The organism is Mycolicibacterium houstonense, from assembly GCF_900078665.2.
GTDB classification, from domain to species: Bacteria; Actinomycetota; Actinomycetes; order Mycobacteriales; family Mycobacteriaceae; genus Mycobacterium; species Mycobacterium houstonense.
Map to the genome: position 1 here is coordinate 23,601 of NZ_LT546207.1, position 44,949 is coordinate 68,549.

Below are 44,949 nucleotides of genomic sequence, written 5' to 3' on the forward strand. Positions count from 1 at the left end.
AAAGGCACAGAGCGGCGACGGCCGCCGAACCTGCCGCCGCGATTCCACCCAGCACCTTCAGGTGCGTCGTCGTGTGCTCCATGGCCGGCCCCTATCGAACAACGCTTTGCCTCGACTCTACGTGATGTACATCACATCAGACAACGACGTGAGCAAACATCACCGGCAATTCCGGCCGAGTGCTGGCTGCGGCGCAGAAATATGCTTTCAACAGCAAATTCTTGAGCAGCTGCCAAGGCTCGCGAGGTGAACCAGCCCGCGATCAGTGCGGATGGGCGAACTCTGGCGGCGGTGTGGCGCTGACCGGCGGGGTGGCCTTGGGGGTCTCGGGGGTCGACGGCGGCGTCGTCGGTGTTCGGGTGTCGCCCGGTTCGGTGTGTGGCTCGCCCGTCACGGTCTCGCCGATCGTCATCTGGGGGATGGTGACGTCTTCTTCGATGTTGGGTACCGGTTTTCCCGGGCCGCACGACACCACGGCAGCCAATGCCACCGCCGCTCCGCAGGTGGTCGCCACGTGGCGCGGATGTCGAGTCGACACCTCGTCACCCCCTCGATTTGAATTCAAGGCCTGACCACTTCACTGTAGGTCGCGGCGACCCGGTCGGGTGTCCGGTCGGGCGGATCACCCCAAGCGTTCTACGCGGCCAGTCGCGCGGCGACGCCGACCACGCGCCGGGCCAGATGGTCGAGGGCATCGTTGGTCGCCTCGTCGAATTCGGCGATGTTGTCACGGTTGGCGACCAGGCCCACGCCATACGGATTGCCGTCGGCGAACTTCACCTGATCGGTGTAGCCGGGCGGCACGATGATCCCGCCGAAGTGCATGAGCGACACGTACAGGTTCAGCAGCGTCGACTCCTGCCCACCGTGCAGCGTCTGCGATGAGGTGAAGGCCGCGTACACCTTGTCGGCGAGCTTGCCTTCCGCCCACAGTCCGCCCAGCGAGTCGATGAAGGCGCGGAATTGAGCTGTGGGAGAACCGAATCGGGTGGGGGATCCGAAGATCACCGCATCCGCCCACACGATGTCCTCGCCGGTGGCCGCCGGAAGATCCTTGGTGGCTTCGTAATTGGCGGTCCAGGCCGGATTGTGGGCGAACGACGCCGGATCCTGCGTCTCGGCGATGTGCCGAAGGCGCACCTCGGCGCCGGCCGATTCCGCGGCGGCGGTGACACGTTGCGCCATGGTGGTGCCGTGGCCGGTGGCGGAGTAGTAGATGACGGCTACCTTGGGCTGGGTCATGGCGCCAGCTTAGGCAGGTCCCGCAGCCCGAACTCCCGTTTCAACACGGTGCGGGCCGCATAGAAGCCGGCCATCCCGTGCACCCCACCGCCGGGCGGCGCGGCCGACGAGCATAGATACGCCTTGGGAATCGGCGTGGTCCACGGGTCGAGCCGTGGCGTCGGGCCGAGCAGGGCGCTCGCCATGTTGTTGCCCCCGACCCCGATATCGCCGCCCACCAGGTTGGCATTGTGCTCGTCCATGCGCGACGCCGGCACGCTGCGCGTTGCGACCACCAGGTCGCGGAAGCCGGGGGCGAACCGTTCGAGGATCGCGGTCACCGTCTCGGTCAGATCCCGCGTGGAGTTGTTGGGTACGTGGACGTAGGTCCACATCGGCCGGCGGCCGGCCTCGTCGACCCGGGACGGATCGGCGATGTGGGGGAGCGCGGCCAGCACCATCGGCCACTCGGCGTGACGGCCCACGGCGATCTCGGACTCGGCCAGCGCCATCTGTGCCCGGGTGCCGCCCAGGTGCAGGGTCGGCGCTTGGGCCAGACGTGGGTCATGCCACGGGATCTCGCCGCTCAGCACGAAGTCGACCTTCGCCACGCCCGGCCCGTAGCGGTAGCGGCTCAGCGCCCGGGCGTAACGCGGCGGCAGGCTCTTGCCGTAGATCGACAGCAGCGCGGTGGGTGCGGTGTCGTAGATCACCACGCCGGCCGGGGGTTCGATGACCTCCTGTCCGACGACGAGTTCGCCGCCGTGCGCGGTGAGATCGGCGATCAGCGCATCGGGGATGGCTTGGGACCCGCCGATCGGGATCGGCCAGCCCACGGCGTGTCCCAGCGTCGCCAGCATCAGGCCTGCCCCACCCGAAACCAAGGACGGCATCGTTGAAATCGTATGTGCGGCAACCCCGCTGAACAAAGCCCGAGCGTCCTCGCCCGCCAGCGATCGCCACAGCGGCGTGCCCTGGGCCAGGAGCCTCGGGGCGACGCGGAGGGCCGCCCCGATCGACGGCGGTATCGATCGTTTGTCGCCGAGAATGAGACCCACCACGCCGTCGCAATCGGCGGCCAGCGGCCCCAGCAGCCGCCGCCACGAATCCCCGGAATCCAGCTCGGCGCAGGTGCGCTCGATGTCGCGGTAACCGATGGCCGCCGGACGGTGCTGCAGCGGGCTGGCGTAGGAGATCTCGGGGACGGCCAGTTCTACGCCGCGGGCGGTCAGGTCGTAGGCGGCGAAGAACGGTGACGCCAGCGCGAGCGGGTGGACCGCCGAACAGATGTCGTGGCTGACCCCGGGAAACTCCGGATCGGGCAGGGTGCGGGCACCGCCGCCTGGCGTCGGCTGGGCCTCGATCACGCGCACCGCCAGCCCGGCCCTGGCACAGATGACGGCGGCGGACAGGCCGTTGGGCCCGCTACCGACGATTGTCACGTCCACGTCCACGTCACCAGTACACCGCACGCGGTGCCGGTGTGGTAGCGCCCACACACTAGGCTGTCCGCGTGAGTCTTCCCGTTGTTTTGATTGCCGACAAGCTCGCGGAATCGACCGTCGCCGCGCTCGGTGACCAGGTAGAGGTCAGGTGGGTCGACGGTCCGGACCGCGAGAAGCTGCTCGCCGCCGTGCCCGAAGCCGACGCGCTGCTGGTGCGTTCCGCCACCACGGTGGACGCCGAGGTCATCGCCGCGGCCCCCAAACTCAAGATTGTCGCCCGTGCCGGCGTCGGCCTGGACAACGTCGACGTCGATGCCGCCACCGCCCGCGGGGTGCTCGTGGTCAACGCGCCGACCTCCAACATCCACAGCGCCGCCGAGCACGCCCTGGCCCTGTTGCTGTCCGCGGCCCGGCAGATCCCGGCCGCCGATGCCACGCTGCGTGAGCGCACCTGGAAGCGGTCGTCGTTCTCCGGCACCGAGATCTTCGGCAAGACCGTCGGCGTCGTCGGCCTCGGCCGTATCGGCCAGCTGGTCGCCCAGCGCCTGGCTGCCTTCGGTGCCCACATCGTGGCCTACGACCCCTACGTGTCGCAGGCTCGTGCCGCCCAGCTCGGCATCGAGTTGTTGCCGCTCGACGACCTGCTGGCCCGTGCCGACTTCATCTCGGTGCACCTGCCCAAGACCAAGGAGACCGCCGGCCTGCTCGGCAAGGAGAACCTCGCCAAGACCAAGCCGGGCGTCATCATCGTCAACGCCGCCCGTGGTGGCCTGATCGATGAGCAGGCCCTGGCCGATGCCATCACCAGCGGCCATGTGCGGGCCGCCGGGCTGGACGTGTTCGCGACCGAACCGTGCACGGACAGCCCGCTGTTCGAGCTCCCGCAGGTCGTCGTCACCCCGCACCTGGGTGCCTCGACCGCCGAGGCGCAGGACCGGGCCGGCACCGATGTGGCCGCCAGCGTGAAGCTGGCGCTGGCCGGCGAATTCGTGCCCGACGCTGTCAACGTCGGCGGCGGCGCCGTCGGCGAAGAGGTGGCGCCGTGGCTGGACCTGGTGCGCAAGCTCGGCCTGCTGGCCGGCGCCCTGTCCGATGCGGCCCCGGTCTCGCTGTCGGTGCAGGCGCGCGGCGAGCTGGCGTCCGAAGACGTCGAGATCCTGCGCCTGTCGGCGCTGCGTGGATTGTTCTCCGCGGTGGTCGACGAGCAGGTGACGTTCGTCAATGCCCCGACCCTGGCCGCCGACCGCGGGGTGACCTCCGAGATCAGCACCGCCACCGAGAGCCCCAACCACCGCAGCGTGGTCGACGTGCGCGTCGTGCACGCCGACGGCAGCGCGGTGAACGTCGCAGGCACGCTGTCCGGGCCGCAGCTGGTCGAGAAGATCGTCCAGATCAACGGGCGCAACTTCGACCTGCGGGCCGAGGGCTACAACCTCATCGTCCACTACAACGATCAGCCGGGCGCGCTCGGCAAGATCGGCACGCTGCTGGGTAGCGCGGACGTCAACATCCTGGCTGCACAGCTGAGCCAGGACGTCGACGGGGACAGCGCCACCGTGATGCTGCGCCTGGACACCGATGTGCCCGAGGATGTGCGCACCGCGATCGCCTCCGCGGTTGACGCCACGACGCTGGAAGTGGTCGACCTGTCATGAAACTCGCAGTCATCGCCGGTGACGGCATCGGCCCGGAGGTCATCGCCGAGGCGCTGAAGGTGCTCGACGCGGTCTTGCCCGGTGTGGACCGGACCGAGTACGACCTGGGCGCGCGGCGCTACCACGCGACCGGAGAACTGCTCACCTCCGAGACCATCGAGGAACTGCGCGGGTACGACGCGATCCTGCTCGGCGCCATCGGTGACCCGTCGGTGCCAAGCGGTGTGCTGGAGCGCGGCTTGCTGCTCAAGCTCCGGTTCGCCCTCGACCACCACGTCAACCTGCGGCCGGGGCGGCTGTATCCCGGTGTCAGCAGCCCGCTTTCGGGCGTGACCGACATCGACTTCGTCGTCGTGCGCGAAGGCACCGAAGGCCCTTACACCGGTAACGGCGGCGCGCTGCGCGTCGGCACTCCGCACGAGGTGGCCACCGAGGTCAGCGTCAACACCGCCTTCGGTGTCGAGCGCGTGGTGCGGGATGCCTTCGCGCGGGCCCAGTCCCGCCGCAAGCATCTGACGCTGGTGCACAAGACCAACGTGCTGACCTTCGCCGGCGGCCTGTGGTCGCGGATCGTTGCCGAGGTGGGCGCCGAGTACCCGGACGTCGAGGTGGCCTACCAGCACATCGACGCCGCGACCATCCACATGGTCACCGATCCGGGCCGATTCGACGTGATCGTCACCGACAATCTGTTCGGCGACATCATCACCGACCTGTCGGCTGCGGTGTGCGGTGGCATCGGCCTGGCCGCGAGCGGCAACATCGATGCGACGCGGACCAATCCGTCGATGTTCGAGCCCGTGCACGGCAGCGCGCCCGACATCGCCGGGCAGGGGATCGCGGATCCCACGGCCGCGGTGATGAGCGTGGCGTTGCTGCTCGCGCACACCGGCGAGACCGACGCCGCCGCCCGGGTGGACAAGGCGGTCAGCGAGCACCTGGCCACCCGCGGTGACGCGAAGCTGTCGACCAGCGAGGTCGGCGAGCGGATCCTGTCGCTGCTCTGAACACAGACGCTGCGATCGGCCGGCGCTGACCGTACACGCTGACGGTCAGCGTGTGCTGTTCGCCATTCGGAGCCTCCTTCGCGGTTTCCGCGGCTGCGCCATCACATCGGGAACGAGGACTGTCCGACGAATCCGAAATCGGCAACGAGCGCATGCCCGCTGATGGTCGCCGCGGCAGGTGAGGCGAGGAACGTCAGATAGCGGGCGATGTCCTCGGGTTCGTGGATCGGATAGCGGTCCCCGAGATCGGCGTCATCGGACAAACCGATGTCGTTCTTGGGCATTCGGGTGTTCACCACACTGGGGCACACGCAATTCACCCGGATGCCGTCGGCCCGCAGATCGACGGCCATGGCATTGACCATCATGATGAGCGCGCCTTTGGACGCGCAGTACGGAACGTGCAGAGGCCAGGCGGCAAGCGCGGAATCCGATGCGACGATCGTGACCGAAGCCGTCGAGCTGAGGCGCAGGAACGGGAGCGCGTGCTTGACGGGCAGCCATTGGCCTTTCACGTTGATGTCGAACATGCGATCCCACTCACCGGTGCTGATCTCATCGATCGATCTGCCGTACAGGCCGGAGATCCCGGCACACAGCACCAGCGCGTCGAGGCTGCCGAGTTCGTGGACGGTGGTGGCCACCGCTTCGGCCACTGACTCCTCGTCGCTCACATCTGCTTGTACGGCAATGGCTTCGGCGCCCAGTGCGATGAGTTCTGCCACGGTGGCCCTGGCGGACGCGATGTCGATATCAGCGACGGCGACGGCCGCACCTTCGGCGGCCAGCGCCAACGCTGTCGAGCGTCCGATACCCGTGCCGGCGCCGGTGACGAAGGCGACAGAGTCGTGCAGACCGATATCCATGGGCGCTCCGTTCAGACGGTGGTGAGGCAGTCGAGGCCGGCGCGCCAGAACTGCACGCTTTCGCGCAACTCGTCCAGGACGGTCTCGTCGGGGTATTCGTTCGAATGGATAATCTCGAAGAACAGGTGGACATCACCGGTCCAGCCGGCCAACCGTGCCAGCACCGCATCTCGGTCGACGGTGCCGGAGGCGTTGGCGGCAGCGGTGAACGGGCCGTGATGATCCGCCCCGACGGGGGACTGCTGAAGCTGCACCACCGGCGTGTTGAGCCACTTCTCGGTCAACCAGGTCAACGGATCGGCGCTGGGTGTCCCCGGTGTCAGCGAAGACGGGTGTCCCAGATCCAGGCACAGCCGCCACGGCACCGCAGTACCGGAAAGTTCAGCCTCGATATCGTGCGCCTCATCGATACTGTGACCGTATTCCCTTCTGACAGCAAGGTTTTCGAACTGCATATGGTCGAGTCCGACGTCGGCGGCGGTTTCGGCGAGCCGTCGCATCTGGTCCATCTCGGTCGCGATGAGGGTCTTCGACAGCGTGGGATCGGCAGCCGCCGACACTGATAACGCACCGATGTGCCCACCGAGTCCGGTTGCCCCGACCGCCGCGGTGAAGCCGACCATCTCCTGATACCACTCGAACGCCGCGGCGCGGTCGAACGGGTCTTCGGCGAGCAACAGCGGCGAAGAGTAGGCGGCCAGCCCGGTGAACACACTGTGGATGCCGATGCCGAAATCGTCGGCCGCGGTGCGGACCCGTTCGGCGTAGCGCCGGATCGCGTCCCTGTTCAGGCCGAACGGCACCAGGTCCAAGCTGAGTTGGACGGTGTCGAGCCCCAGTTCCTCGGTGACGATACGAGCCCACGCCTCGGGTTGCGGCCAGCGTTTGACGGCAAAACAGGTGTTGATTCCGAGGATCAGGTTGGGTCCGCCGGTGGATGGCGATGTCATCTCAGTTCATTCGCTTTCCGGTCGATTGATCGAAGAAGTGTGCGCTGTCGGGCCGGACCTTCACGTCGATCGGAGCGCCGGGGGTGACTCCGCTGAGCCGGCTGACCTCGGCAACCGCGGTCAGCTCCACGTCGCCGGTTGCGACGGTGACGATGGCACGCGGTCCCAGCAGCTCGACCAGGGTCACGGTGGCGGTGCCTTCCGCGGCGGGGGTGAGCAGCAGATCGTCGGGTCGCACACCGAGTACGACGGGGCCGTCGATCGGCGCGGTGAGGTCCAACTGCAGACCGGATTCGGTTCGGAATCCACCGGTTTCGTTGGCTCCGGGGATCAAGTTCATCTTCGGGGACCCGACGAAAGCGGCGACAAAGGTGTCCGCCGGTTTCGAGTACACCTCCAGCGGGGTGCCGGCCTGGGCCACGCTGCCCTCCCGCATCACCACCATGCGATCCGACAGTGTCATCGCCTCTTCTTGGTCATGGGTGACGTAGAAGGACGTGATGCCCAGCCGGCGTTGGATGTGCAGCAGCTCGGTACGGGTTTCCACCCGCAGTTTGGCGTCGAGATTGCTCAACGGTTCGTCGAACAGGAAGACCGAGGGCTCCCGGACGATGGCACGAGCGATGGCGACTCGCTGCTGCTGACCACCGCTGAGGTCTTTAGGCCGCCGGTCGAGCAGGCTGCCGAGCCCGATCGATTCGGCGACCTCTCGGGCGCGTCGGTGCGCCTCGGCCTTCTTGACCTTCTTGGCGCGTAACGGAAAGGCGATGTTGCCCAGCACGTTCAGATGTGGGTACAGCGCGTAGTTCTGGAACACCATCGCGATGTCGCGGTCCCGGGTGTCGACGTGTGTGACGTTGCGCTCGCCGATGAAGATGTCGCCGGAGCTGATCGGTTCGAGGCCGGCCAGCATGCGCAGCGACGTCGACTTCCCGCACCCCGACGGGCCTACCAGCACCGTCATCGAACCGTCGGGCAGGTCGAGGTTGAGGTTGTCGACGATGCGTACCTGACCGTAGTCCTTGCACACATCGCGGAAGGTGATTGTTGCCATGTGATCTCCAAAATTGCCGAGGCGGCTAGAACTTGACGGCTCCGCCGCCCATGCCTTGGATCAGGCGTCGCTGTACGAAGAACGCCGCGATGATGACCGGAACGATCGAGATGATGATGGCGGCGCTCATCGAGCCGAGGTCGACGCCACGGAACGTATTGAACGACGAGATGGCCACCGGCAGAAGCTGGTTGTTGTTCGGAGCCAGGATGAGCCCGTAGAACATGTCATTCCAGGACAGGATGAAGCCGAAGATCGCCGAGGCGCCGATGCCCGGATACATCTGGGGGATCATCACTTTGCGGAATGCGGCGAACCGGGTGAGTCCGTCGACGAGAGCCTGCTCCTCCAGGGACCGGGGGACCGCTTCCCACAGCCCGATCAAGAACCACGTGACGAACGGCAGCACGAAACTGATGTGGGCGAAGATGACCGGGATCAGCGTTCCACTGAGATTCATCGCGTATCCGGCGGTGAGGAACGGAAAAACCAGCACCGCAGGCGGCAGGACCTGCGCCGCGAGCATGCCGAATCGTGTTGCCGAACCACCGGTCTTGTAGCGGCTGATGGAGTAGGCGGCCATGCTGCCCACGGTGATGCTGACGCCCACCGTCACGAACGCGACGATCGCGCTGCGGACGACGGCGCTGACGATCGTACTGTCGAGCACCTGTTTCCAGTTGTCCATCGACGGTGTGAAGGCGATGAGCCACGGATCGTTGAGTTGTCCCGGCGTCTTGAAGCTGGCGAGAGCGATCCAGGCCAACGGCAGGACGACAATCGCGACGCCGGCGAGGAGGAAACCGATGCGAAGCGCGCTGAAGGACTTGCGCCGAAAGTCACTCATGCTGCGGACTTCTCCATTCGGCGGTACACGACGACGATGACGGCCAGCACGAACGCCAGCACGAGACATGCCATGGCGCTCGCCTCTCCGAGCCGGAAGAACTGGATCCCGGTCTGGTACATGAGGTACTGGATGGTCTCCGTCTCGGTGCCCGGGCCACCTCGCGTGGTGGCATAGACGTATTCGAAGACTTTCAGCGCATCGAGCGCACGCAGCATGATCGCGACGGTCAGCACCGGCGAGAGCAACGGCAAGGTGACCCGGAAGAAGGTGTACAGACCGCCGGCCCCGTCCACCTTGGCGGCTTCGAGTGGTTGCTTGGGCATCGACTCCAGACCGGCCACCAGCAGCAGCACCAGAAACGGGGTCCATTGCCACACATCGATGGCGATGAGCGTGAACAGTGCCGAGCCGGAACCGAAGAAATCGTGGTCGATCCCGACCTTGTGCAATGCGCTGGGTATGACGCCGAGTTGGCTGTTGAGCAGGAACCGGAACACCAGTGCGACGGCGATCGGGGTGATGAACATCGGGATCAGCAGGACCGAGCGGGTGAGGTCCTTCATCCAGCGTTGCCGCTGCAGCGCCAGCGCGATGAGCAGTGCGAGCACAAGTTCGACAACCACCGCGATCACCACATAGGTCGCCGTCACGCTCAGTGAGCCGATGAACTTTCCCTGAAACGCCTTGGTGTAGTTGTCGATTCCGACGAACTGCGCCGGTCGCTGCGAGGTCAGCTTCTTGTCGACAAAGCTCAGATACACGGCGTAGACCAACGGGAAACCGATGGCAACGGCGAAGACCGTTGCGAACGGCGCCATCATGCCGTAGCGAAACCTTCTCATTGTGCTCTCTCTCGGCGGTTTCCGCGGAGCGCTGAGGGGGAGCGCTCCGCGGAAACCGGGTCAGCGTCCCGTGATCTGGTTGGCCGCGGCCTGCGCGTCGGCCAGAGCCTGATCGATGGACTTGGCGCCGATCACCGCTTCGTTGAGCTGCGTGCCGACCTCCTGGACCATCTGTTCGGCGTTGAGCCCCTGCGCGAACGGGACGGTGTTCGTGAGAATCTCGTCCACCGCGGCGAAGTAGCTCTCACCGTTGCCCGACTTGCGGACCTCGGGATCTGCCACGGTGGAGATCCGGGTGGGCGCGCCACCGTTGATGACCCGCTGCTTGTCGGTGGCCTTGTCGGTGATCCAGGAGATGAACGCCCAGGCCGCGTCGGAATCCTTGGAATTGGCCGGGATGGCCCAGGACCAGACGCCCAGTGCACCACGACCCCCGGGCATCGGTGCCAGCTTGAACTTGCCTGCCAGCTCGCCGGATTCGGGCGAGTTGAGGCTTGAGGTCAGCCAGTTGTATCCGACGATGGAGGCCGATCCGCCGGAGGACAGCGACCGGATGGTCTCGTCCTGTGCCCAGTTCGCGCTGTTGGGCGGCGACGCGGACTTCAGCGTGTCGATGTAGATCTGCAGCGCCTTGTGGGCTTCCGGGGTGTCGATCGTCGGATTGCAGTCCTTGTCGAACATCGAACCGCCGGCCGCGGCGTACCAACTCGACCATTCCTCGAGGATCTTGTAGCCGCGCTGCGGGCTGTGGGCGATGCCGGCGTGCTGCGGTGTCGTCATCTTGTTGACGGTCGTCACCAGCTCATCGAGGGTGGTCGGCACCGGCAGGCCCGCGTGCTGCAGCAGATCTTCCCGGTAGATGTAGCCCTGCGCGTAGTTGTACATCGGGATGCCGTAAGTGGATCCGTCGATCTCGTTGACCCCGCGCAGCGCCGGGTAGAAGTCGTCGTAGTCGAGCTTGCTCGCCGTCTCGATCCGGCTGTCCAGTGGCGCCAGGAATCCGGCGTTGACGAAGTCGTCGGTCCACGGATTGTCGATCATGATCAGGTCGTACGTGCCCTGCGGGGCCTGGAACGACGCCACCAGCTTGTCGCGCATCGAATCGTAGGCGAGCTTCTCGATGTCGACGTTGATGTTCGGATACGCCTGCTTGAAGCCATCGAGCAGGGATTCGACCGCTTCGGTGTCGTGTTCGTCCTCCATGAGGATCTTCACGGTGCCCGCATGGTCGGCGGGGATGTCGCCTGCGCCGCTTCCGCTTTGGCCCGCGGAGCCGGAACTCGAACAGCCCGCGAGCGCCAATGTGGTCGCCCCTAACAGCGCGGCGACGGAGGACAACCACTTTCTTGTTCCTGCCATATCCCTTCCAATCCTGTTGATTCGGTGGGTGATCAATCCATGAAGGCGCCGCCGTTGACGGCCAGTGCCTCGCCGGTGATGAACCGGGCGTCATCGGAAAGCAGGAAGGTCAGCGCCTTGGCGATGTCTTCTGGCTGCTCGACACGTCCGAGCGGGGTGTCGTCGATCCACATCTGTTTCACCGCTTCGGCAGTCGTGCCCCGCAACGAGGCCTCCCACTCGAGTTCGCGCTCCTGCATCGGCGTTGCGACATAGCCGGGACAGATGCTGTTGACGGTGATGCCGTGCGCGGCCAACTCGAAGGCCATCGCCTGCGTCAGTCCGATGACACCGAATTTGGATGCGATGTAATCGCTGAGGAAGGGAACCCGGCCTTGCTTGCCGCCCATCGATGCGGTGTTGACGATCGTGCCCCTGCTCTCGGTGCGGACCATTGCCCGAGCCGCCGCCTGACCGCAGATGAACACGCCTTTGAGGTTGATGTCGAAGGTCTTCTCGACGCGGTCCAGCGGCATGTCCAAGAAGCGCTCCATGAACGAGATTCCGGCGTTGCTCACCCAGGCGTCCAGCCCGAGGCGGTCCGCGACGTCGTCGGCGACGCGGGTGGCCGCGGCCGGGTCGGTCACATCGAGCTGCAGGTACTCGTGGTGCTGGCCGGCTGCGGTGTCGAGTTGTTCCGAACAGTTCTTCGCGGCCTGCTCGTCGACGTCGGTCACGACGACCTGCCAGCCCCGGCGGGCCAATTCGGTCACCATGGCCTTACCGATGCCGGACCCTGCGCCCGTCACTACGACTGTCTTCGTCAATGCTCTTCCTTTTCTTACCGTGATCGATGGACGTTCGAGATCACTCGTCTGCGACCCGCACGTCGATGCCTTGCTGCCGGGCGGCCTCCAGTACCGGGCCGTCATGTGGACCGTCTGTCACGATCGTGTTCACCGCGCTGAGCGGCGCGATGTTGACCAGCTGCACGCGGCCGAGCTTGCTGGAGTCGACGGCGAGGATGACGCGGTCGGCAGACTCCATGGCCGCGCGCTTCACGTCGCTTTCCTCGCTGTGATAGTCGGTGAGTCCGCGCTTGGCATCGACACCGGCGACACCCATGACATAGGTGTCGCAGTTGTAGCGGCGATATGTCGCCTGGGCGTCGGAGCCGATGAGGCTGAGCTCGCCGGGTCTCATTCGTCCGCCGGTGAGGAAGACGGTGGTGTTGGGTTCGTCGACCAGTTCAAGTGCGGCAAGCACACTCGGCGTGATCACGGTCAGGCCGAGGCCCCGGCCACGGATCTGGTGCGCCACGGCCAACGCGGTGCTGCCACTGTCGATGATGACGGTCTCGTGTGGTTCCAACAGTTCGACGGCGGCGGCGGCGATGTGGGCCTTCTCGGCGGTTGCGGACTCCACGCGGGTGCCGAACGCGGGCTCCTCGGCCTTGTGGGAGTAGGCGATCGCACCGCCGCGTACCCGCCGCACCCCACCCTGTGCTTCCAGGGCATCGATATCGCGCCGAATCGTCATCTCCGAGACGTCGAACATCGCGGCCAACGATGCGTAGTCCACTTCGCCGTNGAATCGTCATCTCCGAGACGTCGAACATCGCGGCCAACGATGCGTAGTCCACTTCGCCGTCTGCCCGCAGCCGTTCTTCGATCAGGGCTCTTCGCTCTTCGACTGACATCGGCAACCCCCTGTGACACTGTGTGAATAGTTGACAGTTTTCACTGTGATGTTTCAACTCACGGACGAATGTCGTTAATGTTTAACATAACCGGGTGTGAGATGGGAAGAGGTAACAGAAATGGATTCTGAGCAGTGTGGCAGCGCGGCTGGACTGGCCGCCGAACTCGCCGATGTGGCGTTGGAGGCGGCGCGGGCGGGCGCGGCGGTCCTGCGTTCACGTCCGCGGCGCAGCGCCAGCGTGACGGTCAAGGGCGAGCGGGGCGATCTGGTCACCGACGTGGATGTCGCCGCCGAACACGCGGTGCGCACCGTGTTGGGCAATCGCAGGCCGAACGACCATGTCACGGGCGAGGAACTGCCCGGCACGGTTCCGGACGGAGCGCGAATCCGGTGGTCAATCGATCCGCTGGACGGTACGACGAACTTCACCAGGGGAATTCCGTACTACGCCACCTCGGTCGGCGCGGTCTGTATGCGCACCGGGCAGTGGGTCGCCGGCGCGGTCGATGCGCCCGTGCTCGGTAAGACCTACTACGCCTACCGGGGTGGCGGGGCGTGGCTGGTCGACGACGCGGGGGTGCGCCGGTTGACCGGTCCGGCCGTGGGGGTCGACGGTGCCGCGCGTCTGCTCGGGATGGGCTATGCCTACTCGGCCGAGGTCCGGCGCGCGCAGTGCGGCATGACCGCCGACATGATGGCCGGATACACCGACGCCCGGGCTCTCGGGTCAGCCGCGCTGGCGATCTGTGCCGTCGCCGAAGGCGCGCTGGACGGCTATGTCGAGAGCCACCTCGGCGAGTACGACTGGGCGGCTGCGGCGTTGGTGGCAGAGGAGGCCGGGTTGACCGTGCGGCGACCGGCCACGCTCGCGGACGAGCTTCGGGTCACCGCCCCAGAGCCGATCTGACGTGAATTGTTAACAAAAGGTTGATAGTTCTTCACATTCTCGGCTAGTGTCAGCGGCACGTTGCGCGGGCATCGTGAACTCTGGACAGGAGACAGGTCTTTGCGGGGCACCTATCTGATCGGTGTCGATATCGGCACCACGGGAACCAAAACGGTTCTGCTGCACGAAACTGCCGGGATCGTGGCGCAGGCGACATTGAGCTCGCCGATCTTCTCGGACGGGCCGGCATATGCCGAGGCGGACGCATCGGCGTGGGTTGCCAACGCGGTACAGGGAATTCGGCAGGTTCTGGCCGAATCGCAGATCGACCCGGCGTTGGTGGCGGCGGTGTCGGCGACCGGGATGGTTCCCGCGGTGGTCTGCCTCGACGCCGGCCTGAGGCCGGTGCGCCGGCCGATCCTGCAGAACGATGCCAGGGCCACCCGCGAGATCGACGAGCTGTCGACAGTGCTCGACGGCGCGGACATGTTGTCGCGCACCGGATCCGCGCTGACTCAGCAGTCCGTGGCGCCGACCGTGCGCTGGTTGCAGCGCAACGAGCCCGAAAGTTGGTCGGCCACACGCTATCTGGTCGGATCGTACGACTATGTACTGATCGCGTTGGGCGCGCCGCCGCACGTCGAGCAGAACTGGGCGCTGGAGTCCGGCCTGTACACCCTCGACGGCGGGCATTTCGATCCGGCGCTCGATGCCGTCGAGTTGCCTGCTTCGTCGCTGTGCGAGGTGCACCGGCCCGGTACCAGGGTCGGCACCATCAGCGCGTCGATGGCCGAAACCACCGGCCTGCCTGCCGATGTCGCGTTGGTGGTGGGCGGCGCCGACCATGTGCTGTCGGCCTACGCCGCAGGCGTCGACACGGCAGGGGACTGGTTGATCAAGTTGGGCGGTGCCGGTGACATCCTCACCGCCTGCGCCGATCCCATCGTCGATGCGCGCCTCTATCTCGATGCGCATCCGCGGCAGGGCACGTGGCTGCCCAACGGCTGCATGGCCACCAGCGGCAGTCTCATCCGGTGGTTCCAGACCCTCATCGGGGGAACGCCGTTGAGCGATCTCGATACCGAGGCCGGCACGCGCCGACCCGCGGCGGTGTTGTGCCTGCCGTACTTCCTCGGTGAGAAATCGCCGATCCACGACCCGCAGTTGCGGGGCGCGTTCATCGGCCTCGAGCTCGCCCACACCGGGGCGGACATGTATCGCTCGGTGCTCGAGGCGATCGCGTTCGGATTCCGGCACAACGCCGAGGTGATGAGATCGGCGGGAATCACCCTGTCCCGGGCCAGGGTGACCAACGGCGGCAGCAAGTCCACCCTGTGGAAGCAGATCCACGCAGATGTGCTCGGCACCGAATTGGCGCCGGTGCGTGACCATCCCGGGGCCTCGCTGGGGGCCGCCATCCTGGCGGGCGTGGGAGCCGGGGTGCTCGGCCTCGACGATGCCGGTCGATTCCTGCAGTTCGACGCGCCGGTGGTGCCCGACCGTGAGCGGTCGGCGATCTATCAAGAGGCATATCAGTTGTGGCGAGAGGCCGGCGACGCGCTGGTGCCGATTTCGCACGGACTGACGCGGAGGTCGCGATGACGATCCGGCACGACTACAAGGTGGCGGTGGCCGACGGCGGTTGGCGAATGGTCGATCTCGGCCTCACCACCGGCCTGGATTCCGGCGACATCACCTTGTTCGACCGGGAGAACGACGTGATCTACGCGCTGCCGGCCCCATCGGATCGATTGCCGATCCGGAGCTGGAAAGACGTTCGTCCGGAAGACGTCGCGGTCGTCGACCCCGAGGGCAACACCCTTCCGGGGTCACTTACTGAGCCGACCGTCGAATTGCCGATGCATCTCGCGATCTATGCCGCCCGGCCCGACGTCAACGCCATCGTGCATACGCATGCGGAGGATTCGCAGGTTTTCGCCGCCGCGGAACGCGATATTCCCACCGCCACCATCGACTCGTACACCCGGGTCGGGTTCGGTCCGATCCGGTGCGGACGCTTCGGTGTCGTCGCATCCAAAGAACTGGGCGACAACATGGTCGAGGTTCTGGCCGGCGGTAGCAAGGCGGCCCTGATGGCCCGGCACGGTGCGGTGGCATTGGGTCCCGATCTGGCTGATGCGTTGTTCACGGCGACGGTCATCGAGAAAGCCGCGCGCCAGGCCATGAAGGTGGCGTCGCTCGGGGCGACTCCCGAACAGCTCACCCTGCACCACATTTTCGACGGCGAGCTCGCTCGCGATATCGAGGCGGGACGCGTCCACCTCGACACCCAGACAGTCACGATTCAGCGCTTGGCCTGAGGGACAAGAGGAACAAGAGGAGATAGAGGAACCATGGAATGGCTTGACGACGTCTTTGGTGTGCAGAAACCGGTGATCGCCATGCTGCACCTGGACGCGCTGCCGGGCGACCCGTCCTATGACACGGCTGCCGGCATGCGATCGGTGGTCGACAACGCCCGCCGCGACCTCGATGCACTGCAGTCCGGTGGGGTCGACGCGGTGATGTTCTCCAACGAGTTCAGCCTGCCGTACCTGACCAAGACCGAGCCGATCACCGCGACCGCCATGGCCCGCGTCATCGGTGAGCTCCTCGACGAGGTCCGAGTGCCGTTCGGGGTCAACGTGCTGTGGGACGGCGTGGCATCGATCGACCTCGCGGCCGCGACGGGCGCGAAGTTCGTTCGCGAGATCTTCACCGGCGCCTACGGCAGCGATTTCGGGTTGTGGAACACCAACGTCGGACACGCGGCTCGGCACCGGCGCCGCGTGCATGCCGACAACGTGCGCCTGTTGTTCAACGTGGTTCCGGAAGCGACGGCGTACCTCGGCGACCGGGATCTGGCTGACATCACCCGATCCACGGTGTTCAACGCCAAACCCGACGCATTGGTGGTCTCCGGCCTGACCGCCGGTGCGCCCACGGACACCTCGGCACTGTCCACGGTCAAGAACAACGCCGGCCAGGTGCCGGTATTCGTCAACACCGGAATGCGGGTGGAGACAGCCGAGGCGCAGCTCAGCATCGCCGACGGCGCGGTGGTCGGCACGGCGTTCAAGAAGGACGGGGTGTTCGAGAACCGCTCTGATGCCGAGCGGGTCGAGAAGCTGATGGCCGTGGTGAAGAACTTCCGTCAGAACTAGCGGTACGCCCGGAGGCGCCGCCCGGGGACGAGCCGTTCGCGGCCCGGGCGGCGCCTGCGGGTGCTCGCACCGATGAGTTTGTCGAGGCCGACGGGTCTACCTCCCTACCGAGACAAATCAACTCAGCAGGGAGCAGCGCCATGGGCGTCATCGACATCGAACTGTTCGCCACCCTCGACCTCGTCGGGCAGGCCCCCGGCGGCCCGGACGAGGACCCCGAGGGGTTTCCGTTCGGTGGTTGGCAGGCGCCGCTGATCGACGAGGTCTCCGGAGCGCAGGTCGACACCGCCTACGCGGGCACGGATGCCCTCCTGCTCGGCCGCCGGACCTACGACATCTTCGCCGCGCATTGGCCGCAGCAGGACAACGAATTCGGCACGCTGTTCAACAGCATTCCCAAGTACGTGGCGTCACGCGGTACACCTGAGCTGTCATGGGCGGGCTCCACCCAGCTCGGTCCCGATCTGGCCGGCGCGGTGCGTGAGGTCCGTGACCGGCACGAGAAGGTCAAGGTCGTCGGAAGTCTCGACCTGGTGCAGACCCTGCTGCGCGAGAAGCTGTTCGACCACATCGACCTCTGGGTGCACCCGATTGCGCTCGGCATCGGCAAGAAGGTTTTCGACGGTGGTGTGGTGCCAACCAACCTCACCCTGCTACAGCCGCCGGAGGCCAGCCCCAGCGGGATCGTGTACCTGCGTTATGGACTCGCCGACGGCATCCCGGAGACGGGGGACATGAGCGAGCACGCATAGCGTCACCGCTCTTCGAGCACCGGGTCAGCCGGCACCAGCGGCACCGCCAACAACGGCAACAACGCACATACCGCGAACGCTGCCGGGTATCCCGCCACACCGATCAGGGCGCCGAACAGCGGCGCGGAACTGGCGGTCGCCAGGTGCTGGCTGGTGTTCTGCGTGCCCAGGGCCCGCCCACTCCAGAACGGCCCGGCGATCTCGGCGATCGCGGTGAACGCCAAACCGTTGTCGGACACCGTGATCACCGAGGCGATCACGATCAGCGCGACACTGATCGGCGAGCCCAGCCAATCGGTGAAGGCCAGGAGCGCCATCGTGGCTGCCGCGGCCAACGCGATGGTGCGGATGGGCCGAAGCCGTTGCCCCAGCACATCGGACCATCGTCCCGCGGCGATTCGCCCGGCAGCGCCCAATATCTGGGCCACGGTGACCAGCGTGCCCGCGGAGGCGGCGGACCAGCCCCGATCACTCATCAACCACACCAGGGTGAACGTCCACACCATGCCCTGTGGCACGACCAGCAGCACCGACACGGCATGGATGCGCCACAACACGTTTGAGCCCCGGTACGGGTTGGCCAGATGTTCGGCCGGAGCTTCGTGCCGGGGCGGCCGTGGCGGATCCAGCACACCCACGGCGCAGATCACCGCCGACAACACGCACGCGGCCGCGGGGAACAGCAATGCGGCTGTCACACCGTGGCTCTCGGCCAGGCGCGGGATCACCAACGCGCCCAGACCGACGCCAAGCGGAGTCGCCGTCTGCCGAATTCCCATGGCCAGCCCACGCTGTTCGGGCGGAAACCAGCCGACCACCACCCGTCCGCTGGCCGAATTGCTACTCGCCGCGGCCATCCCGCCCAGCAGCAGGAAGACCCCGACGACCACCAGAGAGTGAGCGGCGGCGGCACCGAAGGCCGCGGCGGCGGTCAGTGCCGAGCCCACCGTCAGCACGATCCGCTCACCGACCCGGTCGACGATGTAACCCCAAGCGATCAGGGTCAGAACCAGGCCGAAACTGGGCATCGACGACAGCAGGCCCGCCTGTGCCAGACCCAGGCCCCGCTCGGTGTGCAGGGTGGGGATGAGAAACGCCGCGCCGTTGATGAACACGTTGGCGCACGTGGTCGCGGTGAGCGCGATCACCAACATCGACCAACGGCGCAACGTGCTGATCGAGGAAACCGGCATGGGGCCATAGTTTCACGAACGTCTCATAATATTGAACTGGAATCCCAAAATATGAGATGACCGAACGGTGCCATAGGCTGTGAACGTGAAGTTGTGGGCGGCGATAACCGTTTTGCTGATAAGTGGACTCGTGGCGGCACCGACCGCCGCGGCGACCGAGCCGAACTGGTCCGGACTCGACGCCCGACGCCACGAGGCGCCGATCCCGAGCCCGGGCACCCTGATCGAGTCCGTCCCGCTTGATCCGGCGTTGTCGGTCCCCGGCGCGGCGAGCGCCTATCGCATCCTGTATTCCACTGTCGACCAACATAATTCGCCAGCGCTGGCCACCGCGGCCGTATTCATCCCGCATGGCGAGCCGCCCGTCGGTGGCTGGCCCACGATCGCATGGGCGCACGGAACCGTCGGCCTCGGCGATGATTGCGCCCCCTCGGCGCAACCCCGCAGCGCCCGCGACGCCGAATATCTGACGCACTGGCTCGACCAGGGCTACGCCATCGTCGGCTCCGACTATGCCGGCCTCGGCACCCCCGGGCTGATGAGCTACCTCAACAGCGTGGCCACGGCCCACAGCGTCGTCGACTCGGTGATCGCGATGCACCACATGGATTTGCCGCTGTCGAAGAAGTGGGCCCTGGTGGGTCAGTCGCAGGGCGGCGGGGCCGCCGTCAACAGCGCCCGCTGGGCCACCGAGTTCAGCCGCGGCACCGGGCTGGACTACCGCGGCGTCGTCGCCACCGGCACACCGTTCAACGTCGAGAACATCGTCAAGCAGGCCGGGCCCGACATGGCGCTGCCACCCAATCTCGGCCCGGCGGCCAACAGCTACACCGCATACATCCTGGCCGGGGTGCGCGAGGCCCGGCCCGATCTCGACGTCGACAGCGTGCTCACCCCGGCCGGGCTGGATGCCGTCAACCAGGCGGAGACGCTGTGCAAGCCGCAGCTCGACCAGCAGCTCGCCGGCATCACGCCGACCGGGTTCTTCCGCGCGCCGCTGGCCGGCCTGCCCGGCGCGCCTGAGGCCCTGGACACCTACCTGGGAACGCCGACCAGCGGGTACGACCGGCCCATCTTCCTGGGTGTCGGCCTGCTGGACCGCGATGTCCCGCCGAGCATGTCGCAGCAACTCAACGATCAGCTCCGGGCCAACGGGCAGGACGTCACCCTCAAGATCTATCCCGACGAAGATCACTCCGGCACCGTGCTGGCCTCCATCCCGGACTCGACCCCGTTCCTCGCCGCGGTGTTCGGGGGCGACTGAGGGAGCCCGACCGGAGGCGTCGGCGCTGGTCGTCAGACGCTGCGCACTACCCTGGTCAAAATGCGCTTAGGTCGAATTGCCAGTCCCGACGGCGTCGCTTTCGTCAGTGTCGAAGGCGACGGTGCCGACGCCGTCTGCAAAGAGATCGCCGAGCACCCGTTCGGCAATCCCAACTTCACCGGCCGGAGCTGGCCGCTGGCCGATGTCCGGCTGCTGGCCCCGATTCTGGCCAGCAAGGTCGTCTGCATGGGCAAGAACTACGCCGCCCACGCCGAGGAGATGGGCGGGGTGGCCCCCGAGGATCCGGTGATCTTCCTCAAGCCCAACACCGCGATCATCGGCCCCAACGTGCCGATCCAGCTGCCGGCCGATGCCAACCCCGTGCACCACGAGGGTGAGCTCGCGATCGTCATCGGGCGCCCCTGCAAGGACGTCCCCGCCGCGCGCGCCGCCGAGAACATCCTGGGCTACACCGTCGCCAACGACATCTCGGCGCGCGACCAACAGGCCAAGGACGGGCAGTGGATGCGGGCCAAGGGGCACGACACCTTCTGCCCGGTGGGCCCGTGGATCGTCACCGACCTGGACCCCTCGGATCTGGAGATCCGCACCGAGGTGAACGGGGGAGTGCGCCAGCGCAGCCGGACCTCGCTGATGATCCACGACATCGGCGCCATCGTCGAATGGGTCTCGGCGGTGATGACGCTGTTGCCCGGTGACCTGATCCTGACCGGAACCCCCGAGGGCGTCGGCCCGATCGAAGACGGCGACACCGTGAGTGTCACCGTCGAAGGCATCGGCTCCCTTACCAATCCCGTTGTACGCAAGCAGAAGTAGAGGTAAGTGATGACATCCCCGTCTGGTCCGGTCAGAGTCCGGTTCTGTCCGTCGCCGACCGGAACGCCGCACGTCGGGTTGGTCCGCACCGCGCTGTTCAACTGGGCCCACGCCCGGCATACCGGCGGCACCTTCGTCTTCCGCATCGAGGACACCGACGCCGCGCGGGACAGTGACGAGAGTTACGCCGCGATCCTCGATGCGCTGCGGTGGCTGGGCCTGGACTGGGACGAGGGCCCCGAGGTCGGCGGTCCATACGAGCCGTACCGGCAGTCCCAGCGCAGCGAGATCTACCGTGACGTGATCGCGCGGCTGCTGGAGGCCGGCGAGGTCTACGAGGCGTATTCCACGCCGGAGGAGGTCGAGGCCCGCCACCACGCGGCAGGCCGCAACCCCAAGCTGGGATACGACAACTTCGATCGCACGCTGACCGACGAGCAGCGCGCGGCCTTCGCGGCCGAGGGGCGTAAACCCGTGCTGCGCCTGCGGATGCCCGACGAGGACCTCGGCTGGACCGACCTGGTGCGCGGACCGGTGAGCTTCCCGGCGGGCTCGGTGCCCGATTTTGCGATCACGCGGGCCAACGGAGATCCGTTGTACACCTTGGTCAATCCGGTCGACGACGCGTTGATGAAGATCACCCACGTGCTGCGGGGCGAGGACATCATGCCGTCCACCCCGCGCCAGATCGCCCTGTACCGGGCCCTGATGCGCATCGGCGTCGCCGAGCGGATCCCGGAATTCGCTCATCTGCCAAGTGTTCTGGGCGAGGGCAACAAGAAGCTCTCCAAGCGGGATCCGCAGTCGAATCTGTTCCTGCACCGCGACCGCGGCTTCCTGCCGGAGGGCCTGCTGAACTATCTGGCGCTGCTGGGTTGGGGCATCGCCGACGACCATGACGTGTTCAGTCTCGACGAGATGGTGGCCGCTTTCGATGTGGCCGATGTCAATTCCAACCCCGCGCGGTTCGACCAGAAGAAGGCCGACGCGATCAACGCCGAGCACATCCGGCTGCTGACCCCCGAGGACTTCACCGCGCGACTGCGTGCCTATCTCGATGCGCACGGCCATGACACCGGCTTGGACGACACCGCCTTCGCCGAGGCCGCTGCGCTGATCCAGACCCGGATCGTGGTGTTGGGCGACGCATGGGGGCTGCTGAAGTTCCTCGACGACGCCTCCTACGAGATCGACGAGAAGGCCGCCGCCAAGGAACTCCGTGAGGAGGCCGCGCCGGTCCTGGACGCCGCGCTGAGCGCCCTGGAGGGCATCGGGGAATGGAACACCGCCAACATCGAGGCCGCGCTCAAGGCGGCGCTGCTGGACGGTCTGGAGCTCAAGCCGCGTAAGGCGTTCGGGCCGATCCGTGTCGCCGTCACCGGTGCCACGGTGAGCCCGCCGTTGTTCGAGTCGATGGAACTGCTCGGAGCCGAGCGCAGCCTCGAGCGGCTGCGGGCGGCCCGCGGCCGGTTGTGAACGGCCGGGCGCGACGGGGCTTGGTAAAAAGCACCGAAAATCTTTGGTAGTCTGCTCGTCGGCCCGGAAAGCGAAACGGGGAGGCCCCCGGAACGCCGATCGGATCGAAATTGCTCGTGACCTGCGGTGATGGGCAATTAATGGGGTATGGTGTAATTGGCAACACAGCTGATTCTGGTTCAGCCATTCTAGGTTCGAGTCCTGGTACCCCAGCCATCCGGAGCGGATCAGCCGGATTAGGTGAGTACGACCGCCTGAGCTATGCTGACCATCCGGAAGTTCTAGCCCCCGTCGTCTAGCGGCCTAGGACGCCGCCCTCTCACGGCGGTAGCGTGGGTTCGAATCCCATCGGGGGTACAGAAGTAAAGGCGCCCAGTTCTCACGAACTGGGCGCCTTTGCGTTGTGTGGGTTTTGACCTCGCGCCGCGGCCGGCGCCCTGTCGCTCGTCGCCTTGTCGGCCGTCGCCCTGTCGCTCGTCGCTTTGTCGCGTTGTCGGCCGCTTTGTCACGCTGGAGTGGCGCTGGGTGTCGAACGTCACTCTGGCGTGACGCCGGCGGGGTTCGGCGGCGAATCGGATGGGCCGGGGCGCTCGGGTTGTCACGCTGGAGTGGCGCTGGGCGACGACGGCCACGCTGACCGGAAAATGTCCCAGGGTGAGTGGGCAGGCCGAAGGCAGCCGGCGCAGCCGGCTGTGTGTTTTGGTGTGGTTAGGCGGCGGGTTCGACGCTGACGCGGTAGCCCATGGCCGTCAGTTGGGCGATGTGGTTACGCATGCGGCGTTCGATGTTGACCCGCCGGGTGTAGTAGTCGGCTCCTAGGTCATGGAAACGTGCGGTGGCATCGGCGAGCAGCTGCCAGACGATGGTAAAGATCGAGCGGGCCACCGCGACAAGGGCTTTGAGCTTGCCGCGGCGTTTGACCAGTCGTCGATACCGCTCCCCGAGGAAGGTGTCGGTCTTGGCCACGGTCGCAGCGGCCTCCCCGAGAGCGCCTCTGAGGTAGGGGTTGCCGGTTCCGGTTCTGCCGGCTCGGGTTACCGGCCCGGACTGGATGGTGCGTGGGCACAGTTTGGCCCAGGACACCAGGTGCGCTGCGGTGGGGAATCGGGTCATGTCCATACCGATCTCGGCCAGAATGATCTGCGCTGTGGTCGGGCCGATACCTGGGATCTCACACAACCGTTGGACGGCCGAAAGGTCCGTCGACGCCAGGCCACCACCGGGCCGATCCTGGTCGTGATCGTCGGGCTCGGTGCGTGCCAGTCGCTGAGCGATCCGTGCGGTCAAGGTGGCGATCTGGGCATCGAGTGCGTCGATCTGATCGAGCAGCATCCGGGCCAACTCGCCGTGATGATCATCAAAACGACCATCGAGCGCCTTGATCAGCTCGGTGCGTTTGGCTGTCATCCGTCCGCGGGCCAGATCAGCCAACTGCCGCGGATCGCGTTCACCGGCGATCAACGCCTCGACCATGGCCCGCACCGAAATAGTGTCCAGCCGTGAAGCCACCGCCGACACCTTGATCAACGCGTCTTCGAGCAGTTTCTCNCTATCATTTCTCACAGAGAGATACTAACGTCTCGCATTGTGAGATGACAGCTCAGATGACGAAGGTACCTCCCAGCCCTGGCGGAACCTTGATGCAGCCCCGCATTCGCCGTTAATCGAATCGAGAAGTAGCGATGGACCAATCGACACAGACATCCGTGAAGCCGCGCACCCTGGCCGAAAAGGTTTGGGACGACCATGTCGTGGCGCGAGGCGAGGGGGAGGGCGCGTCCAAGGAGCCCGACCTGATCTACATCGACCTGCATCTCGTGCACGAGGTCACGAGCCCGCAGGCGTTCGACGGACTGCGCCTGGCCGGCCGGCCGGTGCGACGGCCCGACCTGACCATCGCGACCGAGGACCACAACGTGCCGACGGTCGACATCGACAAGCCGATCGCCGATCCGGTCTCGCGCACCCAGGTCGAGACATTGCGGCGCAACTGCGAGGAATTCGGCATCCGGCTGCACCCGATGGGCGATGCCGAACAGGGCATCGTGCACATCATCGGCCCGCAGCTCGGATTGACGCAGCCCGGTATGACGGTGGTCTGTGGCGACAGCCACACCTCGACCCACGGTGCGTTCGGCGCCATTGCGATGGGCATCGGCACGTCCGAGGTCGAACACGTGATGGCCACGCAGACACTGCCGCTCAAGCCGTTCAAGACCATGGCGGTCAACGTCGACGGCGTGCTGCCCCCGGGGGTGAGCGCCAAGGACATCATCTTGGCCGTCATCGCCAAGATCGGCACCGGCGGTGGGCAGGGGCATGTCATCGAATACCGGGGCAGCGCCATCGAGGCGCTGTCGATGGAGGGTCGTATGACGATCTGCAACATGAGCATCGAGGCCGGCGCGCGCGCCGGCATGGTCGCCCCCGACGAGACCACGTTCGAGTTCCTCAAGGGCCGCCCGCACGCCCCGAAGGGCGCCGACTGGGACGCCGCGGTCGCCGCATGGAGCCAGTTGCGTACTGACGAGGGTGCCGAATTCGACACCGAGGTCTACCTGGATGCCGCCGCGCTGAGCCCGTTCGTGACCTGGGGCACCAACCCGGGCCAGGGTGTGCCGCTGTCCGCCTCGGTGCCCGATCCGGAGCTGATCGGCGACGATGCCGAGCGTCAGGCCGCGGAGAAGGCCTTGGCCTACATGGATCTTCGACCGGGGATGGCGATGCGTGACATCGCCGTGGACACCGTGTTCGTCGGATCCTGCACCAACGGGCGTATCGAGGATCTGCGGGTGGTCGCCGACGTGCTGCGCGACCGCAAGGTGGCCGACGGCATCCGGATGCTGGTCGTGCCGGGCTCGATGCGGGTTCGCGCCCAGGCCGAATCGGAAGGTCTCGACCAGATTTTCACCGCGGCGGGCGCCGAATGGCGTCAGGCCGGCTGCTCGATGTGCCTTGGTATGAACCCCGACCAATTGTCCCCGGGGCAGCGCTGCGCCTCGACGTCCAACCGGAATTTCGAAGGCCGACAGGGCAAGGGAGGCCGTACCCACCTGGTCTCGCCGGCCGTCGCGGCAGCCACCGCCGTGCGCGGAAAGCTGGCGTCCCCCGCCGATCTGCCTGCTGCGTCCCGCTGAGAGGAACACAAGAATGGAAGCGTTCAGCACTCACACCGGCATCGGCGTCCCGCTGCGGCGGTCCAATGTCGACACCGACCAAATCATCCCCGCCGTCTATTTGAAGCGGGTCACCCGAACGGGTTTCGAGGACGGATTGTTCGCCGCCTGGCGCACTGACCCGTCGTTCATCCTGAATCTCCCGCCATTCGACAAAGGCTCCGTGTTGGTCGCCGGGCCCGATTTCGGCACCGGATCCTCACGCGAACACGCCGTCTGGGCGCTCATGGACTATGGGTTCCGGGTGGTTATCTCATCCCGATTCGCCGACATTTTCCGCGGCAACGCCGGGAAGGCCGGGCTATTGGCCGCCGAGGTCTCCCAAGACGATGTCGAGCTGTTATGGAAGCTCATCGAGCAGAATCCTGGGCTGGAAATCACTGTGAATCTTCAAGATCGAAATGTGGTCGCCGGAACGGTTGTGGTGCCGTTCAGAATTGACGACTACACGGCCTGGCGACTGCTCGAAGGACTCGACGATATAGGCCTTACGCTGCGGAAACTCGACGCGATCGAGGATTACGAGCAGTCCAGGCCGGCCTGGAAGCCGCGCACTCTGCCGGCCTGATTCAGGGGCCGTCAGGGGCGCTTCGGCGCCCGAATTCGCCGCCTGCCAAACCGGTTCTGAACCCGCCCGGGCGGAGTCCAAGTGGGGCAAGCGGATTGCCGGATTGTTCGCTAGCTACGCCTGAAATTGCGCGTGGCTCTTGGAAATCAGTGGTCACAGGGTTTACCGTGTCCTCTAGTCGGTCCAAGGAGGACCACTGGTTTCGGAGGTTTTGGATGAACAAAGCGGAGCTCATCGACGTACTCACAACCAAACTGGGCACCGATCGTCGGCAGGCTACCGCCGCGGTGGAGAACGTTGTGGACACCATCGTCCGCGCGGTGCACAAGGGCGACAGTGTCACGATCACCGGCTTCGGTGTCTTCGAGCAGCGCCGTCGCGCTGCCCGCGTGGCGCGTAACCCGCGTACCGGCGAGACCGTGAAGGTCAAGCCCACCTCGGTGCCGGCGTTCCGGCCGGGTGCGCAGTTCAAGGCGGTTGTCTCTGGGGCGCAGCGCCTCCCGGCTGAGGGTCCTGCCGTCAAGCGTGGGGTCACCGCGGGTCCGGCCAAGCGCACCGCCGCCAAGAAGACCGCCGCCAAGAAGGCCCCGGCCAAGAAGGTGGCTGCCAAGAAGGCCCCGGCCAAGAAGGCCGCGACCAAGGCTCCGGCGAAGAAGGCCGCGACCAAGGCGCCCGCCAAGAAGGCCGCGACCAAGGCTCCGGCGAAGAAGGCCGCGACCAAGGCGCCCGCCAAGAAGGCCGCGACCAAGGCGCCCGCCAAGAAGGCCGCGACCAAGGCTCCGGCGAAGAAGGCCGCGACCAAGGCGCCCGCCAAGAAGGCGGCTGCAAAGAAGGCCCCGGCCAAGAAGGGCCGCAAGTAATTCCGGAAAAGGCACGTCGTGAGCTGTGAACCGGCTCGCGACGTGCCTTTCCGCGTGTGGTCTAGCGGGTAGCAGGCAGCGGGCTGCCGAGATGGTCTGCCGCGACCAGTCGCCCGTCCACCATCGACATCACCCAGGTGCTTCCCTTGCGATTCCCGGTGGTCTGCGGGCGCACCTGTGAGCGCGTGCACCACCACGAGATGAGATCGGGAATCACCTTGCCCTGGGTACAGATCACCGGAGTTCCCGCCCGGGCCGCGAGTTCGAGTACCCGATTGCGACCGGCCTTGTGGTCGTCGCGGTACGCCTCTTCGGTCAGGTCCGTCTCGTTGTGAATGTCCACCCCGAGTTCTTGGGCCAGCGGCTCGAGGGTCTGATGGCAGCGCAGCCGATCGGCCGCGTAAAGCGTTGTGGCACCGAATGCCAGTAGTTGGCCGACCAGAGCCTCGGCCTGTGCGCGGCCCTTCTTGTCCAGCGGCCGCTTGCGATCGTCACCCTTGAAGCGGGATCGGCTTCCCGCCGTACCATGCCTGACGATCAGCACCGTCTTCGTATCGGGTGGATATTTCATGAAGCGGCGCAACACTTTTCGATCATGCGGGTAACCCAGCTGATCCATCGCCGCGGCGGCGGGAAGCCAGATGAGCTTGTCCACCTCGTCGTTGGGCGCAAAGTCGCCGCCGGTGATCCGGGCCGCCCAGTACCAGACGCGCTTAGTGCCCTGGGGGACGTCGTAGGAGATCGAACCGAGCCGTCTGCCGAGCTCCGCGGTGTATCCGGTCTCCTCGTGAACTTCGCGCACCGCGGCCACCGGGTCGGTCTCGTCGATCTCCACCTTGCCCTTGGGCAGCGACCAGTCGTCGTATCGCGGACGGTGAATAACAGCCACCTCGGTGGCATCCCGGTCGGTGGCGTCCCCGCTGTGACGCCACAACACGGCTCCAGCCGCGGGCACGAGCCTGGCGCCCGCCTTCTCCGCTGCCGTGTTGTCTTTGGACACCTCAACTCCTGCAGGTCGTTCACCAGGTGGGCAGCCGGGCCCGGCCCTGGACGGGGTTCAGGGGTGCCGGTGACGTTCCATCAACGACACCTGATGGTCGCGAACGGTCTGCCCCTCCTGAGGCAGTGCCGTCCAATGACCATCGTGTCGCAACTCCCAGCACCGGGTGGCCGGATCCATTGCGGATTCGAACACCTCGTTGAGTTGGGCGGTGAGTCTCGGATCCTTGACCTGAGCCATCACCTCGACACGGCGGTCGAGATTACGATGCATCATGTCGGCACTGCCGATCCAGAACTCATTGATGGCGCGGAAGTGAATAATCCGCGAGTGCTCCAGAAAGCGCCCGAGAATCGAGCGCACGGTGATGTTGTCGGAATAGCCTGGCACGCCGGGGCGCAGGGCGCAGATACCCCGCACCACGATCTCGACCGGAATCCCGGCCTGCGAGGCGCGGTACAGTGCGTCGATCACCTGCTCGTCGACCAGCGCGTTGGCCTTCAACCGGATACCGGTCGTGGCGCCGTCATGATGGGCGGCGATCTCGCGGTCGATGCGTTCGATGATGCCCTTGCGCACCCCGCGGGGAGCCACCAGCAGGTTGCGGTAGGCGTCCTTTCGCGAATACCCGGTCAGTGAGTTGAACAGGTCCGTGAGGTCCGCGCCGATGTCGGGATCGGCTGTGAGCAACCCCACGTCTTCATACAGGCGAGCGGTTTTCGGGTTGTAGTTGCCGGTGCCGATATGGCAGTAGCGCCGGATCGTCGACCCTTCCCGCCGCACGACGAGACAGGTCTTGCAGTGCGTCTTGAGACCGATCAACCCGTAGACCACGTGCACACCGGCTTGTTCGAGCGCTCGTGCCCATTTGATGTTGGCCTGCTCGTCGAAGCGCGCCTTGATCTCGACGAGTGCGACCACCTGCTTGCCGGCCTCGGCCGCGTCGATCAGTGCGTTGACGATGGGCGAGTCGCCGGAGGTCCGATACAACGTCTGCTTGATCGCCAGCACGTTGGGATCGGCGGCGGCCTGCTCGATGAAGCGCTGAACGGTGGTGGAGAACGAGTCGTAAGGATGGTGCACCAGCACATCCCCGTCGCGCAGCGTCGAGAAGATGCTCTTGGGCGTCTCGCGTTCGCCGAACGCCGGCGGGGTGGCGGGCACGAACGGGCGGTCCTTGAGGGCAGGCCGATCCACGTCGTAGATCTGCCACAGGGCGGAAAGGTCCAGCAGCCCCGGTACTTCGATGACGTCGCCGGGGGCCACGTCGAGCTCCCGCAGCAGCAGTTCGAGCATGCTCTCGGTCATGTCGTCGGACACTTCGAGCCGGACCGGGGAGCCGAAGCGCCTGCGGGCCAGTTCGCGTTCGAGCGCCTGCAGCAGATCCTCGTCGCGATCCTCTTCGACCTCGAAGTCGGCATTGCGGGTGATCCGGAACGCGTGGTGCTCGACGATCTCCAGCCCAGGGAACAACACGGGCAGGAACGCCGCGATGAGTTCCTCCATCGGCAGGAACCGCACCACCGACGACCCGTCGGCCGGCGGACTCAATTCCACGAAGCGCCCGACGTTGTCGGGCACCTTGATCCTGGCGAAGTGTTGCCCGCCGTCCTCGGGATGTTTGACGGTGATGGCCAGGTTCAGGCTCAAACCGCTGACGAACGGGAACGGGTGCGCTGGGTCGACTGCCAGCGGAGTGAGGACCGGAAACACCTGCTCGTGGAAGTAGGTCGAGAGCTTGGCGCGTTCGGTGTCGTCGAGTTGTGCCCAGTTGACGATGACGATGCCCTCTTCGGCCAGCGCCGGACGGACCGAGTTGAGGAACACGTTGGCGTGGCGGCTGGCGATCTGCTGGGTGCGCTCGTTGATTCGGCGCAGCTGCTCGCGCGGTGACAGCCCGTCGGCCGAGCGCACCGAAAGTCCCATCTCGTCGCGGCGTTTGAGCCCGGCCACCCGGACCATGTAGAACTCGTCGAGATTGGACGCGAAGATCGCCAGGAATTTCGCCCGCTCGAGCAACGGCAGCGACGGGTCGGCGGCCAGCGCCAGCACCCGGGCGTTGAAGTCCAGCCAGCTCAGTTCGCGATTGAGGTAGCGATCCTCGGGCAACGCGTTGTCGACTGCCGGCCAGGTGGCCGCGGGTGGCGCTTCGGGTGTCGACGACTCGACGGACAGCCCCGATGCGGCTGCGGCGGAGTCCGGTTGGGAGTCGTCCGACCGCGTCCCAGGCTCGGCTTCGGTGGCTTCGCTCATCGTTCAGATCATTCCTTATCCGGCCGGTCCACGGCTACCTAGTGACGTTGCCTGCCGAGTGTTCGGGTGGTCGCCGTGCCGACCCCCAGGCGCCGCGCGGCCTGCAGGTCATCCGGCGTGTCGATGTCGCAGCGCAGGCCCGGCCAGGCGCCGGTCAGCTCGATTGCGCCGGAGTGTCGATGGCGCGCAGCCGAATCGGATCCGAAGTGCGGGGCCAACGCCGTGCCGAAGGCGAACAACGCCGAGGTGCCGGTGCCGTGCCGGTCGCCGACGAAGCTGCGTTGGTAACCGCGGGCCAGTGCCAGCGCCTCGGCCAGTTCCTGGGGTTGCAGCGCCGGCAGATCACCTTGCAGAACAACGATATTCGGTGCGGTGGCACGCAGTTCGGCCTCGGCCGTTGCGATGGCGTTGTTGAGCGGGTCGTGGTGACCGGGAGGTGTCGGGTCCATCAGCACGCTCGCGCCCAGCTGCCTGGCGGCGTCGGCCGCGGTTTCGTCGGGGGTGACAACGGTCACCGGCGCGACGGCCGACGCGGCGGTGACGGTGTCGACGAGCATCGCCAGCACCACGGCCTCGCGCGTCGCGGAGNGGTGACGGTGTCGACGAGCATCGCCAGCACCACGGCCTCGCGCGTCGCGGAGGAGAAGATGGGCGCCAGCCGGGTCTTGGCGGCCGACAGCCGCTTGACCGCGATCACCAGGGCGACGTCAGCGGCCTGCGTTGCTGCTGCGGCGTTGTCGCTTCGGGAGCCGCTCATGGGTTCATCCTGCCAGCCCGGTCGTCGTCGGCGGGTGGCGCAGGCACCGGGATAGGGTGAACGGGTGGTAGAGGCTGCGGTCATGGGCGCCGGTGCGTGGGGGACGGCACTGGCCAAGGTGCTGGCGGACGCGGGCAATCCGGTGACGATGTGGGCCCGGCGCCAGGAGGTTGCCGACGAGATCAACAACGACCATCGCAACAGCCGGTACCTCGGCGACGTGGTCCTGCCGGCGTCGATCCGGGCCACCACCGACCCGGCCGAGGCGCTGGCCGGCGCCTGCACGGTGCTGCTCGGGGTGCCCGCGCAACAGTTGCGGACCAACCTGGACGGCTGGAAGCACCTGATCGGCGACGCTGTGACCCTGGTCAGCCTGGCTAAGGGGATCGAGCTCGGCTCGCTGATGCGGATGAGCCAGGTGATCGTCCAGGTGACCGGTGCGGATCCGGCTCGCGTCGCGGTGGTGACCGGGCCGAACCTGGCCAGTGAGATCGCCGAGGAACAACCCGCGGCCACCGTCGTCGCGTGCAGCGATTCCGGCCGCGCGGTGGCGCTGCAGCGCGCACTGGCCACCGGCTACTTCCGGCCCTACACCAATGCCGACGTGATCGGCGCCGAGGTGGGCGGGGCCTGCAAGAACGTCATCGCGCTGGCCTGCGGCATGGCGGTGGGAGTGGGCCTGGGGGAGAACACCGTTGCCGCGATCATCACCCGCGGCCTGGCCGAGGTGATGCGGCTCGGCATCGCGCTGGGCGCCACCCCCGCGACGCTGGCCGGACTGGCCGGCGTCGGGGATCTGGTGGCCACCTGTACGTCCGGGCATTCCCGCAACCGCACGTTCGGTGAGCGACTCGGCAAGGGCGGCACCATGGAATCGGCCTTGACCGCCGCCGGTGGTCATGTGGCCGAGGGCGTGGCCTCCTGTGAATCGGTGCTCGCGCTGGCCTCCAGCTATGGTGTCGAGATGCCGCTGACCGATGCCGTTCACCGGGTGTGCCACAAGGGATTGTCGGTTCACGAAGCGGTCGCACTTCTCCTGGGCCGCAGCACCAAACCGGAGTAGCAGGCCTCCGGGCAGAGGAGGGCGGGGCAACCATGGACGGCGTGTACGGAGATTCCACCCGGAGCGTCAAAGCTGTTGGCCTGGATCCTATTCCGGGACAACCGGTGGCTCCGGTCCCGGTACCGGCCTCGACGTTTCACCTCTCGCCCGACGAGGCCGAGCCACTGGACAGCTACGGCCGCAGCTCCAATCCCTCGTGGCGGCAACTGGAATCCGCGCTCGCCGAACTCGAAGGGGCGGCCGCCGCGCTCACCTTCGGTTCGGGCATGGCCGCCATCACCTCGGCGCTGCGCGTGCTCGCCAAACCCGGCACCACTCTCGTGGTCCCAGCCGACGGCTATTACCAGGTCCGCCGGTATGCGGCGGAATATCTTGCCCCACAAGGTGTCACGGTCATCGAGGCGCAGGTTTCCGACATCTGTGCGGCCGCCGCCCGGGCCGATGTGGTGCTCGCCGAGACGCCGGCCAACCCAGGGCTCGATGTCGTCGACCTGTACCGGCTGGCGATGACGTGCCGCGGCCGCGGCGCCACCCTCGTCGTCGACAACACCACCGCCACCCCGCTGGGGCAGCAGCCGCTTTCACTCGGCGCCGACCTGGTGGTGGCCAGCGCCACCAAATCACTGTCAGGGCACAGCGATCTGGTGGCCGGCTACGTCGCGGGCAGCCAGCCGGAATTGATGGCCGCCGTGGAGCGCGACCGGCTGCTGGCCGGGCCGATCCTGGGCGCGTTCGAGGCCTGGCTGGTGCTGCGCAGCCTCGGCAGCGCGGGATTGCGTTTCGAACGGCAGTGCCAGAACGCCACCGCGCTGGCGATGATGCTGCGCAACCATCCGGCGGTGCGGTCGGTGCGCTACCCCGGGCTGCCGGGAGATCCGGCCCACGAGCTCGCCGCGACCCAGATGAAGCGGTTCGGGGGACTGGTGTCCGTCGAACTGGCCGACGCCGCAGCCGTGCATGCCCTGGTGGACCGCAGTGCGCTGCTCATCGCGTCGACGAGTTTCGGCGGTATCCACACCTCGGTCGACCGGCGGGCCCGCTGGGGTGATCCGGTGCCGCCGGGGTTTGCCCGCATTTCGGCCGGAATAGAGGACACCGACGACCTCATCGCCGACGTGGAGCAGGCGCTGCGGGGGTGAAAGACCAGGTCGGGACGCGCCGGACGGCAGGGTCCGGCCGGGACGGTAGCCTCTCTAGGTTGTGACCGCCCGCAATCAGACCGGATCCCGCACCCGCGTCGCCGTCGTCTACGGCGGTCGGAGCTCTGAGCACGCGATCTCCTGCGTGTCGGCAGGCAGCATCCTGCGCAACCTCGACCCGGAACGGTTCGAGGTGGTCGCCGTCGGTATCACCCCCGACGGCTCGTGGATGCTGACCGACGGTCGGCCCGAGACGCTGGCCATCACGGACGGTCAGCTGCCTGCGGTCACCGAGGATTCCGGTACCGAGCTCGCACTGCCTGCCGCCCCGAACCGCAGCGGCCAGCTGCTGGCGCTGAGCAACGGTCCCGGTGAGCTGTTGGCCGCCGTTGACGTGGTGTTCCCAGTGCTGCACGGTCCCTACGGCGAGGACGGCACCATCCAGGGCCTGCTCGAGCTCGCCGGCATTCCGTACGTGGGATCCGGTGTGCTGTCGAGCGCCGCAGGCATGGACAAGGAGTTCACCAAGAAGCTCCTGGTGGCCGAGGGACTGCCGATCGGCGATTTCGTGGTGCTTCGGGCCAATGACGTCACCCTGGACTTCGACGACCGGGAACGGCTCGGCCTGCCGGTGTTTGTCAAGCCCGCCCGGGGCGGCTCCTCGATCGGCGTCAGCCGGGTCGCGGCATGGGACGAGCTTCCCTCCGCCATCGAACTGGCCCGGCGCCACGATCCGAAGGTGATCGTCGAGGCGGCGGTGCCCGGGCGCGAACTGGAGTGCGGTGTGCTCGAATTCCCCGACGGCAGGGTCGAGGCGAGCACACTCGGTGAGATCCGGGTGGCCGGCGTGCGGGGACGCGAGGACGGCTTCTACGACTTCGCCACCAAGTACCTCGTCGACGCGGCCGAGTTGGACGTGCCGGCCAAGGTCGATGACGACATCGCCGACGAGGTCCGCCGGCTGGCCGTGCGCGCGTTCTCCGCGATCGACTGCCAGGGGTTGGCGCGCGTCGACTTCTTCCTCACCGACGACGGGCCGGTGATCAACGAGATCAACACCATGCCGGGGTTCACCACGATCTCGATGTTCCCGCGCATGTGGGCGGCCAGCGGTGTCGATTACCCGACGCTGCTGACCGCGATGGTCGAAACCGCGCTGGCGCGCGGCACCGGCCTGCGCTGAGCTCAGCGCGGCGGGCCCGGCACGGGCTCCTGCGCGGCGATGGTGCGGGCGATCTGGCCCGAGATCTGTTGGATCGGTGTCGGTCCCGAGCCGGCGGGCAGGGTCAGCGCGATGTAGACCGGGCGATCGACCGCGTACCAGGTGCTGCGGCTCTGATCGTCCGCCTCGCCGCCGGGGCTGCCGACCCCTGCTTCTCCCACCCGGAACCACTGGACCTCGTCGACGACCTGTAGCGGGGTGCCCACGACGAAATCGGTGGGACGCTCCAGCCCGCAGCGCAACACCACCGGCTCGGTGTCCGGTTCGGCGCGCCAGGCCGCGGTGGCCGGCGGTGTCGGCTCGACGGTGGGGGCGCGACGGAAATCCCCGAGTTGTTGGGGCAGTGCGTTCAGCAAGTCGTGGCACTGCTGGCTGTCGGCCTGCGGCGCAGGCACGGACGGGATCGCGACGGGTTGCTGCTCGGGGGAGCGCTGCCGGGACGCCGCGATACCCAGCACGGTGATCAGCACCGAGACCGCGACGACAACGGCCGCGATCAGCAGGGCGCGGGGCGGTCCGTCGACGGTGTTCGAGTCGGTCACACCACCAACTCTATGGCCGGAGCCCGTTGGCGATGGGACAGGTCAGGGTCCGGGTGATTCCCGGCACCTGCTGCACCGCGGGCACCACGTCGGATTGCAGCGCCGCCAGCGTGTCGGCGCTGATGCGCACGACCACGTCGTAGGGGCCCGTCACGTATTCCGCGGACACCACGCCGGCGAGCGCGGCGAGTTGCTTGGCGACGACTTCGGCGCGGCCCACCTCGGTCTGGATCAGCACGTAAGCCTCCACCACCGGCGGTCTCCTCCATCTCGCTGCATAAACTGCTGGCCGCAGGCACCAAACGTACCGCAGGTCGGGTCTGAGTTCTCAGACGCGGCAGCCGGCCGGCAGGAGGCGATGTGACCAGGGGTATGACCGGCGCGGATTTCGGCGATGACGACGGCCGCACCCTCGCGGACGCGGGGGAATTCGTCGTCATCGACCGGTTGGTGGCCGGCCGGACGCAAGCCGAGGCCGTGATGCTGGGGCCCGGCGACGACGCCGCAGTGGTGACGGCAGCCGACGGCCGCACCGTGGTCTCCACCGACATGCTGGTGCAGGATCGGCACTTTCGGCTCGACTGGTCGTCTCCGCACGACATCGGACGCAAGGCCATCGCCCAGAACGCCGCCGACATCGAAGCGATGGGAGGCCGCGCGACGGCCTTCGTGGTGGCGTTCGGTGCGCCGTCGGATACCGCGGTGAGCGCCGCGGCCGAGGTGGCCGACGGCCTGTGGGACGAGGCGCGTCGCCTGGGCGCCAGCATTGCCGGCGGCGACCTGGTCCGCGCCCCGGTGTGGGTGATATCGGTCACGGCCCTCGGGGATCTCGACGGCCGGGAACCGGTGCGCCGCAGCGGGGCCCGCGCCGGCGACACGGTGGCGGTGTCGGGCGAACTGGGCCGTTCCGCGGCCGGTTTCGCGCTGTGGGAGCGCGGTCTCGAAGGGCAGACCGGCTTCGGGGAATTGCGGCAGCGGCATCTGACACCCCGACCGCCCTATGGGCAGGGCGCACTGGCCGCGGATGCCGGTGCCACGGCCATGACCGATGTCTCCGACGGTCTGCTTGCCGATCTGGGCCACATCGCGACGGCCTCCGGGGTCGGCATCGATGTAGACAGCAAGCTGCTGGAGGACGATCGACTGGCGGTCGCCGGAGCCGCCGCTGCGATGGGCGAGGACCCGTGGGAATGGGTGCTGGGCGGTGGTGAGGACCATGCCCTCGCCGCGACGTTCCCGGGCCCGCCACCACCGGGCTGGCGGGTGATCGGGCGGGTTGTCGACGGGCCGGCACAGGTACTCGTCGACGGCGCCATGTGGGCGGGAAACACGGGATGGCAGTCGTTCGACTGAGCGGCCACGCTAAGTTTTTTCCGTGACTGCGCACGCGAGGAGCGAGACGGTGGGGACGGACGCGAGGAGCGAAACAACAGGTGCTCGTCCGCTCAATGAACTCGTCGACGAAGGTTGGGCCCGCGCACTCGAGCCGGTAGGGGCGCACGTCGCGCAGATGGGGGAGTTCCTCCGCAACGAACTCGCGGCCGGCCGCCGGTATCTGCCCGCCGGACAGAATGTCCTGCGCGCCTTCACATTTCCGTTCGACAAGGTGCGCGTTCTGATCGTCGGTCAGGATCCCTATCCGACACCCGGGCATGCCGTGGGGCTGAGTTTCTCGGTGGGAGCCGACGTGCGTCCGCTGCCGCGCAGCCTGTCGAACATCTTCACCGAGTACACCGAGGATCTGGGTTACCCACAGCCGGCCAATGGCGATCTCACTCCGTGGGCCGAGCAGGGCGTGCTGCTGCTCAACAGGGTCCTCACGGTGTCTCCCGGCACCCCGGCCTCACACCGCGGCAAGGGTTGGGAAGCGGTGACGGAGTGCGCGATCCGGGCCCTGGTGGCGCGCAACCAGCCGATGGTGGCCGTGCTGTGGGGACGCGACGCCTCGACGCTCAAACCGATACTCGCCGAAGGTGACTGCGCGACGATCGAATCGCCGCACCCGTCGCCGTTGTCGGCGTCGCGAGGATTCTTCGGGTCACGCCCGTTCAGCCGTGCCAACGAACTGCTGCGGCAGAAGGGCGCCGACCCGATCGACTGGCGCTTGCCGTGAGGTGATCAGGGTCCCGGAATCGGCGGCGGTGACGGGACCGCCGGGGGAGCCGGGATGCCCGGCGACGGAATCTCGATCGTCACGTCCCCGTCGCCTTCGGTCGGCGGTGCGGGGGGCATCGGCGACCCCGCGGGCGGAGAAGTGACACCCGGCGACACCGTGGGTTCGATGACGGTGGTCTCGGTATCCGGGGTCTCGGTCTCCGTCTCGGTGACCGGCATCTCCGACGTGGTGCGAGTTTCCGTGGTGGAATCGTCACCGGTATCGGCGTCACCGCACGCGGTCAGCACAGCAGAACCGACCGCGACCGCGGCTGCGAATGCATAGAACGGTGAATGTGAGGCACGACGTATGGTCATGCCGGCAGGAGATACCCGGCCCACCGCTCAGGTAAACAAGAGAGACGTGCGCCCGGACGGGCGCACGACGTCAGCCGCGCGAGACCTTGCCGGCCTTGATGCAGGAGGTGCAGGCGTTCACGCGCTGCTTGTTGCCACCCGGACGCGCCACGGCACGCACCGACTGGATGTTCGGATCCCAGCGCCGGCTGGTCCGCCGATGCGAGTGCGACACCGACTTGCCGAAGCCCGGGGCCTTTCCGCAGATATCGCACACGGCAGCCATATCAACAACTCCTCGAAATCAGTTCTTTGGGGGGTTGGGCCCGCTCGCCGCAAAACGACGGGGCTCGACCCGACAACCTGATCAGAATACCGGGAGGCCAGAGGATCGCCAAAACGGGCGGTGAACACGAGCTCAGATTGTCCACAGCCCGTGATGCTCCGATCGGGTTTGTCTCCGCCACTGGATAGGCTGGCGCCCACGGCGGCAATCGCGTCGCACAGTGGGGATCGCACCGGGGATCAGTTGTGGGATCTGATGGGGATTGGGAGGTCCGATGTCTTCTCGGCAGCTGGATGCCCCCGCTCTGCGGGCCTGGGCGCACGCCGCCGTCGATGACCTCATCCCCCACACCGACGAGATCAACCGCCTCAATGTGTTCCCGGTGGCCGATGCCGATACGGGGACGAACATGCTGTTCACGATGCGTTCGGCCTGGGCGCACGTCGATACCGAGCCGGCCGGGAGCGACATCGCGGCGGTGGCCGGTGCGCTGGCGGCCGGGGCGCTGCAGGGCGCGCGGGGCAACTCCGGGGTGATCCTGTCGCAGATTCTNGGCTGCACGGCCGCCATCGGCTGGGGGATCGACGTGGTGCCGGTGCCGGCCGGCTCGATGGTGCAGGGGCTGGCGGCGCTGGCGGTCCATGACGAGGGCAGGCAAGCCGTCGACGACGGTTACACCATGGCCCGGGCTGCCGCGGCGGCCCGCCACGGCACCGTGCGCATCGCCACCGAAGAGGCACTGACCTGGGCGGGCAGTTGCAAGCCGGGGGATGGGCTCGGCATCGCCGGTGACGAGGTGCTGATCGTGGGGCCTGACCTCACCTCGGCCGCTGCCGGGCTGATCGATCTGTTGATGGTCGCAGGAGGCGAGTTGATCACGGTGCTGACCGGCGCCGGTGTGGACGGCGCCGTGGGCAAGGCGTTGCAGGACCACGTGCACCGGGAACATCTCGGCGCCGAGTTGGTGACGTACCACACCGGCCACCGCGGCGACGCCCTGCTGATCGGGGTGGAGTAGTGGCCACCCTCGCCGATCGGCTCGACTTCGTGCTGGGGGCTCGTGCCGCCAAGCCCCTGGAGGAACACTTCGGCATCGTCACCGTCAACGATCTGCTGCGGCACTACCCCCGCAAGTACAGCGACGGCATGTCGGTGCGCGGTGAGGGCGAGGCCCTCGACCTGGAAGAGGGCGAGCACGTCACCTTCATCGAGGTCATCACCGAGACCAAGACCGGCGAGATGAAGCCGACCTTCAACAAGAAGACGGGCCGGCCGAAGAGCCGATCCTGGCTGCGGGTCACCTTGGGTGAGCATCGGCCCACCGTGACGGCGACGTTCTTCAACGCCGGGTGGATGGTCGACAAGCTGCCGACCGGTACGCGGCTGATGCTCTCCGGCGAGGTCAAGTACTTCCGCAACAACCTTCAGCTGGATCATCCGGCCTTCCTGGTCCTGAATGCGCCGTCCGGCAAGCAGATCGGTACCAAGTCGCTCAAGACCATCGCGTCGGCATCGGGGGCAACCGGCGAGGAGGACATGCTGGCCGAGTTCGAGCGGGACTTCTTTCCGATCTACCCGGCGTCGGCCAAGGTGCAGAGCTGGGATATCTATAGGTGTGTCCGGCAGGCGCTCGACGTCCTCGATCCTGTTCCCGATCCACTGCCGGAATCCTTTGTGCGCGAACATAACCTGATGTCCGAGGATGAGGCGCTCCGAGCGATCCACCTCGCCGAGAACACCCTCGAGCGGGAGCGTGCCAGGGAGCGGCTGACATTCGACGAAGCGATCGGTCTGCAGTGGGGACTGGTGGCCCGGCGCTACAGCGAGTTGAGTGAATCCGGGCCTCCCGCACCACGAATCGATCACGGGCTGGCGGCCGCGATGCGCAGCCGGTTGCCGTTCGAGTTGACCGCCGGCCAATCCGACGTGCTCGAGGTCATCTCGGGCGAACTGGCTTCGACGCGGCCGATGAACCGGATGCTGCAGGGCGAGGTGGGCTCGGGCAAGACCATCGTGTCGGTGCTGGCCATGCTGCAGATGGTCGACGCCGGCTACCAGTGCGCCCTGCTGGCACCCACGGAAGTGCTTGCCGCCCAACATGCCCGGTCCATCCGCGACGTGCTGGGGCCCCTGGCGATGGCCGGTCAGCTCGGCGGCGCCGAAACCGCAACGGGGGTGGCGCTGCTGACCGGGTCGATGACCGCGCCGCAGAAGCGTGCCGTGCGCGACGCGGTGGCGTCCGGGCAGGCCGGCATCGTCGTCGGCACCCACGCGCTGTTGCAGGACGCGGTGGAGTTCGAAAACCTCGGCATGGTCGTCGTCGATGAGCAGCATCGGTTCGGTGTCGAGCAACGGGATGCGTTGCGCGCCAAGGCTCGTGATGGTCTCACCCCGCATCTGCTGGTGATGACGGCAACGCCGATTCCCCGCACCGTGGCGCTCACCGTGTACGGGGATCTGGAGACCTCCACGTTGCGTGAGCTACCGCGCGGCCGCCAACCCATCACCACCAACACGATTTTCGTCTCACAGAAGCCGACCTGGCTGGAACGCGCCTGGGCCCGCATCCGTGAGGAGGTCGGCGCGGGCCGTCAGGCCTACGTGGTCGCCTCACGGATCGACGAGTCAGACAAGGCCGGTGACAAGGGCAGCGACGGACGCCAGGCCGGCCCGCCGCCGATCACGGTGGTCGAGTTGTTCGACCGGTTGAGTGCGGGCCCGCTGTCCGGGCTACGGCTGGGGCTCATGCACGGTCGGCTCTCGGGCGACGAGAAGGACGCGGTGATGGGTGCGTTCCGGGCCGGTGAGATCGACGTGCTGGTGTGTACCACCGTCATCGAGGTCGGAGTCGACGTGCCCAACGCGACGATGATGGTGGTGATGGATGCCGACCGGTTCGGTATCAGCCAGCTGCACCAGCTGCGCGGCCGGATCGGTCGCGGGCAGCATCCCAGCCTGTGCCTGCTGGCCACCCGGCTGCCGGAGACCTCCAAGGCCGGTGAGCGGATCACCGCCGTGGCCGGGACACTGGACGGCTTCGCGCTGGCCGACCTGGATCTCGACGAGCGTCGCGAGGGAGATGTGCTGGGCCTCAACCAGTCCGGGCGCACCATCAACCTGCGCTTTCTGTCCCTGCGGGACCACCTGGAAGTGATCCAGGAGGCGCGGGCATTGTGCGAGCAGCGTTACGCACAGAACCCACGCGATCCCGGGATGGACCTGCTGGCAGCCCAATTCGTCAACACCGACCGCGTCGAATACCTGGACAAGGCATGACCCGCCGCCGGGTGTGGTGGTTGGCCGCGGCCGTCGCCCTGGCGGTGGTGGTCGCGATCCAGGTCAGCCTCTCGGGCCAGCACCCCGCGCGGTTCGCCGCGCAGGCGCAGGCGCCCACGGTGGCGCCCGGCATCGACGTGCTGGCCGGGGTGCCGGAGATCCCGGTGCGGGTGCGGGGCAACGACTACCGCCGGGCGGCGTTCGGTGACTCCTGGGACGACGACAACAGTGCGCCCGGCGGTCACAATGGCTGCGACACCCGCAACGACATCCTCAACCGCGACCTCGCCGACAAGACGTTCGTCGCGATCAAGCGGTGTCCCACCGCCGTGGCGACCGGCAGGCTGCACGACCCCTACACCAACGAAGTGGTGTCGTTCGTGCGCGGCAATCAGGTCGGGGCCTCGGTGCAGATCGACCACATCGTGCCGCTCGCCCTGGCCTGGGACCTCGGCGCCCGGGACTGGCCCGACGACCTGCGGCTGCGGTTCGCCAACGATCCGGCCAACCTGCTGGCGGTCGCGGGTAAGGCCAACCAGGACAAGGGGGATCAGGAGCCGGCCCACTGGATGCCGCCCAACCGCGCCTTCTGGTGCCAGTACGCGGTGCAGTTCGCCGAGGTGTTGCGTGGCTATGCGTTGCCGGTCGACGCGGCGTCGGCCGTGGTGCTGCGCGAGGCGGCGGGGACCTGCCCGGTCGGTTGAACCGCCGCGCGGGCGCTCAGCCCGTGTAGGTGGCCGGATCGGGCCGGAACCGCGTCCCGTCGTCGAGGCCGTTGAGGCTGTCCATCTGCTCGGCGGTCAGCTCGAAGCCGAACACGTCGAGGTTGGATGCGATCCGCTCGGGTTTGGTGGACCGCGAGATCACCACATTGCCCAGCTGGATGCTCCACCGGATCAGCACCTGTGCCGGGGTCTTGCCGTGTGCGTCGGCGATCGCCGTCACGGCCGGGTTGTCGAGCAGATTGCCGACCCCGAGCGGGCTGTAGGCCTCGGTGACGACGTTGTGCTTGGCATTGGCTGCGCGCCAAGCGCTCTGGTTGAGCAGCGGGTGCAGCTCGATCTGGTTGACCGATGGGGTGAAGAACGTGAGGTCGATGATGGTCGACAGGTCCTCGGGGCTGAAGTTGGCCACCCCGACCGAGCGGGCCAGGCCGTCCTGCCGGGCCCGTACCAGACCGCCCCAGCTGTCGACGTACTTGCTGACGTCGCCGCCGGGCCAGTGGATCAGGTACAGGTCCACATAGTCCAGGCCGAGTCGCTCCAGGCTGGCTTTCGCGGCGTCCTGGGCGGACTGGAAGCCGTGGTCGGCGGTGGCCAGTTTGGTGGTGACCGAGATCTGCTCGCGGGGGATGCCGGACGTGGCGATGGCGCGACCCACGCCGGCCTCGTTGCCGTAGGCGGCCGCGGTGTCGATCAGCCGGTAACCGGCCTCCAGCGCCGCGGTCACCGCCTGCTCTGCCTCGGAATCCGAGAGGCCGCCGACACCGAGGCCGACGACGGGCATCGTCTGGTCGTCGTTGAGCGTGACGGTGGGAATCGCAGCCCCGTCCGAGGAGGTCATGTCACCTATCCTGTGAAGTTGAAGGTTCGCGGATCGGGTCCCAGACGTGTGCCCGTCTCCAACGAGGCGATGGCCGACATGTCCGCTTCGGTCAGATCGAAATCGAACACGTCGAAATTGCTCACAATCCGTTCTGGGTTCACCGACTTGGGGATGACGATATTACCCAGCTGGATATGCCACCTAATCAGTACCTGGGCGGGGGTTTTACCGTGCCCGTCGGCGATGCCGGTGATGACCGGATCGGTGAGCAGCGAGCCCTGACCCAGCGGGCTCCAGGCCTCGGTGGCGATGCCCAATCGGGCATGCACCTCGCGCAACTCGTGTTGCGGCAGCAGCGGGTGCAATTCGATCTGGTTGACCGCGGGCACGATGCCGGTGGAGTCGATGAGCACGTTGAGATGCTCGGGCTCGAAGTTGCTCACGCCGATGGAGCGGACCCGGCCCTGATCGTGCAGGTGGGCGAACGCCTTGAAGGTGTCGACGTAGGCGTTGTTGGCAGGCACCGGCCAGTGGATGAGATACAGGTCGAGGTAGTCGACACCGAGCCGGTCCAGGCTGGCGTCGAACGCGGCGAGCGTCGAGTCGTACCCCTGCTCGCTGTTCCACAACTTGGTCACCAGGAAGATGTCAGCGCGGGCCACTCCGGAGTTCACCAGGCCGCGGCCGGTCTCGGTCTCGTTCTGGTAGGCGGCGGCGGTGTCGATATGCCGGTAGCCGGCCTGCAGCGCCGCGGTCACCGCACGCTCGGTGTCCTCGGCGGGGGTCTGCCAAACCCCCAACCCCACTTGTGGGATCGAATTACCGTCGTTGAGCGTGACACGAGGATTCACAGAGGGAGCAGCCATGACTGAAAGTCTGCCAGGCGGACCGACCCTGGGCGGGCCTGATGGTCACAGCCAGGACCGTGTCAAACAGGTCGTGATCGAGCGGGCGACCAAGTTCACCCTGGCCGCGATTCCCCGGATCTCGGATCGGCGCAAGCGCCTGCTGCTGGGTGGCCGTTCGATCACCGTCGACGGCAACACGCTCGACACCACGCTGCAGTTCACGCTGGCGGCGCAGCAGGCGTCCGGCCTCGCGGGACTGGTCGCCGACTTCAGCCCGGAGACCGGCGTCGCCGTCTCGCGCGCCGCGCTGCGCGCCANCGCCGACGGGTTCTTCCTGACCAGACGCGACATGGACTGGTTCGCCGCGCATTATCTCGACGGCGCCGAGGTGACGGCCGAGGACCCGCTGGTCTCGCCGCTGCTGAGCGAGGACCTGTCGGGACTCCCGCCGGCACTGGTCCTCACGGCCGGGTTCGATCCGCTGCGCGATGAGGGAAACCGCTACGCACGGGCGATGCGGGACGCCGGGGTGGTGGTGGATCTGCGCGAAGAGCGGTCGATGATCCACGCGTTCGCCAGTTTCTTCCCCCTCGGCGGCGGCAGCGCCACCGCGACGAGCGCCATGATCTCGGCCCTGCGCGCACATCTCAGCCACGCCGAAAGGTGACGTGTCGGCGCCGGTACGCTTGTCGACGTGGCCAAACCGAAGAAGACCGCGAAGTACGACCTCAAGGCGGCTGATCGCAAGCGCAACCTGTTTGTTCAGATCGGGCTGACAGCCGTTGTGGTGCTGTTCGCCGTCGGTCTGGTGCTCTACATCGTGATGACCGGCAACAAGCGGCCGGCCTCCGGGGAGGCCCGGGCAGTGCACGTGGCCGCGCCGAGCGTCATCACCAAGGAAGGCACCTCGGAGCCCAAGGTCCTGCTGAGTCTCTACGAGGACGCCCTGTGCCCCGCATGCGGCCAATTCGAGCAGATGTTCGGCCCCACGATCAACAAGCTGATCGACAGCGGCGCGGTGGCCGCCGACTACCACATGGTGGGGATCCTGGACAAGGTCGGCAACGGCTACTCGTCGCGTGCCGGTGGTGCGGCGTACTGCGTCGCCGACGAGTCCGTCGATGCGTTCCGCCGGTTCCACAGCGCGCTGTTCACCCCCGGCATCCAGCCGGCGGAGGGCGGCGGTGTCTATCCCGACAACGCCAGGATCATCGAAATCGCGCGCCAGGCCGGCGCCGCCGGTGACGTGCCCGACTGCATCACCAAGGGCCGTTACGTCGAGATGGTGCAGGGCATGGCCGCAGCCACTGGCATCAACTCGACCCCGACGATCCAGATCAACGGCGAGGACTACCAGTGGAGCACGCCGGACGCCCTGATCGCCAAGGTCAAGGAGATCGTCGGTGATCTGCCGGAGCTGAAGGGCCCGGCCCCCGCGCCCGGGGCGCCCGGGGCTCCGGCC

General features: G+C 67.0%; 45 protein-coding genes, 2 tRNA genes and 1 pseudogene. 26 read left to right on the top strand and 22 right to left on the bottom strand.

Annotated elements, in window-relative coordinates; translation table 11 throughout:
* A partial coding sequence (locus BN4332_RS33940) for a hypothetical protein (RefSeq protein ID WP_220096850.1) occupies positions 1-250 on the top strand: 250 nt, incomplete at its 5' end.
* A 12-nt stretch (positions 251-262) separates the two neighbouring features.
* Here the strand turns inward: BN4332_RS33940 and BN4332_RS00145 are convergent.
* The 3 genes from BN4332_RS00145 to BN4332_RS00155 all read right to left on the bottom strand — a co-directional run bounded on the left by BN4332_RS00145 (position 263) and on the right by BN4332_RS00155 (position 2,669).
* Positions 263-490, bottom strand: a complete 228-nt coding sequence (locus tag BN4332_RS00145; protein WP_220096851.1) for a hypothetical protein — start codon at positions 488-490, stop codon at positions 263-265.
* Positions 491-636: 146 nt separating this feature from the next.
* Positions 637-1,242 (bottom strand): NAD(P)H:quinone oxidoreductase, encoded by a 606-nt coding sequence (gene wrbA, locus BN4332_RS00150; RefSeq protein ID WP_066895924.1) that lies wholly within the window; start codon positions 1,240-1,242, stop codon positions 637-639.
* Complete coding sequence (locus BN4332_RS00155; RefSeq protein WP_066896039.1) at positions 1,239-2,669, bottom strand: phytoene desaturase family protein; 1,431 nt, start codon at positions 2,667-2,669, stop codon at positions 1,239-1,241. The genes wrbA and BN4332_RS00155 overlap by 4 nt, the downstream gene beginning before the upstream one ends.
* Before the next feature lie 65 nt (positions 2,670-2,734).
* On the opposite strand from BN4332_RS00155, the gene serA reads away from it, so the two are divergent.
* Complete coding sequence (gene serA, locus BN4332_RS00160; RefSeq protein ID WP_066895927.1) at positions 2,735-4,321, top strand: phosphoglycerate dehydrogenase; 1,587 nt, start codon at positions 2,735-2,737, stop codon at positions 4,319-4,321.
* Complete coding sequence (locus BN4332_RS00165; protein WP_066895930.1) at positions 4,318-5,328, top strand: 3-isopropylmalate dehydrogenase; 1,011 nt, start codon at positions 4,318-4,320, stop codon at positions 5,326-5,328. Before serA ends, BN4332_RS00165 begins: the two co-directional genes overlap by 4 nt.
* Before the next feature lie 101 nt (positions 5,329-5,429).
* Here BN4332_RS00165 and BN4332_RS00170 read toward each other — a convergent pair whose 3' ends face one another.
* From BN4332_RS00170 to BN4332_RS00205, 8 genes are read right to left on the bottom strand one after another with little or no spacing between them, the layout of a single operon-like run.
* Positions 5,430-6,194, bottom strand: coding sequence for an SDR family NAD(P)-dependent oxidoreductase (locus BN4332_RS00170; RefSeq protein ID WP_066895933.1), 765 nt, complete (start codon positions 6,192-6,194; stop codon positions 5,430-5,432).
* An 11-nt stretch (positions 6,195-6,205) separates the two neighbouring features.
* Positions 6,206-7,144, bottom strand: coding sequence for a sugar phosphate isomerase/epimerase family protein (locus BN4332_RS00175; RefSeq protein ID WP_066895936.1), 939 nt, complete (start codon positions 7,142-7,144; stop codon positions 6,206-6,208).
* Between the two features lies 1 nt (position 7,145).
* Positions 7,146-8,198 (bottom strand): ABC transporter ATP-binding protein, encoded by a 1,053-nt coding sequence (locus BN4332_RS00180; RefSeq protein WP_066895940.1) that lies wholly within the window; start codon positions 8,196-8,198, stop codon positions 7,146-7,148.
* Between the two features lie 25 nt (positions 8,199-8,223).
* Entirely contained in the window at positions 8,224-9,045 is an 822-nt protein-coding gene (locus tag BN4332_RS00185) for a carbohydrate ABC transporter permease (protein ID WP_066895947.1), read from the bottom strand.
* On the bottom strand, positions 9,042-9,890 hold the full coding sequence (locus BN4332_RS00190) for a carbohydrate ABC transporter permease (RefSeq protein WP_066895950.1): 849 nt from the start codon (positions 9,888-9,890) through the stop codon (positions 9,042-9,044). Before BN4332_RS00190 ends, BN4332_RS00185 begins: the two co-directional genes overlap by 4 nt.
* A gap of 60 nt (positions 9,891-9,950) precedes the next feature.
* The gene (locus BN4332_RS00195; RefSeq protein ID WP_066895953.1) at positions 9,951-11,249 is read right to left on the bottom strand and encodes an ABC transporter substrate-binding protein; all 1,299 of its coding nucleotides are present in this window, start codon (positions 11,247-11,249) and stop codon (positions 9,951-9,953) included.
* Positions 11,250-11,281: 32 nt separating this feature from the next.
* On the bottom strand, positions 11,282-12,055 hold the full coding sequence (locus BN4332_RS00200) for an SDR family NAD(P)-dependent oxidoreductase (RefSeq protein ID WP_066895956.1): 774 nt from the start codon (positions 12,053-12,055) through the stop codon (positions 11,282-11,284).
* A 40-nt stretch (positions 12,056-12,095) separates the two neighbouring features.
* Positions 12,096-12,809, bottom strand: coding sequence for a DeoR/GlpR family DNA-binding transcription regulator (locus tag BN4332_RS00205; RefSeq protein ID WP_066895959.1), 714 nt, complete (start codon positions 12,807-12,809; stop codon positions 12,096-12,098).
* 238 nt (positions 12,810-13,047) lie between these two features.
* On the opposite strand from BN4332_RS00205, the gene BN4332_RS00210 reads away from it, so the two are divergent.
* From BN4332_RS00210 to BN4332_RS00230, 5 genes are all read left to right on the top strand, one after another.
* Positions 13,048-13,836 carry an inositol monophosphatase family protein gene (locus BN4332_RS00210; protein ID WP_066895962.1) on the top strand — a complete coding sequence of 263 codons (789 nt, stop codon included), beginning with the start codon at positions 13,048-13,050 and terminating at the stop codon, positions 13,834-13,836.
* Positions 13,837-13,935: 99 nt separating this feature from the next.
* Positions 13,936-15,417 (top strand): FGGY-family carbohydrate kinase, encoded by a 1,482-nt coding sequence (locus BN4332_RS00215; protein WP_066895965.1) that lies wholly within the window; start codon positions 13,936-13,938, stop codon positions 15,415-15,417.
* Positions 15,414-16,136 carry a class II aldolase/adducin family protein gene (locus BN4332_RS00220; protein ID WP_066895968.1) on the top strand — a complete coding sequence of 241 codons (723 nt, stop codon included), beginning with the start codon at positions 15,414-15,416 and terminating at the stop codon, positions 16,134-16,136. The genes BN4332_RS00215 and BN4332_RS00220 overlap by 4 nt, the downstream gene beginning before the upstream one ends.
* A gap of 33 nt (positions 16,137-16,169) precedes the next feature.
* A complete protein-coding gene (locus BN4332_RS00225; protein ID WP_066895971.1) occupies positions 16,170-16,979 on the top strand; it encodes a BtpA/SgcQ family protein in 810 nt (269 codons plus the stop codon).
* A 140-nt stretch (positions 16,980-17,119) separates the two neighbouring features.
* Positions 17,120-17,731, top strand: a complete 612-nt coding sequence (locus BN4332_RS00230; RefSeq protein WP_066895974.1) for a dihydrofolate reductase family protein — start codon at positions 17,120-17,122, stop codon at positions 17,729-17,731.
* Between the two features lie 2 nt (positions 17,732-17,733).
* On the opposite strand, the gene BN4332_RS00235 is transcribed toward BN4332_RS00230, so the two are convergent.
* Positions 17,734-18,924 (bottom strand): MFS transporter, encoded by a 1,191-nt coding sequence (locus BN4332_RS00235; protein WP_066895976.1) that lies wholly within the window; start codon positions 18,922-18,924, stop codon positions 17,734-17,736.
* Between the two features lie 85 nt (positions 18,925-19,009).
* On the opposite strand from BN4332_RS00235, the gene BN4332_RS00240 reads away from it, so the two are divergent.
* From BN4332_RS00240 to BN4332_RS00260, 5 genes are all read left to right on the top strand, one after another.
* The gene (locus tag BN4332_RS00240) at positions 19,010-20,188 is read left to right on the top strand and encodes an alpha/beta hydrolase family protein (protein WP_435405140.1); all 1,179 of its coding nucleotides are present in this window, start codon (positions 19,010-19,012) and stop codon (positions 20,186-20,188) included.
* Between the two features lie 60 nt (positions 20,189-20,248).
* The gene (locus tag BN4332_RS00245) at positions 20,249-21,025 is read left to right on the top strand and encodes a fumarylacetoacetate hydrolase family protein (protein ID WP_066895982.1); all 777 of its coding nucleotides are present in this window, start codon (positions 20,249-20,251) and stop codon (positions 21,023-21,025) included.
* 9 nt (positions 21,026-21,034) lie between these two features.
* Positions 21,035-22,501 carry a glutamate--tRNA ligase gene (gltX, locus tag BN4332_RS00250; protein WP_066895986.1) on the top strand — a complete coding sequence of 489 codons (1,467 nt, stop codon included), beginning with the start codon at positions 21,035-21,037 and terminating at the stop codon, positions 22,499-22,501.
* 141 nt (positions 22,502-22,642) lie between these two features.
* Positions 22,643-22,717 (top strand) — tRNA-Gln (locus BN4332_RS00255).
* A gap of 68 nt (positions 22,718-22,785) precedes the next feature.
* Positions 22,786-22,858, top strand: a tRNA-Glu gene (locus BN4332_RS00260).
* A 351-nt stretch (positions 22,859-23,209) separates the two neighbouring features.
* Here BN4332_RS00260 and BN4332_RS00265 read toward each other — a convergent pair.
* On the bottom strand, positions 23,210-23,974 hold the full coding sequence (locus BN4332_RS00265) for a transposase (RefSeq protein ID WP_435405183.1): 765 nt from the start codon (positions 23,972-23,974) through the stop codon (positions 23,210-23,212).
* A gap of 209 nt (positions 23,975-24,183) precedes the next feature.
* Here BN4332_RS00265 and leuC point away from each other — a divergent pair, with 209 nt between their 5' ends.
* The 3 genes from leuC (at position 24,184) to BN4332_RS00280 (ending at position 27,105) form a co-directional block, all read left to right on the top strand.
* A complete protein-coding gene (gene leuC, locus BN4332_RS00270; RefSeq protein ID WP_066895989.1) occupies positions 24,184-25,638 on the top strand; it encodes a 3-isopropylmalate dehydratase large subunit in 1,455 nt (484 codons plus the stop codon).
* 13 nt (positions 25,639-25,651) lie between these two features.
* Entirely contained in the window at positions 25,652-26,245 is a 594-nt protein-coding gene (gene leuD, locus BN4332_RS00275) for a 3-isopropylmalate dehydratase small subunit (RefSeq protein WP_066895994.1), read from the top strand.
* 215 nt (positions 26,246-26,460) lie between these two features.
* Positions 26,461-27,105 (top strand): HU family DNA-binding protein, encoded by a 645-nt coding sequence (locus tag BN4332_RS00280; protein WP_066895997.1) that lies wholly within the window; start codon positions 26,461-26,463, stop codon positions 27,103-27,105.
* A 61-nt stretch (positions 27,106-27,166) separates the two neighbouring features.
* Here BN4332_RS00280 and mutT1 read toward each other — a convergent pair whose 3' ends face one another.
* The 3 genes and pseudogenes from mutT1 to cofC form a co-directional block, all read right to left on the bottom strand.
* Complete coding sequence (gene mutT1, locus BN4332_RS00285; protein WP_066896000.1) at positions 27,167-28,105, bottom strand: 8-oxo-(d)GTP phosphatase MutT1; 939 nt, start codon at positions 28,103-28,105, stop codon at positions 27,167-27,169.
* A 57-nt stretch (positions 28,106-28,162) separates the two neighbouring features.
* The gene (locus BN4332_RS00290) at positions 28,163-30,358 is read right to left on the bottom strand and encodes an RNA degradosome polyphosphate kinase (RefSeq protein WP_066896003.1); all 2,196 of its coding nucleotides are present in this window, start codon (positions 30,356-30,358) and stop codon (positions 28,163-28,165) included.
* Between the two features lie 38 nt (positions 30,359-30,396).
* Positions 30,397-31,115, bottom strand: a pseudogene (gene cofC, locus BN4332_RS00295) (2-phospho-L-lactate guanylyltransferase).
* Between the two features lie 64 nt (positions 31,116-31,179).
* Between cofC and BN4332_RS00300 the strand changes: the two are divergent.
* From BN4332_RS00300 to BN4332_RS00310, 3 genes are all read left to right on the top strand, one after another.
* Entirely contained in the window at positions 31,180-32,178 is a 999-nt protein-coding gene (locus BN4332_RS00300; RefSeq protein ID WP_074132923.1) for an NAD(P)H-dependent glycerol-3-phosphate dehydrogenase, read from the top strand.
* Between the two features lie 32 nt (positions 32,179-32,210).
* Positions 32,211-33,317, top strand: a complete 1,107-nt coding sequence (locus BN4332_RS00305; protein WP_066896006.1) for a cystathionine gamma-lyase — start codon at positions 32,211-32,213, stop codon at positions 33,315-33,317.
* A gap of 61 nt (positions 33,318-33,378) precedes the next feature.
* Positions 33,379-34,500 (top strand): D-alanine--D-alanine ligase family protein, encoded by a 1,122-nt coding sequence (locus tag BN4332_RS00310; RefSeq protein ID WP_066896009.1) that lies wholly within the window; start codon positions 33,379-33,381, stop codon positions 34,498-34,500.
* Between the two features lie 2 nt (positions 34,501-34,502).
* Here the strand turns inward: BN4332_RS00310 and BN4332_RS00315 are convergent, their stop codons facing one another.
* Together BN4332_RS00315 and BN4332_RS00320 are read right to left on the bottom strand one after the other, a co-directional pair.
* The gene (locus BN4332_RS00315; protein ID WP_066896011.1) at positions 34,503-35,081 is read right to left on the bottom strand and encodes a DUF3515 domain-containing protein; all 579 of its coding nucleotides are present in this window, start codon (positions 35,079-35,081) and stop codon (positions 34,503-34,505) included.
* Positions 35,082-35,091: 10 nt separating this feature from the next.
* On the bottom strand, positions 35,092-35,334 hold the full coding sequence (locus BN4332_RS00320; protein WP_066896014.1) for an Lrp/AsnC ligand binding domain-containing protein: 243 nt from the start codon (positions 35,332-35,334) through the stop codon (positions 35,092-35,094).
* 119 nt (positions 35,335-35,453) lie between these two features.
* Here BN4332_RS00320 and BN4332_RS00325 point away from each other — a divergent pair, with 119 nt between their 5' ends.
* Both BN4332_RS00325 and BN4332_RS00330 read left to right on the top strand, forming a co-directional pair.
* Positions 35,454-36,434, top strand: coding sequence for a thiamine-phosphate kinase (locus BN4332_RS00325; protein ID WP_066896017.1), 981 nt, complete (start codon positions 35,454-35,456; stop codon positions 36,432-36,434).
* Between the two features lie 49 nt (positions 36,435-36,483).
* Complete coding sequence (locus BN4332_RS00330; RefSeq protein ID WP_066896046.1) at positions 36,484-37,194, top strand: uracil-DNA glycosylase; 711 nt, start codon at positions 36,484-36,486, stop codon at positions 37,192-37,194.
* 5 nt (positions 37,195-37,199) lie between these two features.
* Here the strand turns inward: BN4332_RS00330 and BN4332_RS00335 are convergent, their stop codons facing one another.
* A complete protein-coding gene (locus tag BN4332_RS00335; protein ID WP_066896020.1) occupies positions 37,200-37,553 on the bottom strand; it encodes a hypothetical protein in 354 nt (117 codons plus the stop codon).
* 70 nt (positions 37,554-37,623) lie between these two features.
* Positions 37,624-37,818: a 50S ribosomal protein L28 gene (gene rpmB, locus BN4332_RS00340; protein WP_003881125.1), complete on the bottom strand. Its 195-nt coding sequence runs from the start codon at positions 37,816-37,818 to the stop codon at positions 37,624-37,626.
* A gap of 274 nt (positions 37,819-38,092) precedes the next feature.
* Here rpmB and BN4332_RS00345 point away from each other — a divergent pair, with 274 nt between their 5' ends.
* The 3 genes from BN4332_RS00345 to BN4332_RS00355 are packed head-to-tail and all read left to right on the top strand — an operon-like array spanning position 38,093 to position 41,798.
* The gene (locus tag BN4332_RS00345) at positions 38,093-38,836 is read left to right on the top strand and encodes a DAK2 domain-containing protein (protein WP_074132924.1); all 744 of its coding nucleotides are present in this window, start codon (positions 38,093-38,095) and stop codon (positions 38,834-38,836) included.
* Positions 38,836-41,094, top strand: a complete 2,259-nt coding sequence (gene recG, locus BN4332_RS00350; RefSeq protein ID WP_066896023.1) for an ATP-dependent DNA helicase RecG — start codon at positions 38,836-38,838, stop codon at positions 41,092-41,094. Before BN4332_RS00345 ends, recG begins: the two co-directional genes overlap by 1 nt.
* Positions 41,091-41,798, top strand: coding sequence for an HNH endonuclease family protein (locus tag BN4332_RS00355; RefSeq protein WP_066896026.1), 708 nt, complete (start codon positions 41,091-41,093; stop codon positions 41,796-41,798). The genes recG and BN4332_RS00355 overlap by 4 nt, the downstream gene beginning before the upstream one ends.
* 16 nt (positions 41,799-41,814) lie before the next feature.
* On the opposite strand, the gene BN4332_RS00360 is transcribed toward BN4332_RS00355, so the two are convergent.
* Positions 41,815-42,657 carry an aldo/keto reductase gene (locus tag BN4332_RS00360; RefSeq protein ID WP_066896029.1) on the bottom strand — a complete coding sequence of 281 codons (843 nt, stop codon included), beginning with the start codon at positions 42,655-42,657 and terminating at the stop codon, positions 41,815-41,817.
* 5 nt (positions 42,658-42,662) lie between these two features.
* Positions 42,663-43,490 (bottom strand): aldo/keto reductase, encoded by an 828-nt coding sequence (locus BN4332_RS00365; RefSeq protein ID WP_066896031.1) that lies wholly within the window; start codon positions 43,488-43,490, stop codon positions 42,663-42,665.
* A gap of 13 nt (positions 43,491-43,503) precedes the next feature.
* Between BN4332_RS00365 and BN4332_RS00370 the strand changes: the two genes are divergently transcribed.
* Together BN4332_RS00370 and BN4332_RS00375 are read left to right on the top strand one after the other, a co-directional pair.
* Positions 43,504-44,154, top strand: a complete 651-nt coding sequence (locus BN4332_RS00370) for an alpha/beta hydrolase fold domain-containing protein (protein ID WP_066896034.1) — start codon at positions 43,504-43,506, stop codon at positions 44,152-44,154.
* Between the two features lie 27 nt (positions 44,155-44,181).
* A partial coding sequence (locus BN4332_RS00375) for a DsbA family protein (protein ID WP_066896036.1) occupies positions 44,182-44,949 on the top strand: 768 nt, incomplete at its 3' end.

Bases quoted from the DNA above. Each gene is read 5' to 3' on its own strand.
- wrbA (WP_066895924.1), bottom strand. From the start codon at position 1,242: ATGACCCAGCCCAAGGTAGCCGTCATCTACTACTCCGCCACCGGCCAC.
- BN4332_RS00165 (WP_066895930.1), top strand. From the start codon at position 4,318: ATGAAACTCGCAGTCATCGCCGGTGACGGCATCGGCCCGGAGGTCATC.
- BN4332_RS00170 (WP_066895933.1), bottom strand. From the start codon at position 6,194: ATGGATATCGGTCTGCACGACTCTGTCGCCTTCGTCACCGGCGCCGGC.
- BN4332_RS00175 (WP_066895936.1), bottom strand. From the start codon at position 7,144: ATGACATCGCCATCCACCGGCGGACCCAACCTGATCCTCGGAATCAAC.
- BN4332_RS00180 (WP_066895940.1), bottom strand. From the start codon at position 8,198: ATGGCAACAATCACCTTCCGCGATGTGTGCAAGGACTACGGTCAGGTA.
- BN4332_RS00185 (WP_066895947.1), bottom strand. From the start codon at position 9,045: ATGAGTGACTTTCGGCGCAAGTCCTTCAGCGCGCTTCGCATCGGTTTC.
- BN4332_RS00190 (WP_066895950.1), bottom strand. From the start codon at position 9,890: ATGAGAAGGTTTCGCTACGGCATGATGGCGCCGTTCGCAACGGTCTTC.
- BN4332_RS00195 (WP_066895953.1), bottom strand. From the start codon at position 11,249: ATGGCAGGAACAAGAAAGTGGTTGTCCTCCGTCGCCGCGCTGTTAGGG.
- BN4332_RS00210 (WP_066895962.1), top strand. From the start codon at position 13,048: ATGGATTCTGAGCAGTGTGGCAGCGCGGCTGGACTGGCCGCCGAACTC.
- BN4332_RS00220 (WP_066895968.1), top strand. From the start codon at position 15,414: ATGACGATCCGGCACGACTACAAGGTGGCGGTGGCCGACGGCGGTTGG.
- BN4332_RS00225 (WP_066895971.1), top strand. From the start codon at position 16,170: ATGGAATGGCTTGACGACGTCTTTGGTGTGCAGAAACCGGTGATCGCC.
- BN4332_RS00230 (WP_066895974.1), top strand. From the start codon at position 17,120: ATGGGCGTCATCGACATCGAACTGTTCGCCACCCTCGACCTCGTCGGG.
- BN4332_RS00235 (WP_066895976.1), bottom strand. From the start codon at position 18,924: ATGCCGGTTTCCTCGATCAGCACGTTGCGCCGTTGGTCGATGTTGGTG.
- BN4332_RS00245 (WP_066895982.1), top strand. From the start codon at position 20,249: ATGCGCTTAGGTCGAATTGCCAGTCCCGACGGCGTCGCTTTCGTCAGT.
- gltX (WP_066895986.1), top strand. From the start codon at position 21,035: ATGACATCCCCGTCTGGTCCGGTCAGAGTCCGGTTCTGTCCGTCGCCG.
- BN4332_RS00265 (WP_435405183.1), bottom strand. From the start codon at position 23,974: ATGGTCGAGGCGTTGATCGCCGGTGAACGCGATCCGCGGCAGTTGGCT.
- leuC (WP_066895989.1), top strand. From the start codon at position 24,184: ATGGACCAATCGACACAGACATCCGTGAAGCCGCGCACCCTGGCCGAA.
- leuD (WP_066895994.1), top strand. From the start codon at position 25,652: ATGGAAGCGTTCAGCACTCACACCGGCATCGGCGTCCCGCTGCGGCGG.
- BN4332_RS00280 (WP_066895997.1), top strand. From the start codon at position 26,461: ATGAACAAAGCGGAGCTCATCGACGTACTCACAACCAAACTGGGCACC.
- BN4332_RS00290 (WP_066896003.1), bottom strand. From the start codon at position 30,358: ATGAGCGAAGCCACCGAAGCCGAGCCTGGGACGCGGTCGGACGACTCC.
- BN4332_RS00305 (WP_066896006.1), top strand. From the start codon at position 32,211: ATGGACGGCGTGTACGGAGATTCCACCCGGAGCGTCAAAGCTGTTGGC.
- BN4332_RS00325 (WP_066896017.1), top strand. From the start codon at position 35,454: ATGACCGGCGCGGATTTCGGCGATGACGACGGCCGCACCCTCGCGGAC.
- BN4332_RS00335 (WP_066896020.1), bottom strand. From the start codon at position 37,553: ATGACCATACGTCGTGCCTCACATTCACCGTTCTATGCATTCGCAGCC.
- rpmB (WP_003881125.1), bottom strand. From the start codon at position 37,818: ATGGCTGCCGTGTGCGATATCTGCGGAAAGGCCCCGGGCTTCGGCAAG.
- BN4332_RS00355 (WP_066896026.1), top strand. From the start codon at position 41,091: ATGACCCGCCGCCGGGTGTGGTGGTTGGCCGCGGCCGTCGCCCTGGCG.
- BN4332_RS00360 (WP_066896029.1), bottom strand. From the start codon at position 42,657: ATGACCTCCTCGGACGGGGCTGCGATTCCCACCGTCACGCTCAACGAC.